51 protein-coding genes, 1 tRNA gene and 1 pseudogene (1 of these 53 running past the window's edge) are annotated in these 56,306 nt (G+C 68.4%); 25 read left to right on the top strand and 28 right to left on the bottom strand.

Annotation, left to right across the window (positions count from 1 at the left end; translation table 11 throughout):
- Positions 1 to 193: 193 nt before the first annotated feature.
- From hflC to rpiA, 4 genes and pseudogenes are all read right to left on the bottom strand, one after another.
- Positions 194 to 1,204 (bottom strand): annotated as a pseudogene (gene hflC / locus ACFFII_RS16500) (protease modulator HflC); the annotation flags it as partial.
- Positions 1,204 to 2,460, bottom strand: a complete 1,257-nt coding sequence (hflK, locus tag ACFFII_RS16495) for an FtsH protease activity modulator HflK (RefSeq protein WP_377699955.1) — start codon at positions 2,458 to 2,460, stop codon at positions 1,204 to 1,206. The pseudogene hflC and the gene hflK, both read right to left, overlap by 1 nt.
- Positions 2,461 to 2,561: 101 nt before the next feature.
- Positions 2,562 to 3,941: a glutathione-disulfide reductase gene (gene gorA, locus ACFFII_RS16490; protein ID WP_377699954.1), complete on the bottom strand. Its 1,380-nt coding sequence runs from the start codon at positions 3,939 to 3,941 to the stop codon at positions 2,562 to 2,564.
- A complete protein-coding gene (gene rpiA / locus ACFFII_RS16485) occupies positions 3,938 to 4,666 on the bottom strand; it encodes a ribose-5-phosphate isomerase RpiA (RefSeq protein WP_377699953.1) in 729 nt (242 codons plus the stop codon). Before rpiA ends, gorA begins: the two co-directional genes overlap by 4 nt.
- Before the next feature lie 239 nt (positions 4,667 to 4,905).
- On the opposite strand from rpiA, the gene ACFFII_RS16480 reads away from it, so the two are divergent.
- Genes ACFFII_RS16480 through ACFFII_RS16470 form a run of 3 tightly spaced genes read left to right on the top strand, consistent with a single transcriptional unit; the run spans position 4,906 to position 7,069 of the window.
- A complete protein-coding gene (locus ACFFII_RS16480; RefSeq protein WP_377699952.1) occupies positions 4,906 to 6,087 on the top strand; it encodes a bifunctional 2-C-methyl-D-erythritol 4-phosphate cytidylyltransferase/2-C-methyl-D-erythritol 2,4-cyclodiphosphate synthase in 1,182 nt (393 codons plus the stop codon).
- On the top strand, positions 6,087 to 6,575 hold the full coding sequence (locus ACFFII_RS16475) for a phosphatidylglycerophosphatase A family protein (protein WP_377699973.1): 489 nt from the start codon (positions 6,087 to 6,089) through the stop codon (positions 6,573 to 6,575). The genes ACFFII_RS16480 and ACFFII_RS16475 overlap by 1 nt, the downstream gene beginning before the upstream one ends.
- A complete protein-coding gene (locus tag ACFFII_RS16470; RefSeq protein WP_377699951.1) occupies positions 6,575 to 7,069 on the top strand; it encodes a CinA family protein in 495 nt (164 codons plus the stop codon). The genes ACFFII_RS16475 and ACFFII_RS16470 overlap by 1 nt, the downstream gene beginning before the upstream one ends.
- Here ACFFII_RS16470 and ACFFII_RS16465 read toward each other — a convergent pair.
- The 9 genes from ACFFII_RS16465 to ACFFII_RS16425 form a co-directional block, all read right to left on the bottom strand.
- Positions 7,066 to 8,097, bottom strand: a complete 1,032-nt coding sequence (locus ACFFII_RS16465) for a threonine aldolase family protein (RefSeq protein ID WP_377699950.1) — start codon at positions 8,095 to 8,097, stop codon at positions 7,066 to 7,068. The two genes, ACFFII_RS16470 and ACFFII_RS16465, sit on opposite strands and share 4 nt — an antisense overlap.
- Positions 8,094 to 8,534 (bottom strand): YcgN family cysteine cluster protein, encoded by a 441-nt coding sequence (locus ACFFII_RS16460; protein WP_377699949.1) that lies wholly within the window; start codon positions 8,532 to 8,534, stop codon positions 8,094 to 8,096. The genes ACFFII_RS16465 and ACFFII_RS16460 overlap by 4 nt, the downstream gene beginning before the upstream one ends.
- Positions 8,534 to 9,478, bottom strand: coding sequence for a bifunctional riboflavin kinase/FAD synthetase (locus tag ACFFII_RS16455; protein WP_377699972.1), 945 nt, complete (start codon positions 9,476 to 9,478; stop codon positions 8,534 to 8,536). Before ACFFII_RS16455 ends, ACFFII_RS16460 begins: the two co-directional genes overlap by 1 nt.
- Positions 9,479 to 9,530: 52 nt before the next feature.
- A complete protein-coding gene (locus ACFFII_RS16450) occupies positions 9,531 to 9,974 on the bottom strand; it encodes a MaoC family dehydratase (RefSeq protein ID WP_377699971.1) in 444 nt (147 codons plus the stop codon).
- Between the two features lie 101 nt (positions 9,975 to 10,075).
- Positions 10,076 to 10,939, bottom strand: coding sequence for a TIGR01459 family HAD-type hydrolase (locus ACFFII_RS16445; RefSeq protein ID WP_377699948.1), 864 nt, complete (start codon positions 10,937 to 10,939; stop codon positions 10,076 to 10,078).
- A gap of 73 nt (positions 10,940 to 11,012) precedes the next feature.
- Positions 11,013 to 11,930, bottom strand: coding sequence for a manganese-dependent inorganic pyrophosphatase (locus ACFFII_RS16440; RefSeq protein WP_377699947.1), 918 nt, complete (start codon positions 11,928 to 11,930; stop codon positions 11,013 to 11,015).
- 79 nt (positions 11,931 to 12,009) lie between these two features.
- Positions 12,010 to 12,135 (bottom strand): hypothetical protein, encoded by a 126-nt coding sequence (locus ACFFII_RS16435; protein WP_377699946.1) that lies wholly within the window; start codon positions 12,133 to 12,135, stop codon positions 12,010 to 12,012.
- Between the two features lie 3 nt (positions 12,136 to 12,138).
- A complete protein-coding gene (locus ACFFII_RS16430; RefSeq protein WP_377699945.1) occupies positions 12,139 to 12,489 on the bottom strand; it encodes a DUF4440 domain-containing protein in 351 nt (116 codons plus the stop codon).
- The gene (locus ACFFII_RS16425; protein WP_377699944.1) at positions 12,489 to 13,526 is read right to left on the bottom strand and encodes a TraB/GumN family protein; all 1,038 of its coding nucleotides are present in this window, start codon (positions 13,524 to 13,526) and stop codon (positions 12,489 to 12,491) included. Before ACFFII_RS16425 ends, ACFFII_RS16430 begins: the two co-directional genes overlap by 1 nt.
- 4 nt (positions 13,527 to 13,530) lie before the next feature.
- Here ACFFII_RS16425 and ACFFII_RS16420 point away from each other — a divergent pair, with 4 nt between their 5' ends.
- From ACFFII_RS16420 to ACFFII_RS16405, 4 genes are all read left to right on the top strand, one after another.
- Positions 13,531 to 13,653 (top strand): hypothetical protein, encoded by a 123-nt coding sequence (locus tag ACFFII_RS16420; RefSeq protein ID WP_377699943.1) that lies wholly within the window; start codon positions 13,531 to 13,533, stop codon positions 13,651 to 13,653.
- Between the two features lie 88 nt (positions 13,654 to 13,741).
- Positions 13,742 to 14,029 (top strand): co-chaperone GroES, encoded by a 288-nt coding sequence (groES, locus tag ACFFII_RS16415; RefSeq protein ID WP_377699941.1) that lies wholly within the window; start codon positions 13,742 to 13,744, stop codon positions 14,027 to 14,029.
- 44 nt (positions 14,030 to 14,073) lie between these two features.
- A complete protein-coding gene (groL, locus tag ACFFII_RS16410) occupies positions 14,074 to 15,720 on the top strand; it encodes a chaperonin GroEL (RefSeq protein ID WP_377699940.1) in 1,647 nt (548 codons plus the stop codon).
- Positions 15,721 to 15,836: 116 nt separating this feature from the next.
- Entirely contained in the window at positions 15,837 to 16,730 is an 894-nt protein-coding gene (locus ACFFII_RS16405) for an HNH endonuclease (RefSeq protein ID WP_377699939.1), read from the top strand.
- Here ACFFII_RS16405 and ACFFII_RS16400 read toward each other — a convergent pair whose 3' ends face one another.
- From ACFFII_RS16400 to ACFFII_RS16385, 4 genes are all read right to left on the bottom strand, one after another.
- On the bottom strand, positions 16,731 to 18,260 hold the full coding sequence (locus tag ACFFII_RS16400; RefSeq protein ID WP_377699938.1) for a Ppx/GppA family phosphatase: 1,530 nt from the start codon (positions 18,258 to 18,260) through the stop codon (positions 16,731 to 16,733).
- Between the two features lie 52 nt (positions 18,261 to 18,312).
- Positions 18,313 to 20,478 (bottom strand): RNA degradosome polyphosphate kinase, encoded by a 2,166-nt coding sequence (locus ACFFII_RS16395; protein WP_377699937.1) that lies wholly within the window; start codon positions 20,476 to 20,478, stop codon positions 18,313 to 18,315.
- Between the two features lie 144 nt (positions 20,479 to 20,622).
- Positions 20,623 to 21,312: a P-loop NTPase family protein gene (locus ACFFII_RS16390; protein ID WP_377699936.1), complete on the bottom strand. Its 690-nt coding sequence runs from the start codon at positions 21,310 to 21,312 to the stop codon at positions 20,623 to 20,625.
- Between the two features lie 5 nt (positions 21,313 to 21,317).
- Complete coding sequence (locus tag ACFFII_RS16385) at positions 21,318 to 22,733, bottom strand: AI-2E family transporter (protein ID WP_377699935.1); 1,416 nt, start codon at positions 22,731 to 22,733, stop codon at positions 21,318 to 21,320.
- 171 nt (positions 22,734 to 22,904) lie between these two features.
- Here ACFFII_RS16385 and proS point away from each other — a divergent pair, with 171 nt between their 5' ends.
- Positions 22,905 to 24,263: a proline--tRNA ligase gene (proS, locus tag ACFFII_RS16380; protein WP_377699934.1), complete on the top strand. Its 1,359-nt coding sequence runs from the start codon at positions 22,905 to 22,907 to the stop codon at positions 24,261 to 24,263.
- Positions 24,260 to 24,748 (top strand): DUF2937 family protein, encoded by a 489-nt coding sequence (locus tag ACFFII_RS16375; RefSeq protein WP_377699932.1) that lies wholly within the window; start codon positions 24,260 to 24,262, stop codon positions 24,746 to 24,748. The genes proS and ACFFII_RS16375 overlap by 4 nt, the downstream gene beginning before the upstream one ends.
- Before the next feature lie 34 nt (positions 24,749 to 24,782).
- Here ACFFII_RS16375 and miaB read toward each other — a convergent pair whose 3' ends face one another.
- Together miaB and ACFFII_RS16365 are read right to left on the bottom strand one after the other, a co-directional pair.
- Positions 24,783 to 26,090 carry a tRNA (N6-isopentenyl adenosine(37)-C2)-methylthiotransferase MiaB gene (gene miaB / locus ACFFII_RS16370; protein ID WP_377699931.1) on the bottom strand — a complete coding sequence of 436 codons (1,308 nt, stop codon included), beginning with the start codon at positions 26,088 to 26,090 and terminating at the stop codon, positions 24,783 to 24,785.
- Positions 26,091 to 26,155: 65 nt separating this feature from the next.
- Positions 26,156 to 26,602, bottom strand: coding sequence for a DUF2380 domain-containing protein (locus ACFFII_RS16365; RefSeq protein ID WP_377699930.1), 447 nt, complete (start codon positions 26,600 to 26,602; stop codon positions 26,156 to 26,158).
- A 176-nt stretch (positions 26,603 to 26,778) separates the two neighbouring features.
- Here ACFFII_RS16365 and ACFFII_RS16360 point away from each other — a divergent pair, with 176 nt between their 5' ends.
- From ACFFII_RS16360 to wecB, 4 genes are all read left to right on the top strand, one after another.
- Positions 26,779 to 28,155 carry an aminotransferase gene (locus ACFFII_RS16360; protein WP_377699929.1) on the top strand — a complete coding sequence of 459 codons (1,377 nt, stop codon included), beginning with the start codon at positions 26,779 to 26,781 and terminating at the stop codon, positions 28,153 to 28,155.
- A gap of 140 nt (positions 28,156 to 28,295) precedes the next feature.
- Entirely contained in the window at positions 28,296 to 31,796 is a 3,501-nt protein-coding gene (locus tag ACFFII_RS16355) for a glycosyltransferase (protein ID WP_377699928.1), read from the top strand.
- Positions 31,797 to 31,831: 35 nt separating this feature from the next.
- Complete coding sequence (locus ACFFII_RS16350; RefSeq protein WP_377699927.1) at positions 31,832 to 32,758, top strand: hypothetical protein; 927 nt, start codon at positions 31,832 to 31,834, stop codon at positions 32,756 to 32,758.
- A complete protein-coding gene (gene wecB / locus ACFFII_RS16345) occupies positions 32,755 to 33,855 on the top strand; it encodes a non-hydrolyzing UDP-N-acetylglucosamine 2-epimerase (RefSeq protein ID WP_377699926.1) in 1,101 nt (366 codons plus the stop codon). Before ACFFII_RS16350 ends, wecB begins: the two co-directional genes overlap by 4 nt.
- Positions 33,856 to 34,065: 210 nt before the next feature.
- Here wecB and ACFFII_RS16340 read toward each other — a convergent pair whose 3' ends face one another.
- Positions 34,066 to 36,414, bottom strand: a complete 2,349-nt coding sequence (locus ACFFII_RS16340) for a ComEC/Rec2 family competence protein (RefSeq protein WP_377699925.1) — start codon at positions 36,412 to 36,414, stop codon at positions 34,066 to 34,068.
- 105 nt (positions 36,415 to 36,519) lie between these two features.
- Here ACFFII_RS16340 and gltX point away from each other — a divergent pair, with 105 nt between their 5' ends.
- From gltX to ACFFII_RS16325, 3 genes are all read left to right on the top strand, one after another.
- Positions 36,520 to 37,911 (top strand): glutamate--tRNA ligase, encoded by a 1,392-nt coding sequence (gene gltX / locus ACFFII_RS16335; RefSeq protein WP_377699924.1) that lies wholly within the window; start codon positions 36,520 to 36,522, stop codon positions 37,909 to 37,911.
- A gap of 52 nt (positions 37,912 to 37,963) precedes the next feature.
- Entirely contained in the window at positions 37,964 to 39,256 is a 1,293-nt protein-coding gene (gltA, locus tag ACFFII_RS16330) for a citrate synthase (protein ID WP_377699923.1), read from the top strand.
- 75 nt (positions 39,257 to 39,331) lie between these two features.
- On the top strand, positions 39,332 to 40,642 hold the full coding sequence (locus tag ACFFII_RS16325) for an NAD(P)/FAD-dependent oxidoreductase (protein ID WP_377699922.1): 1,311 nt from the start codon (positions 39,332 to 39,334) through the stop codon (positions 40,640 to 40,642).
- A gap of 2 nt (positions 40,643 to 40,644) precedes the next feature.
- Here the strand turns inward: ACFFII_RS16325 and ACFFII_RS16320 are convergent, their stop codons facing one another.
- The 4 genes from ACFFII_RS16320 to folK all read right to left on the bottom strand — a co-directional run bounded on the left by ACFFII_RS16320 (position 40,645) and on the right by folK (position 44,538).
- On the bottom strand, positions 40,645 to 41,268 hold the full coding sequence (locus tag ACFFII_RS16320) for a DUF2062 domain-containing protein (RefSeq protein ID WP_377699921.1): 624 nt from the start codon (positions 41,266 to 41,268) through the stop codon (positions 40,645 to 40,647).
- A gap of 130 nt (positions 41,269 to 41,398) precedes the next feature.
- Positions 41,399 to 43,519, bottom strand: a complete 2,121-nt coding sequence (locus tag ACFFII_RS16315) for a RelA/SpoT family protein (protein WP_377699920.1) — start codon at positions 43,517 to 43,519, stop codon at positions 41,399 to 41,401.
- A gap of 31 nt (positions 43,520 to 43,550) precedes the next feature.
- A complete protein-coding gene (rpoZ, locus tag ACFFII_RS16310) occupies positions 43,551 to 43,907 on the bottom strand; it encodes a DNA-directed RNA polymerase subunit omega (protein ID WP_090754568.1) in 357 nt (118 codons plus the stop codon).
- Between the two features lie 64 nt (positions 43,908 to 43,971).
- A complete protein-coding gene (gene folK, locus ACFFII_RS16305) occupies positions 43,972 to 44,538 on the bottom strand; it encodes a 2-amino-4-hydroxy-6-hydroxymethyldihydropteridine diphosphokinase (RefSeq protein WP_377699919.1) in 567 nt (188 codons plus the stop codon).
- Positions 44,539 to 44,575: 37 nt separating this feature from the next.
- Here folK and ACFFII_RS16300 point away from each other — a divergent pair, with 37 nt between their 5' ends.
- Together ACFFII_RS16300 and ACFFII_RS16295 are read left to right on the top strand one after the other, a co-directional pair.
- A complete protein-coding gene (locus ACFFII_RS16300; RefSeq protein WP_377699918.1) occupies positions 44,576 to 45,145 on the top strand; it encodes a LabA-like NYN domain-containing protein in 570 nt (189 codons plus the stop codon).
- Between the two features lie 73 nt (positions 45,146 to 45,218).
- The gene (locus tag ACFFII_RS16295) at positions 45,219 to 45,935 is read left to right on the top strand and encodes a PAS domain-containing protein (protein ID WP_377699917.1); all 717 of its coding nucleotides are present in this window, start codon (positions 45,219 to 45,221) and stop codon (positions 45,933 to 45,935) included.
- A 32-nt stretch (positions 45,936 to 45,967) separates the two neighbouring features.
- On the opposite strand, the gene ACFFII_RS16290 is transcribed toward ACFFII_RS16295, so the two are convergent.
- Complete coding sequence (locus tag ACFFII_RS16290; RefSeq protein ID WP_377699916.1) at positions 45,968 to 47,395, bottom strand: class II 3-deoxy-7-phosphoheptulonate synthase; 1,428 nt, start codon at positions 47,393 to 47,395, stop codon at positions 45,968 to 45,970.
- A gap of 199 nt (positions 47,396 to 47,594) precedes the next feature.
- On the opposite strand from ACFFII_RS16290, the gene ACFFII_RS16285 reads away from it, so the two are divergent.
- From ACFFII_RS16285 to ACFFII_RS16260, 6 genes are all read left to right on the top strand, one after another.
- Entirely contained in the window at positions 47,595 to 48,779 is a 1,185-nt protein-coding gene (locus ACFFII_RS16285) for an ABC transporter substrate-binding protein (protein WP_377699915.1), read from the top strand.
- A 120-nt stretch (positions 48,780 to 48,899) separates the two neighbouring features.
- Entirely contained in the window at positions 48,900 to 50,084 is a 1,185-nt protein-coding gene (locus ACFFII_RS16280; protein ID WP_377699914.1) for an ABC transporter substrate-binding protein, read from the top strand.
- 108 nt (positions 50,085 to 50,192) lie between these two features.
- Entirely contained in the window at positions 50,193 to 50,975 is a 783-nt protein-coding gene (locus tag ACFFII_RS16275) for an ABC transporter ATP-binding protein (protein WP_377699913.1), read from the top strand.
- The gene (locus ACFFII_RS16270) at positions 50,972 to 51,793 is read left to right on the top strand and encodes an ABC transporter ATP-binding protein (protein WP_377699912.1); all 822 of its coding nucleotides are present in this window, start codon (positions 50,972 to 50,974) and stop codon (positions 51,791 to 51,793) included. The genes ACFFII_RS16275 and ACFFII_RS16270 overlap by 4 nt, the downstream gene beginning before the upstream one ends.
- Before the next feature lie 49 nt (positions 51,794 to 51,842).
- Positions 51,843 to 52,844 carry a branched-chain amino acid ABC transporter permease gene (locus tag ACFFII_RS16265; protein WP_377699911.1) on the top strand — a complete coding sequence of 334 codons (1,002 nt, stop codon included), beginning with the start codon at positions 51,843 to 51,845 and terminating at the stop codon, positions 52,842 to 52,844.
- A gap of 10 nt (positions 52,845 to 52,854) precedes the next feature.
- A complete protein-coding gene (locus ACFFII_RS16260; protein ID WP_377699910.1) occupies positions 52,855 to 54,198 on the top strand; it encodes a branched-chain amino acid ABC transporter permease in 1,344 nt (447 codons plus the stop codon).
- 131 nt (positions 54,199 to 54,329) lie between these two features.
- Here the strand turns inward: ACFFII_RS16260 and purN are convergent, their stop codons facing one another.
- Positions 54,330 to 54,920, bottom strand: a complete 591-nt coding sequence (gene purN, locus ACFFII_RS16255) for a phosphoribosylglycinamide formyltransferase (RefSeq protein ID WP_377699909.1) — start codon at positions 54,918 to 54,920, stop codon at positions 54,330 to 54,332.
- Complete coding sequence (purM, locus tag ACFFII_RS16250) at positions 54,914 to 55,963, bottom strand: phosphoribosylformylglycinamidine cyclo-ligase (protein WP_377699908.1); 1,050 nt, start codon at positions 55,961 to 55,963, stop codon at positions 54,914 to 54,916. The genes purN and purM overlap by 7 nt, the downstream gene beginning before the upstream one ends.
- Positions 55,964 to 56,090: 127 nt before the next feature.
- Here purM and ACFFII_RS16245 point away from each other — a divergent pair.
- Positions 56,091 to 56,166: transfer RNA gene (locus tag ACFFII_RS16245), tRNA-Ile, on the top strand.
- Between the two features lie 6 nt (positions 56,167 to 56,172).
- Here ACFFII_RS16245 and ACFFII_RS16240 read toward each other — a convergent pair.
- Positions 56,173 to 56,306, bottom strand: partial view of a YigZ family protein gene (locus ACFFII_RS16240; RefSeq protein ID WP_377699907.1) — the final stretch only. The gene runs 235 nt beyond the window's last position; the window shows 134 of its 369 coding nt (coding positions 236-369); its start codon lies off the right edge, out of view; it ends in the stop codon at positions 56,173 to 56,175.

Raw genomic sequence — 56,306 nt, 5'->3', positions numbered from 1 at the left:
CCGGCGGCTCGGCCAGAACCGCCGCGCCCGTCACCGGATCACCGGCCGAAGGCGCCTGCGGAACGCCGGCTGCCGGGGCGACCGCGCCGCCCGACGCGCCCTGACCGCCGGCGGCGGGCGCAGCAGTCGCGGCCGCGCCGCTTTCGCCATCGACCGCCTCGTCCACGCCGATGATCTCGCTCAGACCCTCGGCGGCGGCGGCGGTCGCCTCGGCCTGGGCTGCGGCGGCGGCGGCCTGCGCCGCGGCCTCCTCGGCCACCTCGCTGATCGAGGGCGCCTCGGGCGGCACGGCGGCGGCAACCTCGGGCGGCACGGCGGTCGGGTTCACCCCCGTGTCCGAGCCGGTGCCCAGATAGGCGAAGAACTCGCCCGTCGGGTTGATCACGATCGAGCTGTTGCCCTGCTGCAGCGCCCGCTCATAGGCGGTCATCGAGCGGGTAAAGGCGAAGAACTCGGGGTCACGGCCGAAGGCCTCGGCATAGATGGCGTTGCGCTGCGCGTCAGCCTCGCCTCGCACGATCTCGGCCTTGCGGCGGGCATCCGAGGTCAGCTCGACCACGGTCCGGTCGGCGGTCGCGCGGACGCGCTGCGCGGCCTCGCCGCCGCGGGCGATCTCGTCGGCGGCCTCGCGTTCCCGTTCCGCCCGCATCCGGGCATAGGTCGCGGCGAGGTTCTGTTCCGGCAGATCGGTGCGGGTCAGGCGCACGTCGATGATCTGGATGCCCAGCGCATCCGCCTCGTTCCGAGCAGCATCGCGGATCTGCGCCATCAGCGCGGTCCGGTCGTTCGACAGCACCGTGGTCGAGGGGACCGCGCCCAGCACGCCGCGAATGGCGTTGGTCATGATCCCGCCCAGGCGCTGCTGGGCGAAGTCGATCCCGCCCTCGCCCACGGCGCGGCGGAAGGTGACGGCATCGGCGATCTGCCAGCGTGCGAAGGCGTCCACCACGAGGCGGCGGTCGTCCAGCGGGGTGACCTCCATCGGCTCGGTCTGCAGGCCGAGGATGCGCGCGTCATAGCGCACCACGCGATCGATGATCGGCAGCTTGAGGCCGAGGCCCGGTTCCTCGCGCACGGTGACGACCTCGCCGAAGCGCAGCACCAGCGCCTTTTCGCGCACGTCCACGATATAGACCGAGGCCATGATCGCCACCGCGAGGATGACGACCAGCGGCAGGGCCAGGATTGAAAGGGTGCGGCGCATCAGTTGGTCCCCGTCTGCGGAGTCGTCGTGGTCGGCGTGGCGGTTCCGGCGCTGCCGGCCCCTGCGTTCGCGCCGGTGCGCGGCGCGGGGGTGCTGTTCAACTGGTTCAGCGGCAGATAGGGCACCACGCCCTGCCCGGCCTCGCCGTCGATCAGCACCTTGTCCACGTTGCCCAGCACCCGCTCCATCGTTTCCAGATACATCCGGCGGCGGGTCACGTCGGGCGCCTTGACATATTCGTCATAGACCGAGTTGAAGCGCGCGGCCTCACCCTGGGCGCTGTTGACGGCCTGGGCGCGATAGGCCTCGGCCTGCTCGACCAGGGCCGCGGCCTCGCCTCGGGCGGCGGCCAGGACGCGGTTCGCATAAGCGTCGGCCTCTTTTTCAAGCCGGTCGCGTTCCTGCTGGGCGGCCTGCACCTCGCGGAAGCTGTCGATCACCTCGGCAGGCGGGTCGGCCCGGCCAAGGTTCACCCGCAGCACGTTGATGCCGGCCTGGTAGCTGTCCAGCGTCGCCTGGATCGCCTGCTCCAGGTCGGTCTGGATCACGCCACGGTCACGGTTCAGGATCGGCGCCAGCTCGCTGCGCGCCACGATGTCGCGCATGGCGCTTTCGGCCACGGCGCGGATCGTCCCCTCGGGATCGGCGAGGTTGAACAGGAACTGCTCGGGGTTCGAGATGTTCCAGACGACTTGGTAGGTCAGGTCCACGATGTTCTGGTCACGGGTCAGCATCAGCCCGCTGTCCATCGGATCGCGGCCGGTGCCGAGGTCGATGGTCCGTTCGCGGGTCACGCCCACGATCTGGTAGGTGACGAAGGGCCAGGGCGCGAAGTTCAGACCGTCGTCGCGCACGGCATAGGGCTGGCCGAACAGCAGCTCGACCGATTTTTCCGAAGTGTCCACCTGGTAGATGCTGGCGAATGCCCAGAGCGCCACCGCGCCCAGCGCGAAGATGCCCCACTTGCCGCGGTCCATCCGGGGAAGCTCGCGGCGCGGACCCCTTGGCCCGCCGGTGCGGCGGGCGCCGTCGTCGCGCCCGCCCATCAGGACGCGCAACCGGTCCTGACCCTTGCGCATCAGCTCCTCGATCTCGGGGATCTGATCGGGCCGTTTGCCGCCAGGCGGTGGCTGCCCGGGTCCCTGCTGCCCCCAGGGACGTGGGGGTTCACCCCGTTCGGGTCTCGGCGCTTGCGGGCGTGGTGGCCGTTCGTCGTCCCCGCCGTTGCCGCCGCCCCAGGGTCCCTGTTGTGCCATTCGTAAGCCTTTCGTCCAATTCAAAGCCTTAACTAAGGACCATGCCGGTCACGACAAGGCCTCGCGACGCGCACCTTCGCGTATGTGACCGCCAAAGGCGGTCACGCCGTCGCACCTCCTGCCCGCCGCACCGGCATCCGCATCGTCACAAGCTCTTCGGCAAGGGTCGGATGGACGGCGATGGCCGCGTCGAACTGTTCCTTGGTCGCGCCCATGCCGATGGCCACGGCGGCCAGCTGGATCATCTCTCCCGCCTCGGGCGCGAAGATGTGGCAACCCAGCACGCGCCGCGTCACGTCGTCCACGACCAGCTTCATCATCGCCCGCAGGTCCGAGCCCGCGAAAAGCGAGCGCATGGGACGGAACAGCGCCTCGTAGACCTCGATCGGCCCCTGCTCGGCCGCCGCTTCCTCGGTCAGTCCGATCGAGGCCAGTTCGTGCGGCCGGACATAGACGGCGGCGCCGACAAGATCGTGGGAGACCTTGCGGGGCTGCGCGCCGAAGACGGTATCGGCGAAGGAATGGCCTTCGCGGATCGCGACGGGGGTCAGGTTGATCCGGTCGGTGACGTCACCCACGGCGAAGATCGAGGGCACGGCCGTCTGCGACCATTCGTCCACGACGATCTCGCCGCGCCGGCCCAGCCTGACGCCGGTGTTTTCCAGCCCCAGCCCCTTGGTAAAAGGTGAGCGGCCGGTGGCGAAGAGAACGGCGTCGTGATGCTCGACCGCGCCATCCTCGTAGGTGACGCGGATGCCTTGGGCGTCGCGGTCCAGCCGCGCCGGGTTGGCGTTCAGCCGCAGGGTGACGCCGATATGTTCCAGCTGGTGGGTGACAAGCGTGCGACCGCCTTCGTCGAAGCCGCGCAGCAGCTTGCCGCCGCGATAGACGAGCGTCGTGTCCGCGCCGAGGCCCTTGAGGATCGTTGCGAACTCGCAGGCGATGAAGCCGCCGCCGACCAGAAGGATGCGGCGCGGCATCTCCTCCATGGTGAACAGGTCGTCCGACACCATGCCCAGTTCCTCGCCCGGGATGCCCGGCAGGGTGGGACGGCCGCCGACCGCGATCAGGATGTGCTTCGCGGTGACCTGCCGCCCGTCGGCCAGCGCGACCGTGTGGTGATCGACCAGCGTAGCGCGGCAGTCGTGGACCTCGACCCCGGCCGCCAGCAGACCGCTGCGGTAGGCGCCTTCGAGGCGAGACAGCTCGGCGTGCAACTTTTCGCGGAAGGTGAGCCAGTCGAAGCGGCCCGCCTCGGCACCCAGCCAGCCGTAGCCACGGGATTCCTCGGCGGCGGCAGGGGCCTGCGAGGCGAAGACCATCAGCTTCTTGGGCACGCAGCCCCGGATGACGCAGGTGCCCCCCATGCGGCTTTCCTCGGCCAGCGCCACCTTCGCGCCATGCTGGCCCGCCGCGATGCGCGCCGCGCGCACCCCGCCCGAGCCGCCGCCGATGACGAAGAGGTCGTAGTCGAAGCTCACGCCGTCACCTCGGGCTTGGTCATCTCGATCACCGAGCCGTCCGGCGCCCCCACCAGCGCCAGGTCGCACATGCCAAGGAACAACCCGTGTTCCACGACGCCCGGAATCGCGTGCAGGCCCGAGGAGATCGCGCTGCAATCCGTGATCACGTCCAGCGACAGGTCGAGGATCAGGTTGTCCTCGTCCGTGTGGAAGATGCGCCCGTCGCGCTGGCGCGGCAGGATCGGGCGATGCGTCAGGTCAAGCGAGTCGAGCAGGCGGCGGATGTGGACGATCGTGGTTTCCACGCCGAAGGGGATCACCTCGACCGGCAGGTGAAAGGCGCCCAGCGTTTCGACCACCTTGGTGGGGTCCGCGATCACCACCATGCGGTCGGACGCGGCGGCCACGATCTTTTCGCGCAGATGCGCGCCGCCGCCGCCCTTGATGAGGTTCAGGTCGGGATCGATCTCGTCCGCGCCGTCCAGCGTCAGGTCCAGCCAGCCGATCTCGTCCAGCTCCTCGATGTGGATGCCAAGCTGGCCCGCCAGGTCGCAGGTCGCGCGGCTGGTCGCGGCGCAGCGCAGGCGCAGACCCTCGGCCCTGATCCGCTCGGCCAGACGGTGGACCATGAAGACGGCGGTCGAGCCGGTGCCGAGGCCAAGCCGCATCCCGTCCTGCACCAGCGCGACCCCGGCACGCGCGGCGGCATCCTTGGCAAGGTCGCTGGGGGAAAGATCGGTCATCGGCGGCTCCTGTCGCTTGGCGCGGTGTTGCCACGGGATATAGCCGCGATGGACCCCGGGCGCGAGGGGGCGGAGGGTTCGAGGGGTGGCGCCGCCGGACCGGGGGTTTCACACCCCCATTGTCGTATACGACAATCCCCCGTGGGATATTTGGGCAAAGAAGAAAGACCGAGGTTTCGAAAGCGAGCCGCCACGTCTCACGCTGGCCTAAGCCCATCAGCCGCGCTAATCGGCAGGGCATGACTTCCGACAGCGCCCCCCGCCCCGCCCTGCCCCGCGACCGCATCGCCGTGCTGATCACCGCCGCAGGGCGTGGCACGCGGATGGGCGGCGAGATGCCCAAGCAGTGGCTTCCCCTGTCCGGCCGGAGCGTGCTGGCGCGCAGCATCGACGCCTTCGCAGGCTTCGACCGGATCGTCGTCACCGTCCACCCCGACGACATGGACCATGCCCTCGGGGAACTCGGCGGGCGCGTCACGCTGGTGGCAGGCGGCGCCACGCGGTCGGACAGCGTACGCGCGGGGCTCGAGGTGCTGGAGGGTTCAGGCATCACCCATGTGCTGATCCACGACGGAGCGCGCCCGCTGGTCTCGGCCGCCATCATCGGCGCGGTGGTGGAGGCGCTTGCCCAAGGCGCCCAGGCGGCCGCGCCGGGGCTTTCCGTCACGGACGCGCTTTGGCGCGGGACCGAGGATGTCGTCACCGGCTTTGCCGAGCGTGCGGGGCTTTACCGGGCACAGACGCCGCAGGGGTTTGCGCTGCCCGTGATCCTCGCCGCGCACCGGGCCGCTGCCGAAGCCGCGCCGGATGACGTCGAGCTGGTGCAGCGGCAGGGGCTTGCCGTCCGCATCGTTCCGGGGGACGAAGACAACCTCAAGATCACATGGCCGGGCGACCTGGAGCGGGCCGGGCGGATATTGCGGATGCGGGGGACAGACATGGATGTGCGGCTTGGCAACGGCTATGACGTCCACGCCTTCGGGCCGGGCGACCATGTCTGGCTGTGCGGCGTGCAGGTGGCGCATGACAAGGGCCTTGTCGGTCATTCGGACGCCGACGTGGGGATGCACGCGCTGACGGACGCCATCTATGGCGCGCTGGCGCAGGGCGACATCGGGCGGCACTTCCCGCCCTCGGACCCGCAGTGGAAGGGCGCCGCGAGCGAGATCTTCCTGCGCCACGCCGCCGAGCTTGCGCGGTCCATGGGCTATCGCCTCGGCAACGCCGACGTGACGCTGGTCTGCGAGCGGCCCAAGATCGGCCCCCATGCCGGCGCCATGCAGGCGCGGCTGGCCGAAATCATGGGCGTCGAGCCCGAGCGCGTCAGCGTCAAGGCCACCACCTCGGAACGCTTGGGCTTCACCGGACGCGAGGAAGGCATCGCCTCGATCGCCACCGCCACCCTGATCCGCGAGGCATGATGGAGCGGCTGATCGCAACCGGCTTCGGTCTCGGGCACCTGCGGCCCGCTCCGGGCACCTGGGCCTCGGCGGCGACAATCGCGCTGGGCTATGTCCTGCACCGGCTGGGGCATTTTCCGCTGGTCGCAATGGTCACGCTGCTGGTCATCGCGCTGGGCTTCTGGGCCGTCGGCAAGGCAACCCAAGGGCGGACCGAAAAGGACGAAAGCGTCATCGTCATCGACGAGGTCGCGGGGCAGATGATTGCGCTGTGCGCCACCTCGGGCGGGTTCTGGTTCGCGGGAATGCCGGCCAGCCTCTTCCCCTGGCCAGCCTGGGTCGTGCCCTTCCTGCTGTTCCGCCTGTTCGACATCTGGAAGCCCTGGATCATCGGCCGCGCCGACCGCCGCACCGACGCGGCGGGCGTGATGCTGGACGACATCTGGGCCGGGATCTTCGCGGCCGTGGCCTCGATCCTGGCCGCCGGACTTTCGCACGGAGTGATGTGATGGACGACAAACCCGCAGAGGACCTGAAGGCCCTGGCCGAGCGCGCCCTGAAGGCGGCGACCGACAAGGGTGTTATGCTGGCGACCGCCGAAAGCTGCACGGGCGGCATGATCTCAGCCGCGCTGAGCGACATTCCCGGCTGCTCGGGCGCGCTGGACCGGGGCTTCATCACCTATTCCAACGGGGCCAAGACCGAGATGCTGGGCGTGAAGCCCGAAACCATCGAGGCGCACGGCGCCGTCAGCCCCGAGGTCGCGGCCGAGATGGCGGCGGGCGCGCGCGACCGCGCCAAGGCGGGATTGGCGGTCGCGGTCACGGGCGTCGCGGGGCCGGGCGGGACCGAGAACAAGCCCGAGGGCCGCGTCTGCTTCGGCATCGCGGACGAACGCGGCACCTGGACGGAAACGGTGGACTTCGGCCCGCTGGGCCGCGACGGCGTACGCCGGGCCACGACGGCCCATGCGCTGAGGATGATGATCGAGGCGCTGGGTTAAAGCGCGCGCAGAAGGGTCGCGACCTCGCCTTCGGTCGTGGCCCAGCTTGTCACCAGCCGGATCGTCCCCTGCGTCTCGTCGTCGCCAACGGTCGGCCAGTCGGCGGCGCGCAGGCCTGCCGTTCGCAGCCGGGCGATCAGGTCGCGCGGCAGGCGGATGAAGATCTCGTTCGCCTCGACGGCGACCATCGGCTGGAAGCCCGCGCTCCGCAGGCCCGTCGCCAATTCAACCGCCGCCGCGTTGGCGTGGCGGGCGAGGGTCAGCCACAGGTCGCCTTCCAGCCAGGCCAGCATCTGCGCGGCGAGGAAACGGTGCTTGGACCACAGGTGCCCCGCCCGCATCCGGCGGAAGGAAAAGTCGCGGGCGCGGTCGGGGTCGAAGAAGACCACCGCCTCCAGCGCGAGGCAGCCGTTCTTGGTCCCCCCGAGCGAGAGCGCATCAACCCCCGCGCGCCAGGTCAGGTCGGCAGCCGAGGCCCCCGTCGCAGCCACCGCGTTGGAAAAGCGCGCCCCGTCCATGTGGACCGTCATCCCCGCGTCCCGCGCGACCGCCGTCAGCGCGGCGACACCCGCCGTGTCGTGGACGGTGCCCCACTCGGTCGCGTTGGTGATCGACAGGACGGCGTTCTTGCCGTCGTGCTCGTCCTCCTGCGGGTAATCCGCGATGCGGGCCGCCAGCGTGTCGGGCGTCATCCGGCCCGCCTCGCCCTCGACCAGCGCAAGCTGCGCGCCACCGGCCATCCAGGCGGGAGCGCCGGATTCGGAGGTCTCGATATGTGCCGTCTTGTGGCAGAAGATCCGGCCCCAGGGCGGGCAAAGCTGCGCCAGCGCAAGCGCGTTCGCGCCCGTGCCGGTGCCCAGCAGGAAGACGGCGGCCCGGGGGGCGCCCAGCATCTCGCGCACGGCCTCGCAGGCGCGGCGGGTCAGGTCGTCGCGGCCGTAAGATCCCGCCACGCCCTCGTTCGCATCCGCCAGTGCCTGCATGATGCGCGGGTGGACGCCCGATGAATTGTCCGAGCCGAAATTCATGAAAGATCCTCGATGACGTAGCGGTCCCAATCTTCCTCGGGCACGTCCGCCTCGCTGACGGTGCGGCCGCGCACGGAAACGCCCGCGCGATGGACCGCCTCGGGGTCGCCCGAGATCAGGTGGTGCCAAGGGTAAAGCGGCTTGCCCTCAGCCCGCAGGCGATAGGCGCAGGTGGCCGGCAGCCACCAGGAAATCTCGGCCAGCTTGTCTGGCGTCAGCACCACGCAGTCCGGAACATAGTCGTGGCGGTTCGGATAGGACGAGCAGCGGCAGCTGTCGCCATCCAGCAGCTTGCAGGCGACGCAGGTGAAATCCAGACTGCCGTCGTCCTCATATTCGATCTTGTTGAGGCAGCACTTGCCGCAGCCGTCGCAGAGCGCTTCCCACTCGGCGGGCTCGAGCTCATCCAGCGGCAATTCCCAGAAACGCTCGCGCATCAGGCAGCCGCGAGGATGCGGCGCGCCTGATCCTCGTCCCTGCGCATCTGGGCGATCAGTGCCTCGAGCCCCTCGAACTTCGCCTCGGGGCGCAGGTAGTCGACCAGCGCGACCGAGATGTGGCGGCCGTAAAGATCGCCGTCGAAGTCGAAGATGAAGGTCTCCAGGTTGGGCGCGTTCTCGCCGAACATCGGACGCACCCCCAGCGAGGCGACGCCCGCGTAGTTGCCCTTGTCCGGCCCCTCCAGCACGTCCACCAAAACCGCATAGACACCCAGCTTGGGCAGGTGCAGCCCTTCCAGCGCCAGGTTCGCGGTCGGATAGCCCAGCTCGCGGCCGCGCTTTTCGCCGTGGATCACCTCGCCCTCGATGCGGTGCCAGTGGCCCAGCATCCGTTCGGCGTCGCGGGGGCGGCCCCCGGCCAGCGCCTCGCGGATCGCGGTCGAACTGGTGGCCGCGTCATCCGTTTCCAGCAGCGGCACGGCCGTCACGCCAAAGCCGAGGCGCTGGCCTGCCTCGACCAGCGTATGGATGTCGCCCGCGCGGCCCCGACCATAGCGGAAATCCTCGCCCACGGTGACATGGGCGACGCCCAGCCCCTCGGCCAGCACCTCGCGGGCGAAGTCCTCGGGCGTGAGCCCGGCCAGCGTGGGGCCGAAGGGCAGTTCGTAAAGCTGGCTGACGCCGTGCCGGGCCAAGCGGTTCGCCCGCGCCTCGGCGTTCATCAGGCGGAAGGGCGGCTCCTCGCGCCCGGCGAGGCGCGCGAAATACTCGCGCGGGTGGGGTTCGAAGGTGACGATGCCCAGGGGCGCGTCAGGGCGCGCGGCGCGGGCCGCGTCGATCACGGCGCGATGACCCCGGTGGACGCCGTCGAAATTGCCCATGGCCACGGTCGCGCCGCGGGCGGATGCCGGAAGACCGCGCCAGTCGCGGTGGATGTGCATCGGCGGATTCTGCATGGGCCCCCACGTCCGGGCCATGCCCCGGTCGGATCGGTCAGTCGAACTTGCGCGACGGCGCCAGAACTACCGCCTCGCCTTTCAGCACGACCGTATCGCCCACGAGGCAGCGCGTGGCAAGGGTGACGCGGCGCTTCGCGTGGTCGATCGATTCCACCTGCACCTCGGCCCGCACCGTGTCGCCGGGGCGGACGGGCGCCATGAACTTCAGCGTCTGGCCAAGGTAGACAGTGCCGTGACCGGGCAACTGCTCTCCGATCACGGCGGAAATCAGCCCCGCAGTCAGCATCCCGTGGGCGATCCGGCCCTCGAAGATCGTGTCGCGGGCATAGGCATCGTCCAGATGCACCGGGTTCCGGTCCGTCGAGACCTGCGCGAACATTTCGATGTCATCGTCCGTCACCTGCTTGAGCAGGTGCCGCACCATTCCGATCTCGAGATCCTCGATGACGATCGTGCCGCGCGGATGATTGTCGAGCATCATGGCCCCCTCTGCTGCATCGCAGCGTAGCAGAGGGAGAGAGGACGAGCAATAATTCTAAAGGATAGGTCTTCGGTCCGAACGATTGTTGCGACGCGGCGTCAGCGCAGCCGTCCGATGGCGTAGGTGGCCGAGATGCGCTGATCCGAAAGCCACGCTTCCAGCCGGTGCGCCTCGGGACTTTCCACGTCATCGCCCATGTGCTCGGCGGCAAGGCCTCCGGTGACGAACAGCGAATCGATCCCCTGGTTGACCGCGCCAAGGATGTCGGTGCCGATGCCGTCCCCGATGGCCAGCGCGGGCACATCAAGGCTGACGCCCAGGCGGCGACGGGCAAGGTCATAGATCGGCGCATGGGGCTTGCCGAAGTACAGTGCCTCGCCGCCCATCTCCTCGTAAAGCTGGGCAAGGGCGCCCGCGCAGTAAAGCCGCTGCTCGCCGAAATCGACCACGAGGTCGGGATTTACGCAAAGAAGCGGCAGGTTGCGCGCGCGCGCCGCGGCCAGCCGCTCGCGGTAGTCCTCGGGCGTTTCGGTGCGGTCGTCATAGGGGCCGGTGACGACGACGCCCTCGGCCTCCTCCAGCGGGACGCGGGTGATGGCGGACGCGCGCGGGTCCTCGGTTTCCGTGAAGAAGCCTAGGTCGCGGTCGGGGCCCACGTGCCAGACGCGGCTGCCGACCCGGCCCGCGAACATCGCGTCCTGCGCGGCATCGCCCGAAGTGACGATGTCGTCCCAGGCGTCGTCCGGCACCCCCAGCCGCGCGATCTGGTCGGCCACGAGGCCGCGCGGGCGCGGGGCGTTCGTGACCAGCGCCACCTTGCCCCCCGCGGCGCGATAGGCCTGCAGGGCGCTGATGGCAGCCGGATAGGCGATCTTGCCGTTGTGGACGCAGCCCCACAGGTCGCAGAACAGAACGCCATAGTCGCCGCCGATCTCGGCGAGGTTCCGGATGATGCGGGTCATGTTCCTGCCCTTTCGCTGCCTTGAAATGCGAGGGGCCGGGAATGGCCCCGGCCCTGTCGTCACGATGCCCCGCTCAGACCTTGAGCACGGGGATGATCTGTTTCTTGCGGCTGACGACGCCGGGCAGGACCACGCTGTCGCCCTCGACCGGGACGCCGAAGGACGCCTCGGCCACGCGACGGACGAAGTCGTTGGGGACCAGCAGGGTGGACTGCTCGTTCAGGATGTCCACGATGAACAGCATCACCTCGTCGGCGCCGTCCTCGGCCGCGACGCCGGGCATGGCGGCGACCAGGCGGTCCTTGCGGTCAAGCAGCACCTGCGGCGCGGTGGTTTCCAGCACGGAAATCCGCATCTGCTTGCCGCCCAGCGTGTATTCCTTGCTGTCCATCTTCAGCAGGGCCGCGTCCGAGAAGGCCGAAACGTCGGATTTCGCGGTGAACATCTCCATCGCGTAGGTCGGAATGGCGATGTCCAGGTCCTTGGCCAGCTTTTCCGCCACGCGCCGGTCATGCGGCGTCGTGGTGGGCGAGCGGAACTCGAGCGTGTCGGACAGGATGCAGGTCAGCATCAGGCCCTTGACCCAGGCCGGCGCGCGGTCGAGGTCCGCGCCCATCAGGTCGTGCATGATGGTCGCCGTGCAGGCGAGCGGACGGATCGTGATGTTGATCGGCGTGCGGGTGGTGATGCCGCCGGCCAGCAGGTGATGGTCGATGATCTCGATCACCTCGGCCTGGTCCAGCGAGGCGGGCAGCTCGGCCGGGTTGTTGGTGTCCACGATCACGCACTGGTCGCCGGCAGCCACGTCCTCGATGATCTCGGGCATCTGGACGCCCCACTTGCCCAGCATCCAGACGGCCTCGGTGTTGGGCATCCCCTGCAGGACCGCCTTGGCGGGGGTCTTGCGGACGTCGGACAGATACCAGGCCCAGATCAGCGGCGAGCCGGTGGAGTCGGTATCGGGGGCCTTGTGGCCGAAAACCTGGATCATGAAGCGTTCCCTCGTGGCGCGATTGGTCCGGCTTATAGGCGCGGGGCCGTCCCTTGTGAAGGCTGCGGCGCGGGGCCGGTCAGCCGCCGATCAGGATGCAGTCGGTCAGCGGCAGCCGAGAGGCCAGCAGGGTGGCTGCGGCAAGGCCCGCGGTGTAGGCCCCATGAAAGCGGATGTGGTGCGGCAGACCTGCCCTCAGGGACAATCGTCAGGCCTCGGGGGCGGGATGAGCCGTGCGCTGGTGCTGGATCAGCTGCCAGTCGTCCTTCTGCCGGACCCAGGTCGAACTGCACAGCAGTTCGGTCTCGCTTCCCTGCCGGGCCACGGTGGCGCGATAGGCCAGCACCACGCAATCCTCTGTTTCGACCATCAGCCGCTCGGTCAGCCAGACCTTGGTCGCGCGCGGGCCCGCGTTCAGCAGCGCCAGAACCTCGGCCCCCTGGATCGCCCCCTCAGGGCGCACCACGATGCAGGAGGGGTGCATCCGCCGCCAGGCCTCGCCCGCGCCCATGGTCCACAGGGCCTCCTCGTCGGCCCACCGGTTGTCGGTCCTGCTCATCATCCGCCCTCTGTGATCGTCCAGCCCTCGGCCTCCAGCAGGCGCAGCACGCCGGTCTCGCCCGGCAGGTGCAGCGCCCCGAAGGCCGCGACCACGGGCTTGCCCTCGGCCGCGGCCGCCTCGGCCGCCCGGGTCAACGGGCCGATCCATGATCTGTTCCGCCGGGTCATCAGCCGATCCTCGGCAAGCTGCATCTGGCGGTCCACGGCCTCGGACGGCAGGCCCGAGTTCTCACGGGCATCCAGACGGCCGAATTCCCACAATTGCCAGATGTCGCCGCGGAAATACGCCTCGAGCGAGGTGGCCGCATAATCGTCGGCCAGTCTCGCTGCGGGCAGCGCGGCGCGGATCATGTCGTTTTCCTCCTCGGGGGTGAGATCCCGGAAGATGGTGAAAAGCGTGTCCCAGGGTTCCAGCGCCAGCACCGGCACGCCTTCGCCCCGCGCATGATCCACCAGCCGGTGATCGAGGCCCTGCCGGTCGGCAAGATCCTGCGCCTGGCCCAGCATGCAGGGCGACAGGCCCAGCAGCATGGCGACATACCAGGGGCGCATCCGGCTGGCGAGGATGGCAGGCACGCCCCGCTGTTCAACGGCCTGGGCGACGGCCTGCCAGTCCCTGTCCCCCAGGCGCTGCGGCAGCGTGGGCCCGGTGGGATCGACCATCAGGGCGGGATCGCGGCTCAGGTGGTCGGTCAAAGCCTTTTCCTCTTCCGGACCCGCCTCGACCAGAAGGGCGCCGGATTGCGCGATCAGGGGGGCCATGCGCGCGACGGTCGCCTCGTGCCGCGGGTCGGGAAAGTGATAGGTGCCCGCGATCTCGATCCGCGCCTCACCCTTGGTCGCCCGCCAGAAGATGCCCTGCGGATAGGGCGTGCCGGCGACGGCCTCGTCCAACTGCGCCCGTTGCCCGGCCGGCAGTTCGGCGATCAGGTCGCGGCCCGTGCAGTCCGCCGCGCTTGCAGCGGTGGCGAAGACCAGCGCGCAAAGCGTCGCAAGCGTGGCAGCCAGCCCCCTTCTGCCCCTTGTCCCGATCATGCGCATGGCAGCCACCCTTGTCTTTCCCGAAGCCGGGCCGCCGGCGGGCAACCCTTCGATGATCCAAACACTTGCAGCCGGCGCTGTGAACCCGAAGCCGCATCCGAACCTGTTGACAGCCCCGTGAAGCCCGCCTATCTCGGCGCCACTGGCACTCACCTCGGTCGAGTGCCAACAACCGAAACACTGCAACCTGAAAGATCGGAGTGTTCACGATGGGATTCAAACCGCTGCACGACCGCGTCCTGGTCCGCCGCGTCGAGTCGGACGAGAAGACCAAGGGTGGGCTGATCATCCCCGACACCGCCAAGGAAAAGCCCGCTGAGGGCGAAGTCATGGCCGTGGGCGCCGGCGCCCGCAACGAGGACGGCGACCGCATCAAGCTGGACGTGAAGGAAGGCGACCGCATCCTGTTCGGCAAGTGGTCGGGCACCGAAGTCACGGTGGACGGCAAGGAACTGCTCATCATGAAGGAAAGCGACATCCTCGGGATCATCGACTGATCCCTGACGGTCACGCTTTCAACACTCTGACAAGGAAAAGATAAATGGCTGGCAAGGAAGTCAAGTTCAACACCGACGCCCGCGACCGGATGCTGAAGGGCGTCAACATCCTGGCCGATGCGGTCAAGGTGACGCTGGGCCCGAAGGGCCGCAACGTGGTCATCGACAAGTCCTTCGGCGCGCCCCGCATCACCAAGGACGGCGTTACCGTCGCCAAGGAAATCGAACTGACCGACAAGTTCGAGAACATGGGCGCCCAGATGGTCCGCGAAGTCGCCTCGCGCACCAACGACGAGGCCGGTGACGGCACCACCACCGCCACCGTCCTGGCCCAGGCCATCGTCCGCGAGGGCATGAAGGCGGTTGCCGCCGGCATGAACCCGATGGACCTCAAGCGCGGCATCGACATGGCGACCCAGCGCGTCGTTGAATCGATCAAGTCGGCGGCCCGTCCCGTGTCGGACAGCGCCGAAGTCGCGCAGGTCGGCACCATCTCGGCCAACGGCGAGAAGTTCATCGGCGAGCAGATCGCCGAGGCGATGCAGAAGGTCGGCAACGAGGGTGTCATCACCGTCGAAGAGAACAAGGGGATGGAGACCGAGGTCGAAGTCGTCGAAGGGATGCAGTTCGACCGCGGCTACCTGTCGCCTTATTTCGTGACCAACCCCGAGAAGATGGTCGCGGAACTGGAAGACGCGCTGATCCTGCTGCACGAGAAGAAGCTGTCCTCGCTGCAGCCGATGGTGCCGCTGCTGGAAGCCGTGATCCAGTCGGGCAAGCCGCTGCTGATCGTGGCCGAGGACGTGGAAGGCGAGGCCCTGGCCACGCTGGTCGTCAACCGCCTGCGCGGCGGCCTGAAGGTGTCGGCCGTGAAGGCTCCGGGCTTCGGCGACCGCCGCAAGGCCATGCTGCAGGACATCGCGATCCTGACCGGCGGCCAGGTGATCTCGGAAGACCTTGGCATGAAGCTGGAGAATGTCGGCATCGACATGCTCGGCCGCGCCAAGAAGGTGTCGATCACCAAGGACAACACCACCATCGTCGACGGCGCCGGTGACAAGTCCGAGATCGAGGCCCGCGTCGGCCAGATCCGTCAGCAGATCGAGGAAACCACCTCGGACTACGACAAGGAAAAGCTGCAGGAGCGTGTCGCGAAGCTGGCCGGCGGCGTCGCCGTCATCCGCGTCGGCGGCATGACCGAGATCGAGGTGAAGGAGCGCAAGGACCGCGTCGATGACGCGCTGAACGCGACCCGCGCCGCGGTGCAGGAAGGCATCGTCGTCGGTGGCGGCGTGGCGCTGGTGCAGGGGGCCAAGGCTCTGGAAGGCCTGGAAGGCCAGAACGCCGACCAGAACGCCGGCATCGCCCTGATCCGCCGCGCGCTGGAAGCCCCGATGCGCCAGATTGCCGAGAACGCCGGCGTCGATGGCGCCGTGGTTGCCGGCAAGGTGCGCGAGTCGAACGACAAGTCCTTCGGCTTCAACGCCCAGACCGAGGAATATGGCGACATGTTCAAGTTCGGCGTGATTGACCCCGCGAAGGTCGTCCGCACCGCGCTGGAAGACGCCGCCTCGGTGGCCGGCCTGCTGATCACGACCGAAGCCATGATCGCCGAGAAGCCCGAGCCCAAGGCTGCCGCCGGCGGCATGGGCGGCGGCATGGGCGGCATGGGCGGCATGGACATGATGTGATCCATCCGCCCGGCCGAACGGTCGAGCGAGAACGAATGGAAAGGCCGCCCATGGGGCGGCCTTTTTCATTATTCCGACACCTGGCTGAGCCAGGATTGCACGTCTATGCTGCAAGCATGGTAAAAGCCGTCTTCATCGAGTCGAGCCATTCGCATTATCGCGACGAGCCGGGACGCGTTTACCACTTTCCCAACAGCTACCTTTCACGTGTCGAGCAGGCGGTCGGCGATTGGGTTATTTTCTACGAAGGACGGCGTGGCGCTGGAAAGGGCTACCACCGCGTGCAGCGGCTGCGAAACGTTGTTCCTGATCCTGCAGACCCTACTCACAGCTATGCGGTCATGGATACCGCCTCAGAACTCGACTTCAAAACGAATCTGGCGCGTGTGCGTCCAGACGGCAGATTGTGGGAAACCGGGCTGGCATGGATGGGTGGAAACAACACCTCTGCCGTACGCCTGATTTCAGATGACGATTTTGCCGCTATCATCAACGCTGGTCTGAGCTTTAATACCGAACCGGATACTCTGCCGCGTGCCCCCTTGCCTGACGACGCCAGTGGCTTTGCAGAAAATCAAACAGCTTGGGTTCCTGCACTGGCCCCCGATCGGACTAGGGTCCTGACGTCTCGCCCTTTGCGGGACGCCGCCTTCTCCAGGAATGTCCGTCGGGCTTATCGCGGCCGTTGTGCCATATCAGGGTTGGAGCTGAGAAATGGCGGGGGTCGGCCTGAGGTCGAAGCAGCCCACATCCGCCCGGTCGAACATGACGGCCCGGATACAGTCCGCAACGGTCTGGCACTGAGTGGGACAGTGCACTGGATGTTTGATCGGGGTTTGCTTTCTATCGATGAGGACCATTCTATATTGATCGCCCGAGACAGCATTGCAGATGAGATTGTGCACCGTCTCATCAACAATACCGGCAAGCTGATCCAGCCCTCGTCTTCAGCCCTCGGACCCCACGGGGTTTATCTGGATTGGCATCGGCGGCATACCTTCAAGGGGTGATCACCCCACCACCGCCCCGACCCCCAGCGCCCCGGCTAGCGCCTTCAGCCGCGACTCGGCGACCTCGCCCATCAGGTCGCGGCCGGCCTTGGTCAGGCTCAGCGTCAGGGTGCCCGCCTCGCGGTCCAGGGTCAGGGTGCCGGCCTCGTTCGGATCACCGATGGCGAACATGGCGCCGAAGCGCATGGCGCGGCCCAGAATCTCGGCGTCGCGGATCTCCTCCTCGGACAACAGCTTCAGCAGCGGCGTGATCAGGGGCGAGGCCGCGCGGCCGTTCTTGTAGCGGTGCAGCAGCGCCAGCCCCAGGAACACCCGTTCGGGATGCGACAGCGCCGCCAGGTTCGAGCGCGTGACATTGTCGAAGCAGGCCTCGGCGCGGTAATCGGGATGGGCGCGCCAGCTGGTGTCATGCAGCAGGCAGGCCGCGCGGATCAGCCGCTCGCGCCTCGGTGAGACGCCCGGGAAAACCGGCGCCAGGAACTGGTGCAGCTTCTTGCCCGTCCCCGGCATCCGCGCCATCTGGCGTTCCATGAAGCGCGCAGCCTCGGTCAGCGGGTCGCGCTTGCGGATGTTGTCGGACATCTGCTCGTACAACAGCCCCTCGCGGATGCCATAGGAACTGACGGCGATTTCCTGCGGCTCGAAGGTCAGCACGAGCTGGCGCAGCACCTGCACGGCCAGCGGTACCAGTTCGAGCCGGCCCGAGGAGATGCCGGTCCGCGCCTTGAGATCCGACAGGTTCTCGTTCCCGATCCACTTGACCGTCGCCAGCACGTCGTCGGGGGTCATGCGGTATTCGTGCAGCACCGTCATCGGATAACCGCGGCGTTCCATGTCCAGTCGGGCGATGGCGCGCCAGGACCCGCCGACCAGGTAGATGCGCTCGTGGTCGCGGCCGACCGCCTCGACCAGCCCATCCATGATCTTCTCGATATGCCGCTTGAGCGCCTTGCCCTCGACCTGCTGCAGCCGGAAGGGCCCCAGCGGAGAGGTCGCGCGCCGCCCGATCTGGCCGCCCGCCACCTCGGCCAGTTCCATCGAGCTTCCGCCGATGTCGCAGACCAGACCCTTGGCGTCCGGCCAGCCCAGCAGCACGCCTTGGGCGGACAGCCGCGCCTCTTCCTCGCCGTCGATCACCATCAGCTTGAGGCCGGTCTGCCGCGCGACCGCGCGCTGGAAGGCCGGGCCGTCCTCGGCCTCGCGCACGGCGGCGGTGGCGACGCAGGTCAGCGCCTCGATTCCCATGCTGCGGGCCAGCGCGGCAAAGCGCTTGAGCGCCGCCATGCCGCGCTGCGCGCCCTCGGGGTTCAGCCGGCCGGTGTTCACCAGCCCCTGCCCCAGACCCGCCATGACCTTCTCGTTGTAGAAATAGGCCGGGCTGCGGGCCGCGCCGTCGAAGACGACAAGCCGGATCGAGTTCGAGCCGACGTCCACCACGCCCACCCTTGCCAGTTCGCGCATGGACCGCACGGGCAGGCCCTGCTTGCCAAAGGGGGAAACTTTCTGGCCGCTGGTCGTGGTCACGTTCATCGCTTGTCTTTCTGGCTGGCGGCGGGCCCGGAGGGCTGCGCCGTGGTCAGGGTCACTCGCTGGCGTGGGTCAGCGCCGGCACGTCGCCCGCCCCCGCGGTCCCCCGCCCGGACAGCGACGGGTTTTCCATGAAGAAGCGGTGGCAGTTGAACAGGTCGTCACGATCTTCGGGAAGATGACGCAGATACCTGCCATCGGGTTGCAGGATCCAGCTCTGCGCCTCGTCGGCCATGTTGGCGGCCATGATCTGGCTGGTGATCTGCGCCTTGACCGTGTCGTTCAGGCATTCGACCAGCGTTTCCACCCGGCGCGACAGGTTGCGGTCCATCCAGTCGGCCGAGCTGATGAAGACCCGCGCCTTGCGCGAAGGGAGCCCGTGGCCATTGCCGAAGCAGACGATGCGGCTGTGTTCCAGGAAGCGCCCGACGATGGATTTCACGCGGATGTTGTCGGACAGCCCTGCGATGCCGGGGCGCAGGCCGCAGATGCCGCGGATGACCAGGTTGATCTTCACGCCTGCCGCAGAGGCCGCATAAAGCGCCTCGGTCACGTCCGTTTCGACCAGGCTGTTCATCTTGGCCCAGATCTCGGCGGGACGGCCGCGGCGGGCGAAATCGGCCTCGCGCGCGATCAGGTCCAGCAGAGTGGATTTCAGGTTGATGGGGCTGATGGCCAGGTTCTCCAGCCCCTCGGGCTGGACGTAGCCGGACAGGTAGTTGAAGACCTTGGCCGCGTCCCGCCCCAGCGCCGCGTCGCAGGTGAACAGCGACAGGTCGGTGTATACGCGCGCGGTGATCGGGTGATAGTTGCCGGTACCGAAATGGGTGTAGGTCACCAGCCGGTCGCCCTCGCGCCGGACCACGGTGCTCATCTTGGCATGGGTCTTCAGCTGCATGAAGCCATAGCTGACATGGGCGCCTGCCCGTTCCAGCCGGCGGCTCTGGCGGATGTTCGCGGCCTCGTCGAAGCGGGCCTTCAGTTCCACCAGCGCCATGACCGACTTGCCGCTTTCGGCGGCCTCGCACAGCGCGTCCACGATCGGGCTGTCGCGGCTGGTGCGATACAGCGTCTGCTTGATCGCCACCACGTCCGGGTCCCGCGCCGCCTGGTTGAGGAAGCGGATGACCATGTCGAAGGTCTCGTAGGGGTGATGCAGCAGCATGTCCTTCTGGCGGATCGCCGCGAACAGGTCGCCGTCGTGGTCCTGCACGCGTTCCGGCACGCGCGGCGTGAAGGAGGGCCATTGCAGGTCGCGGCGGCTGTCCAGCACCAGCTCGCGCACATCGGCCATGCCCAGAAGGCCCTCGACCTCGACGGTGGCGTCGGGGCCGACGCCCAGTTCCTGCATGATCATGCGGCGCAGCCGGTCGGGGGCGCCCGCAGTGATCTTCAATCGAACCACCTCGCCCCGGCGGCGGCGCTTGAGCGCGGTCTCGAACTCGCGCACCAGATCCTCGGCCTCGTCCTCAAGCTCCAGGTCGCTGTCGCGCAGCACGCGGAAGCCGCAATGGCCGATGTCGCGGTATCCGGGGAACAGCGTCGGCAGGTGCATCAACAGCAGGTCTTCCAGCCGCAGGAAGCGCTGCCCGCCCGGCAGGGCGATGAACCGCTTGAGCTGGGTGGGGATCGGCAGCAGCGCCTGCATCTGCCGCCCGTCCGTTTCCCGCGCCAGTTCCAGCGCCAGGCTGAAGCCGGTGTTGGGGATGAAGGGGAACGGGTGCGCGGGATCGATGGCAAGCGGCGTCAGGACCGGGAACACCTGTTCCGCGAAATGCTGGCGCAGGAACGCCGCCTCAGCCCGCGTGATGCGCGGGCGGGACAGGATCACGATCCCTGCCCGCTCCATCTCGCGCCTGAGCTTGTTCCAGACGGTCTGCTGCGCGCCCATCAGGCGGCGGGCGTCGGCGTTGATCAGCGTCAGCTGCTCGGCCGGGGCCAGGCCGTCGTCCGAAGGGGTGGAGTTCCCTTCGCGCACCAGCTCGCGCAGGCCCGCGACGCGAACGGTGTAGAATTCATCGAGGTTGGTGGCCGAGATCGACAGGAAACGCAGCCGTTCCAGCAGCGGGACGCGCGGATTCCGCGCCTCGTCCAGCACCCGCCAGTTGAAGGACAGCCAGCTGAGTTCCCGGTTGAAGAACCGCGCGGGTCCCGTCGGCGCGCCCTCGGGCAGGCTGCGCGCGGGCGGGAAAGGGCACTTCAGGAAATCGGCCTGGGTCATGACAGGGTTGATGCCGCGATTCCCGAGGCCGTGCAACTCGTCCCAAGGGCCACGGTGACAACGACGTTCCGGCCCGAAGCTCCGTCCTGCCTCAAATACCCTCCGGGGGTGCGGGAGTGGACCCCCGCTTGCAGCGGCAACATCCTAAGCCGCGCCCGCCCCAAGCCGGCCCAGCGCCGCCATGGCCAGGGGTCGCGTCACCGCGCGGCCCTCGGACAGCGCGTCCCGGTCGATCTCGGCCACCAGCTTGCGGGCAAGGCCGAGGTCGCGGTCCATGTGGCGCACCAGCGCCTCGATCACGCCCGGCCCCGGCGACAGCTGGCGGTCGGCGAACAGCTTGACGAGCACCGCCGTCAGCAGGTGCTCGTCGGGCGGTTCCAGCCGGACCAGCGCGGTCGAGGCCATGCGCGAGGCGAGATCCGGCAGCGCCAGCCCCCAGTCGCGCGGCGGCGTGCGCGCGGTGATCAGCAGCAGCGCACCGCGCTCGGCGGAAAGGTTCCACAGGTGGAACAGTGCCAGTTCCGCCCCCGCCGCGCCGCCCGCGCGATGGGCATCCTCGATCACCAGGGCGCCGTCCGGCTGGACCAGCGTGTCGGCGATCTCGGGCCGCAGGGCCGAGGCGCGCATCCGCTGCGCGCCGTTCTCGGCCGCCCAGAAGGCGGCGAGATGCGACTTGCCCGAAGCCTCGGGGCCCACCAGCAGCAGCCGGCCCTGCGGCCAGTCGCGGGGGCGGTCCAGCAGGGCCAGCGCCTCGGCATTGGCCGGTGCTGGCAGGAAGTCGGCGCGTGACAGCGCGGGCGGGGTGCGAAGGTCCAGCGTCAGTTGGCGCGCCACGGGTGTCAGCCCCTCCGGCCGTCTTCGATGATCTCGGCGGCGGTGCGGGGGGCGTTCCGCTCCACGGGGTCCTGCGGATCGGGGCCGTCGGGGGTGCGCCCGCCCCAGGTCCGCACCTTGGGATGGGGGTGCCCGGTTCCCAGGGCAGCCGGGGCATCAGGCCATTTCACCTCGACCTCGGCCATGGCGATCTGAGCGCCGTCCTCGGCGGCCGCCTCGACGGCGGCGATATGCGCCTCGTCGCGGGCCGATTCGATGCGCGCCTCGCGCATGGCCTCGTCATGGGTGCGTTGCGCGCTGGCGACCCGGCGGGCGACGGTGCCGCGCGGGGCAAGCTCGACCAGCGTGGGGGTGGGCACGGGGGCGGGCGCCTCGGCCCCCGTGTAAAGGGGGCTGACCTTGTAGCGATCGACCGAGTAGCGCACGATCACCCCCACCGCCGCGCCCAGCGGCACCGCGACCAGCAGCCCGACAAAGCCGAACAGCGTGCCGAAGACGCTGAGCGCCAGCATCAGCCAGACCGGGTGCAGCCCCACCTGTCCGCCCACGATCTTGGGTTGAAGATAGTTCCCTTCGAGCATCTGCCCCGCGACGAAGATCCCGGCGACGGCGATGATCTGCGCAGGCTCCCCCCAGAAGGAGAACAGCGCGACCCCGATCGAGATCACGCCGCCCACCAGCGTGCCGACATAGGGGATGAAGGACAGCGAGGCCGCCGACACGCCGATGACGATGCCGAAGGGCAGGCCGACCAGCGCCAGGCCGACCGAATAGAAGGCGGCAAGGATCAGGATCACCACCGCCTGTCCCCGCACGAAGCCCGAGACGCTGTCGTCGATCTGGCGGGCCAGTCCCCGCAGCGTATCAAGGTGCGGACGCGGCAGCAGAGCGTCGATGCGGCGCACCATCCGGTCCCAGTCGAGCAGCATGTAGAAGGCCACGACCGGCGCGATGACCAGCACCATGACGAAGCCGATCACGCCGTTGATCGACCCCATGACGGTGCCGACGATGGTGCCCATGCTGGCCGCGACCGTTGTGCGCGCCTGCTGCAGGGCGTTGTCCACGAAGCCCCCGTCGGGGAACAGCTGCGGATAGCGGCTTTGCACCACGGCCTGCAGGCGGTCGATCATGGCGGGGGTGGTTTCGACCAGTTGCGTGCCCTGACGGATCAGCAGCGGCACCAGCCAGACCAGCGCGGTCGCCAGCGCCAGGACGGCAAGCCCGGTGATCAGCACGACGGCCAGCACGCGGGACACGCCCGCGCGTTCCAGCCTGTCTACCACGGGATCAAGAAGATAGGCGATCGACATGCCCAGCAGGAAGGGCATGATCGCGCCGCCCAGCAGCCACAGGACCAGCACCAGGACCAGCGCCACCGCGCCCCACCAGATGGCCTGCTTGCTGCCGGCAAACCGCATTGCGCATGCTCCGTTCAGGGTGTCGGGCACTGATTGTCCCGGCCGGTTCTGCCGGTCCGCCTTCTGTTTGTCCCGCCCTGCCGCGCGGCGCAAGCGCCTCGGCGCGCGGGCGTTGCCCCTCGGGCGGCGATCCGGTAACCGGGCCGGGCAACTCGCCAAAGGTCACGCCCCATGCGTCTGTCGCGCTATTTCCTGCCCGTCCTCAAAGAAAACCCCTCCGAAGCGCAGATCGTCAGCCACCGGCTGATGCTGCGCGCGGGCATGATCAAGCAGCAGTCGGCGGGCATCTATTCCTGGCTGCCGCTGGGGCTGAAGGTCCTGCGCCGGGTCGAGCAGATCGTGCACGAGGAACAGCAGCGCGCTGGCCATATCCCGGTCCTGATGCCGACGCTGCAATCGGCCGACCTGTGGCGCGAATCCGGCCGTTATGACGATTACGGCGAGGAGATGCTGCGCATCACCGACCGCCACAAGCGCGAGATGCTGTACGGCCCCACCAACGAGGAGATGATCACCGACATCTTCCGGGCGCATGTGAACAGCTACAAGGACCTGCCGCTGACGCTGTACCAGATCCAGTGGAAGTTCCGCGACGAGATCCGCCCCCGCTTCGGCGTCATGCGCGGCCGCGAGTTCCTGATGAAGGACGGCTACAACTTCGACCTGACCAAGGAAGACGCGCTGCACGCCTACAACCGGCACCTCGTCAGCTACCTGCGGACCTATGAACGCATGGGCCTGCAGGCGATCCCGATGCGCGCCGACAGCGGACCCATCGGCGGCGAGAACACGCACGAGTTCCTGGTGCTGGCCGAGACCGGCGAGTCCGAGGTCTTCTATGACAGCCAGATCACCGACCTGACCTTTGGCGACCGGCAGATCGACTATGACGATCACGCCGCCTGCGCCGCCGTGCTGGAGGAGTTCACCAGCCGCTACGCCCGCACCGACGAGACCCATGACGAGGCCGTCTTCGCCCAGGTCCCCGAAGAGCGCCGCAAGTCCGCGCGCGGGATCGAGGTCGGCCAGATCTTCTATTTCGGCACCAAGTATTCCGAACCGATGGGCGCCACCGTCGTCGGCCCCGACGGAAGCCGCACGCCCGTCCACATGGGCAGCCACGGCATCGGCGTTTCCCGCCTGCTCGGCGCCATCATCGAGGCGAGCCACGACGACAAGGGCATCATCTGGCCCGAGGGCGTGACGCCCTTCCATGTCGGGCTGGTCAACCTCAAGCAGGGCGATGCTTCGACCGACAGCGCCTGCGAGGCGCTGGAGCGCGAACTCTCCGCGCGCGGTCTCGAAGTCCTGTATGACGACCGCGACGAGCGGGCCGGCGCCAAGTTCGCCACGATGGACCTGATCGGCCTGCCCTGGCGGATCACGGTCGGCCCGCGCGGACTGGCGAACAACGTGGTCGAACTGACCAACCGCCGCACGGGCCAGTCGGTCGAGCTTTCCGCCTCCGAGGCCGTTTCCCGCCTGGCCGACGTCTATGCCCCGGTCTTCGCGGCGGCCTACAAGCCGTGACCGGCCTGCTCCGCCTGATCCTGGCGCTGGGCTGCGCGGTTGCGCTGTCCCAGTTCCCGGCCTTCTCGGACCAGTATGTCCAGAGGCTGGGCGGTCAGGCGGACGCCCTGCAGAAGGTGGCGGCCGAGTTCGACGCCAGCGCCGAGCGCGCCGGGCTGACCCGGCAGGCGGCGCTGGATCAGCTGGCCGGAACGCGGTTCCTGGATTCCCACGGGCAGGACATGGGGCGCGTCTTCACCCGTCTTGCGCGGATCGAGACTGACCTCGGCCTGCTTCGCGCGGCCTCGGCGCTGGAACGCATCGCCCTGCCTCACCGGATGCGCGACGCCGAGACGCTGGCCGCGACATGGGGCGACTTCCACCCTGCGGTGCCGCTGACAGCCTCGGGCTTCTGGGCCACGGGCATCGGCTTCCTGATGGGATGGATGATCGGCGGGTTGCTGGGACGATTGTTCCGGCGCGGCGAACAGGACAGCTTGGCCTGACGCCCGCCGCGCGGGCCAGATGACGGCGGCGCTGTCAGGCCAGTTCGCCCTCCAGCGAGTTCGAGGCGCTCGCCCTGATCCTGACCTGCACGAGATCACCCACCTGTGCGTCGGGCGCATGGACGAAGACCGAATGGAGATAGTCCGACTTGCCGACAAGCTGACCCGGCAGACGGCCCGGCTTTTCGAACAGCACGCCCAGCGTCCGGCCCACCATTGAATCCTGCGCGGCCTTCTGCTGGCGGTTCAGCAGCGCCTGCAACTCCTGCAGCCGGGCGTCGGCCACGGCGTCGTCCACCATCGGGCGATCAAAGGCGGGGGTGCCGGGGCGCGGGGAATACTTGAAGCTGAAGGCGGTGCCGAAGCCCACCTGTTCCACGAGCCGCAGGGTGGCGGCGTGGTCCTGATCCGTCTCGCCGGGGAAGCCCACGATGAAATCCGAGGTCAGCATGATGTCGGGTCGCGCCGCGCGGATGCGGTCGATCAGGCGCAGGTACTGGTCCGCCGTGTGCTTGCGGTTCATGGCCTTGAGGATGCGGTCAGACCCCGACTGCACCGGCAGGTGCAGGTAAGGCATCAGCTGCGGCACGTCCCGATGCGCCTCGATCAGGTCGTCACCCATGTCGTTGGGATGGCTGGTCGTGTAGCGGATGCGGTCGAGGCCCTCGATCCCGGCAAGCGCCCGGATCAGCGTGCCGAAGCCCGCCATCCCCTCGCCATGCCAGCCGTTGACGTTCTGGCCCAGCAGCGTGATCTCGCGCACCCCGCGCGCCACGAGGTCGCGGGCTTCTGTCAGGATGCGCTCGGCCGGGCGGCTGACCTCGGCGCCGCGGGTATAGGGGACGACGCAGAAGGCGCAGAACTTGTCGCAGCCCTCCTGCACGGTCAGGAAGGCGGCGGGTGCCCTGCGGGTCGCGGCGCGCTGCGGCAGGTGGTCGAACTTGTCCTCGGGCGGGAAGTCGGTGTCCACGGCGGGCGCCTCGCCCCGCGCCATCGCGGGAAGGCGATGGTAGGCCTGCGGGCCGACGACCAGATCAACCAAGGGCATCCGCCGGATGATCTCGTCCCCTTCGGCCTGCGCCACGCAGCCCGCGACGCCGATCTTGAGATCGGGGCGCTCGGCCTTCAAGGGCTTCAGCCGCCCGAGATCGGAATACAGCTTCTCGGCCGCCTTTTCGCGGATGTGGCAGGTGTTCAGCAGCACCATGTCCGCATCCTCGGCCCGGTCCGTCTGGACATAGCCCTCCGCGCCCATGGCCTCGGCCATGCGCTGGCTGTCATAGACGTTCATCTGGCAGCCGTAGGTCTTGATGAACAGCCGCTTGGGGGTCTGGTCGGTCATGGCGCGCGCTTTCCGTGGAATCCGGCCCCTATAGCGCCACGGCGGCATCAAGGAAAGCGCGGGCGTCAGCCCTTGCCCTGAAGCTTGCCCGCCAGAAAATGCGCGGCCTTCTGCCATGCCTCGTCGTTGTCGCCCCGGAAGCTCAACTCCGTGTGCGTGACCAGTCTTTCGCCCTCGAGGTCCACGAGGCTGGCGAAGGCCTGAAGGATCAGGGTGCTGGTCTTCTGCACGACGATGAACAGGCCACGTTCCGCCCCCCGCTCGCGCAGCGCAGCGACCAGGCATTCGGCCGTCTCGCGCGGGCAGGCGGCGGCGATCTCCTCGCGGCTGACCAGCGTGGCCGAAAGCTCGTCGGCAAGAATGGTCTCCATCAGGGCCATACGGCGATCGTGGTCGGACCGCTGGTCGCGGGCCTCGCGCGAGGTGTCCAGCATCTTGACCGGCGCGATCGCCAGGTCCTGCGCCACAAGCGGCATCGGCAGCAGGGCCAGCGCCAAGACGAGTTTCCGCACGGCATCCTCCCCGGGACATGCCCGTGCAGGATGAGCCCCAGCACCCGCCTCGACAATCCGACCAATGTCCGAGGCTTGGCAGCCTGCCCGCGCCATCCTCCACATCGCCGCCGGGCGATTTGTTGAACCCGGCGGCGGCCCCGGATAGCCTTGCGCCAACCGCATTGGAGGCGATCATGGACGACAAGAGCTGGGCCGCGCGGGCCGAAACTGTTTCGATGTATGGCTTTACCGACATGCCCAGCGTCGGAAGCCGCGGCACGATCGTCCTGACGCATGGCCAAGGGCCCTATGTCTTCGACACCCAAGGGCGCAAGTGGCTCGATTCGAACTCCGGCCTCTGGAACATGGTCGCGGGCTTCGACCATCCGGGGCTGATCGAGGCTGCCAAGGCGCAATACGACCGCTTCCCCGGATACCACGCATTCTTCGGGCGGATGTCGGACCAGACCGTGATGCTGTCGGAAAAGCTGGTCGAGGTCTCGCCGTTCAGCCGCGGCAAGGTGTTCTATACCAACTCGGGGTCCGAGGCGAACGACACCATGGTCAAGATGCTGTGGTTCCTGCACCGGGCCGAGGGCAAGCCGCAGCGGCGCAAGATCCTGACCCGCTGGAATGCCTATCACGGCGTCACCGCCGTGTCCGCCAGCATGACGGGCAAGCCCTATAACGAGGTCTTCGGCCTGCCGCTTGACGGCTTCATCCACCTGACCTGCCCGCATTTCTGGCGCTACGGGAACCCCGGCGAATCCGAGGCCGAGTTCGTGAGCCGCCTCGCCCGCGAGCTTGAGGACACCATCCAGCGCGAGGGCGCCGACACCATCGCGGGCTTCTTCGCGGAACCCGTACAGGGCGCGGGCGGGGTGATCCCGCCGGCGAAAGGCTATTTCCAGGCGATCCAGCCCATCCTGAAAAAGCACGGCATTCCGCTGATCGCCGACGAGGTCATCACCGGCTTCGGCCGCACCGGCAACACCTGGGGCTGCCAGACCTACGACTTCATGCCCGACGCGATCATCTCGTCGAAGAACCTCACCGCCGGTTTCTTCCCGATGGGCGCGGTGATCCTGGGGCCGGAACTCAGCGACCGTCTGGACGCGGCCATCACGCCCATCGAGGAATTTCCGCACGGCTTCACCGCCTCCGGGCACCCGGTCGGCTGCGCCATCGCGCTGAAGGCGATTGACGTGGTGATGAACGAAGGGCTGGCGCAGAACGTCATCGACAAGGCCCCCCGGATGGAGGCCGGCCTGCGCGCCATCATGCAGCGCCACCAGAACATCGGAGAGCTGCGCGGCGTGGGCTACATGTGGGCGCTGGAGGCGGTCAAGGACGCCGACACCAAGGAGCCCTTCCCCGGCCACCTTTCGGTCAGCGAGCGCATCGCCAACACCTGCACCGACCTCGGCCTGATCTGCCGCCCGCTGGGACAGTCCATCGTGCTCTGCCCGCCCTTCATCCTGACGGACGCGCAGATGGACGAGATGTTCGACAAGCTCGACGCCGCCCTGGCGCGTGTCTTTGACGGGCTGCGCGCCGAGGGCGAGGCCTGAGCAACACGTCCCGCAGGCAGAGGCAGAAAATTTTAGATGCGTTGACCGTAGGTTGTATGACAGTTAGGTCAAATGGCGTCTGACGCCATCGGGATCGTACAGCCTTGCCCCAGCCATCGACCGCCCTGCTGATCGCGGGCATGCACCGCAGCGGCACCTCGTTCCTTGGCGAAAGCTGCGGTGCACTCGGGTTCACCCTTCCGCGCGACGCGGGCGGCCCTGCCAGTGACAACCCGCGCGGCCATTTCGAGCCGCGCGCCGTGGTCGCGCTGAACGATGCGATCCTGTCCGAGCGAGGCGCCTTCTGGCTGCGGATCGGCCCATTGGACCTGTCCGCGCCCGACGCGGCGCTGCTGGCGCGCATGGACGCGGCAGTGGCCGATAGCTTCGGCGACGCGTCGCGCATCATGGTCAAGGACCCCCGGCTGTCGCTGACGCTGCCCCTGTGGCGCGTCTGGCTGGAAGCGCGCGGCATCGAAGCGGCCGTATTGATCGCGCTCCGCGACCCGCGCGAGGTTGCCCAGTCGCTGGCCCGCCGCAACGCCTTCGGCGCGGATGCGGCGATGCTGTCCTGGATCAACCACACGCTCGGCGCCATCGAGGGATCCGAAGGGCTGCCGCGCCAGCTGGTCCTTTTTCCCGACTGGACCCGTGACCCTGCCCCTACGCTGTCGCGGATCGCGGGCCTGTTCCGGGACGTCCCGGCCGACGAGGCCGCGTCTTTGGTCGCGCAGGCCTTCCTGCCCGAAGCCGTGCATGGCCGGGGCGAGGCAGCAGCGTCCGAGCGGCCGGTCGAGCAACTGGCGATGGACCTTTTTGCGTTTCTGGCCAGGGCCGCCGGGCGCGGCGAGGTCCCCGGCACGGCCGAGCTTGCGACTTATCGCGACCGCCTTGCCGCGCTGTCCGGCGCCGCCCGCGCAGTCGAAGACGCCCATGCCGGGCAGATCCTATCCGCCCAGGCCGCGAACGCCGCGCTGGATCGGCGGCGAGCCCAACTGGAACGCGATGTCGCGGACCGGCTGGCCGATGCCGAGGCCATGGCCGAACGCGTCCGCGCGACTGAAGCCCAGCGGGACAGAAACCTCGCGGAGTTGACCGAGCAACTGCGCGCCACCGAGGCCCAGCGGGATGACATCCGGGCGCGGTTGACCGGGCAGTTGCGCGCGACCGAAGCCCAGCGGGACCAGTTCGTGGCCGAACTGACCGAGCAGCTGCGCGCCACCGAGGTGCAGCGCGACGAAGGCATCGGCCTGCTGAGCGAACAACTGCAAGCCACCGAAGCCCAGCGCGACGAGGCCGTGGCCCGCCTGCGCAGCGTCGAGGCCCAGCAGAACGAGGCACGCAATCGCGCCCTGACGCTGCAGGCCCAGCTGGCCGCCACCGAGGCGCAGCGTGACGAGATGACCGACCTCGCCGAAACGCGCTGGGCCACGATCGAGGAACTGCAGGACCACGCGGGGCAGCTGCAGGCGCATCTGCAGGCAACCGAGCAGACGCTGGCAGAAACCTCGGCCTGGCTGGAAAGGGAACGGAACACCGTCCTGAAGCCCATCTATCGCCGCCTTTATCGCCTCGGCGGTCGGTCCATGCGCCGCGTGCTGCCGGGGGCGGCCGTCGAACGCCTCAAGCGCCGCCTGCCGGTGCCGGGGGGCATCCCGCGGGCGCTGGCCTTCTCGCCCGTGCAGGCGCAGCCGGCCGCCACGCGCGGCTATGCCTCGGTTCCGGGGCGTCAGGGCGACAAGCCCGACATCTTCGTGCTGTCGATCATCAACTGGGATTTCCGCATCCAGCGCCCCCAGCACCTCGCCACCCGCATGGCGGCGGAAGGGCACCGCGTCTTCTTCATCGAGATGGAGCAGAACCCGCGCGAGGGCACCGTGCGCGAGGTCGCGCCGGGTGTCCATGTGGTGCGGCTGCCGAACCGGGGGATGCGCGGCCTCCAGTCCTATACCGGCGTGCCCACGCCTGCGCAGACCCGCGCCTGGATCGACCATTTCCATGCGCTGGCGGACGCTGTCGCGGCCTCGCCCGTGGCCCATGTGGTGATCGAGCATCCCTACTGGTGGAACCTGGCCAAGCACCTGTCGCCCGAATACCAGATCACCTTCGACTGCATGGACGACATCGGCGGCTTTTCCAACACCGAGCCGCATGTGCTGGACGCCGAACTGGACATGATCGCGCGGGCCGACAAGATGGTCGTCAGCTCGCAATATCTTTATGACAAGTTCAGCCCGATGCGCGACGTGGTGATGGTCCGCAACGGCACGGACGTCAGCCACTTCATTGACGACAGCCAGACCCAGGCGCCCGGCTGGCTGGCCGGCAAGCTGAGGCCCGGCGCACTCCGCGTGGGCTATGTCGGCGCCATTGCCGAGTGGTTCCACACCGACCTGCTGGAAGCGGTCGCCCGCGCTAACCCGGACTTCGACATCCACCTGTGCGGGGCGGTCACGGCCGAGCCGCCGCTGCGGCTGGGGAACCTGCCCAACGTCACCCTGCACGGGGAAATCCCCTATGGCGATGTTCCTGCCTTCCACCGGCAGATGGACGTGCTGATCATCCCCTTCCAGTTGCTGCCGATCATCAAGGCCTGCGACCCGGTCAAGTTCTACGAATATTCGGCGGTGATGCGGCCGACGGTCTCGACCTCGCTGCCGGAACTGGACCGCGCGGGCGATCTGGTGTTCCGCGCCGACGACGCGGCTAGCTTCGCCGCCCAGATCCGCCGCGCCGCGCCGCTGGCGCAAGACGCCGGTTTCGGCCAGCGCCTGCGGCAGTATGCGCTGGACAACGCCTGGTCCTTCCGGGCCGCCGACATGCTGGCCGAGATGCGGCGTGAGCCGAAGCTGTCGGTGGTCGTCCTGCATTACGGCACGGATACCGACATGACGCTGGCCACGCTGCACGCCATGCTGGGGCGCGGCGAGGTCTATCCGGACCTCGAGGTCGTGCTGGTGGACAACGGCTCGACGCCCGAGGTTCTGGACATCCTGCGCGACCGCGCGGCCCAGGACGATCGCATCGTGCTGGTCGAGAACGGCGAGAACCTGGGCTTCGCCCGCGGCAACAACCGCGGCATCGAGGCCGCGACCGGCGAGTTCGTCCTGCTTCTGAACAACGACACCTTCCTCGCACCCGGCGCGCTTCTGGCGATGGTCCGCCACCTGCAGCGCCACCCGGAAATCGGCATCATCGGCCCCATGACCAACAACATCGGCAACGAGGCGCGGATCGAGATCGCCTATGCCGACATGGATGACATGGTCCGCGCCGCCCGCGACCTCGCGACCGGCCACCGGGGACAATGGACCCCCATTCCCGTCTGCGCCTATTTCTGCGCCATGTTCCGCCGCGCCGATCTGGACCGGCTCGGGCACCTGCCCGAAATCTACGGCCGCGGCATGTTCGAGGACGACGACCACTGCGCCACCTTCCGCCAGGCGGGGCTGGTGACCGCGCTGGCCGAGGACGCCTTCTGCCACCACCACCTGTCGGCGAGCTTCGACGCCCTTCCCTCGGGCGAAAAGCAGCAGCTGTTCGAAAGGAACCGCGCGCTCTTCGAGGATCGTTGGGGCAAGTGGGTGCCGCACCGTTACCGGGACGTCCGTCCTCCGGCCAGCCTGCCTGGCGCGCGCTGAGCCGACCCTTCCTTCCGACAGCCGAAAGTCCCGCGATGCGCACCGTCATTCTCCACTACCATATCTACAAGAACGCGGGCACGTCCTTCGATCATGTCCTGACGCATAACTTCGGCGGCCGACACGAGCTGTTCGACGGCCCCTTTTCCTTCTTCACCATCGACCAGGACCAACTGGACCGGATCATCATGCGCCGCCCCAATGCGGTCGCCTTCTCGTCCCACCAGATCGTCCTGCCGGCGCCCAGTTCGCTGGACTATCGCGCGCTGGCCGCGATCTTCGTGCGCAACCCTTTCCTGCGCATCGCCTCGATCTACCGCTTCAAGCGCGGGCCCGAGCGCCCGGACGGCACGCCGCTGGGCGCCCTGTCTCCCGAGGACCTGCAGGCGGAACTGGCGCGCCGGGCCCTCGAGGCCCAGCGTGCGGCAAATCCCGAAGCCGGACCGGGCCTGCCGCCCCCCGATCCCCTGCCCGTGCCCGAGTTCGACACCAGTTCGACGGCCCAGGCTGCCCGCAAGCATGACATGGCGGGATGGATCGAGCATTGCCTGAGCTCGCGGTCAGAGGTTGTCCATGTCTCGAACGCGCAGACCCGCTTCTTCGCCTCGCCCTACCGGACGCGCCCGCTCCACAAGCGCAGCGCCGATGGCCTCGTTTATGACATCGCCACGGCGCTCAGGATGCTGACAGGCGTCGAGCTGCTGGGCCGGACCGAGCATTTCGAGGCGGATGTCGCCCGCTTCGGCGACATCCTGGCCCCACACGGCCTGACACTGAACCTGCCCGAGGACACCCGCCACAACGTCACCCATGCGGGGACCGACAGCACGGCCGAACGGGTCGAGGCGATGCTGTCCTCGCTGTCCCCCGACCTGCGCGACCGGCTGATCCGCGCCAACCGGCAGGACAGCGCCCTTTACGACCGTGCCTGCGCGCTGATCGAACGGGACCACCGGATATGAGAAAGAAGGTCCTCTGCACCGTCGGCACCCGGCCCGAGGCGATCAAGATGGCCCCGGTCATCCGGGCGCTGCAGGCCGACCCCGATTTCGACTGCCGGGTGCTGGCCACGGCGCAGCACCGCCAGATGCTGGACCAGGTTCTTCAGGTCTTCGGGATAATGCCCGACATCGACCTCGACATCATGCAGCCGGGCCAGACCCTGACCGGGCTGACGGGCCGCCTGCTGATCCGGCTGGAGGAAGTGCTGGGCGCCGAGAAGCCCGACGCGATCCTGGCGCAGGGCGACACGACGACCGTGCTGGCCACCGCGCTTGCGTCCTTCTACGACCGCATCCCCTTCGGCCATGTCGAAGCGGGCCTGCGCACCGGCGACATCGCCAACCCCTTCCCCGAAGAGATGAACCGAGTCGTCGCCAGCCACCTGACCCACTGGCATTTCGCGCCGACGCGCTTTGCCGCCGACAAGCTGCTGGCCGAGGGCTATCCGGCGGCGAATGTCCATGTGACCGGCAACACGGTGATCGACGCGCTGCATCACGTCGCGGCGACAGACCCCCAGACGGGCCTGGACCTCGACCCATCGAAGCGCCTGATCCTTGTGACGCTGCACCGGCGCGAGAACTTCGGCGAGCCGCTGCTGCGCATCTGCGACGCGCTGGCGCGGCTGGTGGCGGAGAACCCGGACGTGCAGATGGTGCTGCCGGTCCACCACAACCCGAACGTCCGCGGCATCGTGCGCGAGCGTTTCGGCGCCTTGGATCGCGTCATCCTGTGCGAGCCGCTGGACTACACCGCCTTTGTCGCGGCGATGAAGGCCTCGACCCTGATCCTGTCGGATTCGGGCGGCGTGCAGGAGGAAGCCCCTGCCCTCGGCAAGCCCGTGCTGGTGCTGCGCGAAACGACCGAGCGCCCGGAGGCCGTCGAAGCCGGGGTGACGAAGCTTGTCGGCACCCGATCCGAGCCGATCCGAGCCGCCGCGCAGGAACTGCTGGACGACCCCGCCGCTTATGCCGCGATGGCCCGCTGCGAGTCGCCCTATGGCGACGGCAAGGCAAGCGCCCGCATCGTCGAGACCCTGCGCCGCGACCTGCTCTAGGCCTCGACGCTTCGGAGCCGTTCAGGAAGATGATCGCCCGTGCAGGCGGCACTCCGGTCCGGCCTGGTCTTGCCCGAGCCAAGGGAAGTCACGGCCTCGCAGGAACGATGCGGTTCAAGGCTCCCGCACGACGCCGTGCACGTCAGGGTTATCACGGACCTGCGGGGTCATCCGCACTCCGGCTTGTTCGCGGCCCATCGCGCCTCCGGGTCAGGGCTGCTCTCCTTCCGCCTCCTTCTCCTTTGTCTCGGCACCGCCGCCTTTCGGCTCGGCAGGGCCGCCCTTCCCCTTTGCGCCCACCGCGCCGGGCCTCTCCTCCGCCGCGCCCGCTCCCTCGCCAGAAGACCTGCGGGTTCCGTTCAGCCCCCATGCGCGCCGCACAGCGGGGGAGGTCCACAGCCGCGCGCCCGCTGCCGCCTCGTCACTGACCCAGCGCATCTGCCCCTCGCGCAGCCAGCCCGCCATCGCGCCGCTGCGGGCAACACGGGACTGGTCCAGCAGCAGGCAGTCCCTCGCCGCGCCCTCGGGCGCGCGCGCGGCGAGGATGACGATGGCGCCCTTGGTGCAGGCCTGCGCCACCCGATCGGCTGCCCCCTTGCCGGAGAGATGCACGATCCTGAACTCGCCAAGGCTTGCCTGACGGGCGCCCTTCTCGCCCTGCCAGCCGGGACGAGCCGCGGCCTCCTCGGCGGTGGCAAGATCACCATCGGCACGCAGCCAGCTGTCGGCGATGAAGGCCCCGGCGGGTTTCGACAGAACCCGCCCGGCCGGCGTCATCAGCCCCACGGCGGTGCCGTCCCCTGCGATCAGGATGTCGGGCCGCTCGGTCCAAAGCCACAGCAGCGCGCCGCTCAGGACCATCAGCCCGGCCAGCGCGGCGATGACACGCGACAGCCGCCCCCGTGCGCCATGCAGCGCCAGCAGCGCGACCGTCACACCCGTTCCGCCCAGCGGCACCGCCGCCCAGTGGGGCGCCGTCACCATGACGACCGCGCCGCCCCAGCCGGTCACCAGTTCGGCCACATGCAGCATCCAGCGGGTACCGAGGCCCATCAGCCACAGCGCAGGACCGGCCAGCCCCACCGGCGCCAGCAGGGCCGCAAAGACCCCGGCAGGCATCACGACCGCACCCATTACCGGCACGACCAGCAGGTTCGCCACCATCCCGTACTGGGCCGAGCGGTTGAAATAGGCAGCTGCCAGCGGCGAGGTCGCCAGCGCCGCGATCAGGGACGAGATCACCAGCAGTGCCGCCCCCCTCAGCACCCAGGGCAGCATCTGCGCCCGGCGCGACCAGGCGGGGAACAGCAGGATCAGCGCGGCGGTCGCGGCAAAGCTCATCTGGAAGCCGGGCGTCACCAGCGCCTCGGGCGCGACCAGCAGAATCATAAGGGCCGCCAGCGCCACCGTCCGCAGCGAAATCGCGCGTCGGTCGGCCAGCACCGCCGCCAGCATAACAGCGACCATCAGCCAGGCGCGCTCGGTCGGCACGCCACCGCCCGACAGCCACAGGTAGACGGTCGCCACCACCAGGGCGGCCAGCGCCGCGAGCTTGTGGACCGGCCTGCCCACCAGCAGCCCCAAGGCCTGCACGCCCGCCAGCGCCAGCCTGAGGGCGGCATAGACAAAGCCTGCAAGCATGCTCATGTGCAGGCCCGAGATCGAGACGATGTGGTAAAGGTTCGAATCCCGCATCAGCTGGTTCGTGGATTCGGCAATGCCCGAGCGGTCGCCTGTCATCAGGGCCGAGGCGACCGCGCCTTCCTGCCCGCCGATCTCGCGCTGCATGGCGGCCGACAGCGCCAGCCGCACCGCGGTCGCGTCAAGGCGGCGCGGAGGTGCTGGCTCGACGGTCAGGATGGGCGTGCGCGTATAGCCGACCGCGCCCAGCCCCTCGAAGAAGGCCGAGCGGCGGAAGTCGAAGCCGAAGGGCTCGGCCGGGCCGGGCGGCGGGCCGAGATGCCCGGTCAGCATGACCCGGCTGCCCACCTGCGGAAGCGGGATGTCGCCGGTCAGGGACAGCCGCACGCGCCGGGGCGTGCGCGCGGGCGTGGTGTCGCGCAAGGTCACGCGGTCCAGCGTCACCCGCATCCGGTCGCGGGCGGAACGGTCGATTTCCACCACTCGTCCTTCGACTGGCCCATAATAGCGGTAGTCCATCACCGGCGCTGCCACGAGATGCAGCCGCAGACCCGCCGCAAGGAACCCCGCCAGCCCCAGCGCCACGCCAAGACCGCCAAGCCGCAGCAGGTCGGCCCGGTCCCAGTCGAGCCGCCCCGCGATCACCGCGCGCGGCGCGAGCCAAGCCAGTCCCAGCGCCGCCAGCATCCCGGCCAAGGCCAGCCCATAATGCGGCAGCCGTGGCTCGAACCGCAGAAGGAACCATCCGCCAATTCCCAGCGCGACCAGCACCGGCGCCCAGATCAGCAGGCCCGCGCGCGCCACCCGTTCGGCCGTGGGCCGCGTGCGCGAGGTCTCACGCGCCATCAGCGCCGCACCCAGCGCGCGCAGCCCCGCCCGCAGCCGCCCGTCCGAAGGTGCCGCTTCGGTTGCCGTCAACCTTGTCCTTCCCCGCAATCGTCGCGTATCCCTGCCGCGACCCTACCCTCGCGGTCCTTTCCGAAAGGTTAACGACCGCCCGACCGACCGCATCAGGACGCGCCCATGCCTCAATCCCCCGTCGTCACCCGCTTTGCGCCCTCGCCCACGGGCTATCTGCACATCGGGGGTGCGCGCACGGCCCTGTTCAACTGGCTTTACGCGCGCGGCCGCGGCGGCAGGTTCCTGCTGCGGATCGAGGACACGGACCGCGCCCGCTCGACCCCTGAAGCGACGCAGGCGATCCTGGAGGGGCTGACCTGGCTGGGTCTCGATTGGGACGGCGAGCCGGTCAGCCAGTTCGCCCGTGCCGAACGTCATGCCGAGGTGGCGCGCCAGATGATGGCGGCGGGCACCGCCTACCGCTGCTACACCACGCCGGCCGAGATCGAGGCTTGGCGGGCCGAGAACCCGAACCAGCCCTTCGTCAGCCCCTGGCGGGATGCGGAGCCTTCGACCCGGCGCGACGCACCCTTCGCCATCCGCCTGCGCGCGCCGCGCGAAGGCGTCACGGTCATCCATGACGCGGTGCAGGGGGACGTGACCTTCCGCCACGACCAGTTGGACGACATGGTGCTGTTGCGCTCGGACGGGACGCCGACCTATATGCACGCGGTGGTGGTGGACGACCACGACATGGGTGTCACGCATATCATCCGGGGCGACGACCACCTGACGAACGCGGCGCGGCAGGCGCAGGTTTATGCGGCGAACGGCTGGGACCTGCCGGTCTTTGCGCACATCCCGCTGATCCACGGCACCGACGGCAAGAAGCTGTCCAAGCGTCACGGCGCGGTCGGCCTGCATGAATATGCGGCGCTCGGCTATCCGGCGGCGGCCATGCGGAACTATCTCGCCCGGCTGGGGTGGAGCCATGGCGACGACGAGCTGTTCGACGACGCGCAGGCGATGGACTGGTTCGACCTGGACGGCATCGGCAAGGCGCCCGCCCGGCTCGACTTCAAGAAGCTGGAGCACGTCTCGGGCCACCATGTCGCCGCCATGAGTGACGAGGCGCTGCTGAAGGAACTGGCGGGTTTTCTTGAGGCCACGGACCAGCCCGCCCTGACGCCGCTGCAGCTGCAGCGCCTGACGCCAGCGCTTGGGGTGCTGAAGCAGAAGGCCCGCACCCTGCCGCAACTGCTTGAGCAGGCGCGGTTTGCCCTGATCGACCGCCCCGTCCAGGCGGATGACAAGGCGCGCGCGGCGCTTGATCCGGTATCCGTTGGTATACTCAATGATTTGACCGCTGCGCTGCAGAATGCTAACTGGGCGCGAGACGATCTGGAGGCGGCGGCCCAGCGCATTGCCGAGTCGCGCGGCGTCGGACTGGGCAAGATCGCAGCCCCCTTGCGGGCCGCGCTGGCCGGCCGGACCACGACCCCCAGCGTATTCGACATGATGCTGGCCCTGGGCCGCGACGAAACGCTCGCCCGCTTGGCAGACGCCACGGCGTGAGAGACCCCGATCTTATCGGCCCGGTTCGGGCCTCTGGCAGAAGGACTGTGTGATGGCCGAAGCGAAGACTGCCCGGATCATCGTTAACGACAAGGAACTCGACCTGCCGGTCCTCAGCCCGACCGTGGGCCCGGATTGCGTCGATATCCGCAAGCTTTATGGCCAGGCGGATGTGTTCACCTTCGACCCCGGTTTCACCTCGACCGCATCCTGCGCCAGCGCCATCACCTATATCGACGGCGACAAGGGCGAACTGTGGTATCGCGGCTATCCGATCGAGCAGCTGGCCCAGCACGGCCACCACCTCGAAACCGCCTATCTGCTGCTTTACGGCGAACTGCCGAGCCCCAGGCAGATGGAAGACTTCGAGAACCGCGTCACGCGCCACACGATGGTGCATGAGCAGATGCACTATTTCTTCCGGGGCTTCCGCCGCGACAGCCACCCGATGGCGACGATGGTGGGCGTGGTCGGCGCGCTGTCGGCCTTCTACCACGACAGCCTCGACATCAACGATCCCTGGCACCGCGAGGTCGCCTCGATCCGCCTGATCGCCAAGCTGCCGACGATCGCGGCGATGGCCTACAAGTACTCGATCGGCCAGCCCTTCGTGTATCCGCGCAATGAGCTCGATTACGCGTCGAACTTCCTGCACATGTGCTTCTCGGTCCCGGCCGAGGAATACAAGGTCGATCCCGCGCTGGCCCGGGCGATGGACCGCATCATGATGCTGCATGCGGACCACGAGCAGAACGCCTCGACCTCGACCGTCCGGCTTGCGGGCTCCTCGGGCGCGAACCCCTTTGCCTGCATCGCGGCGGGCATCGCCTGCCTGTGGGGCCCCGCGCATGGCGGCGCCAACCAGGCCTGCCTCGAGATGCTGCAGGAAATCGGGTCGGTCGACCGTATCCCGGAATACATCAAGCGCGCCAAGGACAAGGATGACCCCTTCCGCCTGATGGGCTTCGGCCATCGCGTGTACAAGAACTTCGACCCTCGGGCGAAGATCATGAAGGAATCGGCCGACGAGGTTCTGGGCATTCTCGGGATCGAGGACAACCCGACCCTGCAGGTCGCCAAGGAGCTAGAGCGGATCGCGCTGGAGGACGACTATTTCGTCCAGAAGAAGCTTTACCCGAACGTGGATTTCTATTCCGGCATCATCCTGTCGGCGATGGGCTTCCCGACCTCGATGTTCACGCCTATCTTCGCCCTCAGCCGCACCGTGGGCTGGATCAGCCAGTGGACCGAGATGCTGGGCGACTCGGACAGCAAGATCGGCCGTCCGCGCCAGCTGTATGTCGGTCAGGATCGCCGGGACTACGTGCCCGTCGCCAACCGCTGAGGCGGTCTTGCCCGAACGAACGGCAGAAGGGGCCCTTGCGGCTCCTTTTCCATAAGTATCGAAGCCGAGGCCGCGATGAACCTGCTGTTTGCCAATGACCGGCGCGGAGAGTACCCGCCAAGCCTTTACGCCGAGCAGAACCCGGTCCTTGCCCCCTTCCCCCGCCTGCGAGGAGAGGCAAGGGCCGACGTCGTCGTGGTCGGCGGCGGCTATACGGGCCTGTCGGCAGCGCTGACGCTGGCCCGCGCGGGACGGCAGGTCGTCTTGCTGGAAGCGCAGCGGGTGGGCTTCGGCGCCTCAGGCCGGAACGGCGGGCAGCTTGGCTCGGGCCAGCGGCTCGAGGTCGATGACCTGGAACGCATGGCGGGGCGCAAAGCTGCGCGGCGCCTGTGGGACATGGCCGAGGAGGCCAAGGCGCTGGTGCGCGCCTATGCGGCCGAGGCGGGCGTTACGGTCCATGACGGCATCGCCCATGCCGCGCGGACCGCACGCGAGGTCGCCCATGCCCGCGAGAACGCCGAGCGGCTGGCACGCGATTACGACTATCACCTTGTCCAGCCGCTGGATCAGCAGGGCCTGCGCGCGCTGGTCAAGTCGCCCCTTTACGTCGGCGGCGACGTGGACCGGGGGGCCGGGCACCTCGACCCGCTGGCGCTGTCCTTGGGGCTGGCGCGGCTGGCCGTCGCCGCAGGCGTGCGCATCCACGAGAACAGCCATGTCCACGCGATCCGCCATGCCGCGCCGGCAGGCGAAAAGACAATCGTGCAGACCGGCACGGGCCGGGTGCTGTGCGACCACCTCATCCTCGCCGCGAACGGCTACCTTGGCCGTCTTGATGAGCGCGTAGCCGCCCGCGTCATGCCGATCAACAACTTCGTCGTGGCCACCGAGCCGCTGGGCGCGCGCGCCGACGAGATCCTGGGCGAGAACGTGGCGGTCCATGACACACGCTTCGTCGTGAACTACTGGCGGCTCAGCGACGACCGGCGGCTGGTCTTCGGCGGGGGCGAGAACCTGGGCTATCGTTTCCCCAGGGACATCGCGGCCAAGGTCCGCAAGCCCCTGGAACAGGTCTATCCCCAGCTGAAGGGCGTCAGGATCACCCACGCCTGGGGCGGGACGCTGGCCATCACTTTGAACCGGATGCCGCATTTCACCCGTCCTGCGCCGAACTGCCTGTCGGCCAGCGGCTATTCCGGTCACGGCGTCGCGTTGTCGAACCTTGCGGGCAAGCTGATGGCGCAGGCGGTGATGGGCCAGTCCGAAGGATTCGAGGCCATGGCCGCCCTGCCCTCGCGTCCCTTCCCCGGCGGCGCGGGCCTGCGCTGGCCGCTGCTGGTCGCGGGGATGAGCTGGTATTCCCTGCGCGACCGGCTGGGCGTCTGAGCTCAGGCGCCCCTGTCCTTGCGCACCTGGCCCACCGCCCGCCGTGCCAACCGGGCGGCGCGGTGGCGCTGATAGCCCTCGACCACCCGCACGGTCAGGTAATGCGCGATCAGCGCCGAGATCACGCCGGGGATGATGCTGCCGACGAGATAGGGCAGGAAGATGGCGTGAAAGAAGGTCTGCAGCTGGTCCCACTGCGCCACGCGGCCGTCGAAGATCGCCATGAAGTTATGGGTCAACTGCCGCCCGGCCGAGGTGAAGGAGCCTAGGATCGCGGCCGGCGCCATGCTGCCCTCGACCCCCAGCATCCAGCGGCCCAGCGCCATCGAGATCATCGCCATGAAGGGGATCGTCACCGGGTTGCCGATAAAGGTTCCCAGCACCGCCGCCAGCAGGTTGCCCCGCAACACCCAGGCCAGCGACAGAGCCCCAAGCAGGTGAAAGCCGAACAAGGGCGTGAAATTGATGAATGTTCCCGCCGCGAAACCGCGCGCGATCCGGTGCGGCTGGTCGGGCAGGCGGCCCATGCGGTGCGCCGCATATTGCGCCGCCCGGGACCAGCCTCCGCGAGGATAGACGAAATCCCCCAGCATCTGGGAATAGCTGCGTGGCTTGCGCTTGAACACCGGCCCGCCTCCTTCGAACCCGAACCGACCTGACCCCGAGTGAACCAGCCGCAAGGCCGCCGCACAACCCGCCCCGCCCCGGCGCGGCGGTCAAATATGCCAGAAGGCGAGCAGGGTGAGGGGCAGACCGTCAGACCCGCGCGGTCTCGTCCCGGATGCGCGACACCTGCGCCACGTCGCTTTCGGCTTCAAGCGCCGTCAGCAGGGCGTGCAGATGCTCGATGTCGCGCAGATCGACCTCGACCCGCAGCCGATAGAAGTCGGGCTTGCGGTCCACGAACTCCAGGTCCGAGATATTGGCGCCCTGCGTGCCGATCAGCGTGCAGATCCGCCCCAGAACGCCTGCGTCGTGGCGGATCGTCAGGCTCAGCTTGGCGCAATAGACCGGCGGATGCCGTCCCTCGCGCCAGCGCAGGTCCACCCAGCGGGCAGGCTGATCCTCGAAATCGGCCAGCACCGGGCAGTCGATGGCATGGATCACGACGCCCTTGCCGCGATAGGTGATGCCCACGATCCGCTCGCCCGGCAGAGGGTCGCAGCAGGGCGCGCGGGTCAGCTCACGGTCGGCTTCCAGCCCGGCCACGGCGCGAGAGGGATCGACCTCGGCTTCGGCCGGGGCAAGGTCGGGGTAAAGGACGCCCACCACCTGCCGCGCCGACAGTTCGGCCGAGCCGATGCGGGCCAGCATCTCGTCGGCGTCCGGCAGCGCCAGCGCCTTGGCCGCGGCGCGCAGCGCCTTGTCGGTCACCTTGCGGTTCACCGCCTCGAAGGCCACGCGCACCAGCTCGGACCCCAGCCGGATGAAGCGCGAGCGGTCCTCCTCGCGCAAGCTGCGCCGGATCGCGGCCTTGGCGCGGCCGGTCGCCACGATGTCCAGCCACGTCGCCTGCGGCCGCTGGCCCGAGGCCGCGATGATGTCCACGGACTGCCCGTTCTTCAGCCGCGTCCACAGCGGCACCCGGATGCCGTCCACCTTGGCCCCGACGCAGCTGTTGCCCAGCCGCGTGTGGATCGCATAGGCGAAGTCGATCGGCGTCGCCCCCTTGGGCAGCTGGATCACATCGCCCTTGGGCGTGAAGCAGAAGACCTGATCCTGGTACATCTCGAGCTTCACATGCTCGAGAAACTCGTCGTGGTCTTCCTCGCCGAAGCGCTCGGACAGCGAGGCCAGCCATTCGCCCGGATCAACGGCAAAGGGGTTCTTGCTCAGCACGCCATCGCGATAGGCCCAGTGGGCCGCAACGCCGGCCTCGGCCACCTCGTGCATGGCGCGAGTGCGGATCTGCACCTCGACGCGGGTGCCGTCGCGGGCCGAGACGGTGGTGTGGATCGAGCGGTAACCGTTCGACTTGGGCTGGCTGATGTAGTCCTTGAAGCGCCCGGGCACCATCCGCCACTTTCGGTGGATGATCCCCAGCGTGCGGTAGCAGTCGGATTCGCTGCGCGTGATGATGCGGAAGCCGTAGATGTCGGACAGGCGGCTGAAGCTCAGCTGCTTTTCCTGCATCTTGCGCCAGACGCTGTAGGGCTTCTTGGCACGGCCGAAGACGGTGGCCTCGATCCCCTCGGCTTCCAGCAGGGCGCGGATGTCGCCGGTGATCTGCGGGATGACGTCGCCGTTTTCCTTCTGCAGCGTCACGAAGCGGCGGATGATCGAATTGCGCGCCTCGGGGTTCAGGACCTTGAAGGCAAGGTCCTCGAGTTCCTCGCGCATCCACTGCATGCCCATGCGCCCGGCCAGTGGCGCATAGATCTCCATCGTCTCGCGCGCCTTCTGGACCTGCTTTTCGGGGCGCATCGACTTGATCGTGCGCATGTTGTGCAGCCGGTCGGCCAGCTTGACCAGGATCACGCGCAGGTCGCGGGACATGGCCATGAAGAGCTTGCGGAAGTTTTCGGCCTGCTTGGAATGGGCGCCCGACAGCTGCAGGTTGGTCAGCTTGGTGACGCCGTCCACCAGGTCGGCGATCTCGCGCCCGAACAGCTGCGCCACGTCGGACCAGGTCGAGCGCGTGTCCTCGATCGTGTCGTGCAGCAGGGCGGTGACGATGGTGGCATCGTCCAGCCGCATCTCGGTCAGGATGGCGGCGACGGCGACCGGATGGGTGAAATAGGGTTCGCCCGACTGGCGGAACTGCCCCTCGTGCATCCGGCGGCCATAGTCATAGGCCTGCCGGATGAGGTCGGTATTGGTCCGCGGGTTGTAGTTGCGGACAAGCGCGATCAGATCCTCGACGTCGAACTTGTCCAACCGAAGGTTCCGTCCCGCTCAGTCCTGCCGTTCAGTTGCGGCTCTGCGCTTCCAGCATCATGCGCAGCATCCGCTCCTCGGATTCCTCGTCCGCGGGCTTGGGCCGGTCGACTTCGGCACCCAGCAGCAGCGCCATCGCGTCCTCTTCCGGCTCGTCGACCTCGATCTGGGTCTGGGTCTGCTCGATCATCCGCTCGCGCAGTTCATCCACCGGCTGGGTCTCGTCGGCGATCTCGCGCAGGGCGACGACGGGGTTCTTGTCGTTGTCGCGGTCCACGCTCAGCGGCGCGCCGGCCGCAATCTCACGCGCGCGATGGGCGGCAAGCATCACCAGGTCAAAGCGGTTCGGAACCTTGTCGACGCAGTCCTCGACGGTCACGCGTGCCATGCAACACCTCTGCGAATCGGCTGTAAGAGCAAGGTGGCATAAGTGGAAGCCACAGGCATGAAAGTCAACCCAAGGGCGCCAGTCCGTCAAGTGCCGCAGGGTCCAGCGCCGCCAGCATCTGCGAAACCGTCTGCCCCGTGCGCGGGTGGCGCCACAAAGGCGCGACCTCGGCCAGGGGCGCCAGCACGAAGCCCCGATCCTGCATGCGCGGGTGCGGCAGGATCAGGGTACGGGGGGCCGCCTGCACCTGCTGCTCGGGCGGCAAGGCCCGCCACTGGTCCTGCGTGGCGGCGTCCGGCAGGACGAGATCGCCCATCGCCAGAAGATCGAGGTCGATGCCCCGCGCCTGCCAGCGCCCCCCACTCCGGGTCCGGCCCAGCGTCGCCTCGATCCGGTGCAACGCGGCCAGCGTGTCTTCCGGCCCGAGCGCCGTGCGGACCACCGCGGCGGCGTTGACATAGTCCGGCCCGCTGCCTGGCGGATAGGCGGGCGAGCGCCAGAAGCGGCTGACCGCCACGACCTTCATCCCTTCCGCGGGCAATGCGCAAAGAGCCGCGCACAGGGTCCGGGCCGGCGAACCTGTCGAAGAAAACAGGTTCCCGCCCAGCGCGACCAGAGCTAGGTTCTGCAAACCATTACCGATGAATGAAGATTGATGGGGCAAGGCATTGTTCTACAAGGATGACCGACTGGCGCTGTTCATTGACGGCTCGAATCTGCACGCCGCTGCAAAGTCGCTGGGGTTCGACCTGGACTACAAGCTGCTGCGGCAGGAGTTCGAGCGCCGCGGCAAGCTGATCCGTGCCTATTACTATACCGCCCTGCTGGAAAGCGAAGAGTATTCTCCGATCCGCCCCCTGATCGACTGGCTGAACTACAACGGCTACACGATCGTGACCAAGGCGGCGCGGGAATACACCGACTCGATGGGCCGCCGCCGGGTCAAGGGCAACATGGACATCGAGCTGGCCGTGGACGCGATGGAGCTTGCGCCCCGTCTGGACCATGCGGTGCTGTTCTCGGGCGACGGCGACTTCCGTCCGCTGGTCGAGGCGCTGCAGCGGCAGGGCGTGCGGGTGTCGGTGGTGTCCACCATGCGCAGCCAGCCGCCCATGATCGCGGACGAGCTGCGCCGGCAGGCCGACAACTTCATCGAACTGGACGCGCTGCGCGACATCGTGGGCCGGCCGCCGCGCGAGCCGCGCGAACCTGCCCCCGCGCCCACAACCGAGACCTGAACTTAACCTTTCGTCAAACTTGGACGGGACGCTGCGCAGGCTTGTGTGTTATCAGGGACTTGCCGCAAAAGGGATGCCGGGGATGATCGAGGACGAGGGAACGGACAAGGCCGGAACACCCGACCGCGTGCTGCGCCTGTCGGACTTCGGCCAGCCCCAGCCGGGGCGCGTGATCGCCGAAATGCGCGCCTACTGGTCCTCGTTGCGGCAGGGGCGCGCGATCCCCGCGCGGGCAGATGTCACGCCCCTGGGGCTGCGCGCCACGCTGGACTTTGCCTTCATTCTTGAACGGATCGCGCCTGGCGCGGCGCGCTTCAGGCTGGCGGGGAAGCACCTGATCGACCTTCTGGGCATGGAGGCCCGAGGGATGCCGCTCTGTGCGCTGATGAACCCCGGCTACCGCGGGCGGTTGTCGGACGTGCTGGAAACCGTCTTCCAGGGGCCGCAGATCGTCGAGGCGGACCTGCTCTCGCCCGCGAGCTATGGCCGCCCGGAACTGACGGGCAGGCTGCTGCTGCTGCCGCTGCGCTCGGACCTGGGCGACGTCACGCGGGCGCTGGGATGCCTCGTGTCCGTGGGAGAGGCGGGCGCCCCACCGCGCCGCTTCGACCTGGGCGCGGAACGGGCCGACCCGGTGATCGAGGGCGGGCGGGTGCTGACCCCCTCGCCTTCCGCCCTCGGGATGGCCGAGCCGCCCGCGACCTGGCGTCCTGCGCCCCGCCCCCCGATCATCGAGGAGGAAACGCCCGAGGAACGACGCGCGCGCTTCCGGATCATCTCGAACGACTGAAAACGGCGCCCCTTTCCGGGGCGCCTTTCCTTTCAGCTGGGATCGCGCAGTTGGACCGGTGTGCCGGTGCGGCGGGCGCGCAACTCCTCGGCCACCAGGAAGGCCAGTTCCAGCGACTGGCTGGCGTTCAGGCGCGGGTCGCAGGCCGTATGATAGCGGTTCGACAGGTCGTGGTCAGTGATCGCCCGCACGCCGCCTGTGCATTCCGTCACGTCGCGGCCGGTCATCTCGAAATGAACGCCGCCCGGAACGGTGCCCTCGGCCGCATGAACCTGGAAGAACTCGCGCACCTCGCGCAGGACCGAATCGAAGGGCCGCGTCTTGTAGCCTGAAGCCGACTTGATCGTGTTGCCGTGCATGGGGTCGCAGGACCAGACGACGTTGGCGCCTTCCTCCTGCACGGCGCGGATCAGGCGCGGCAGGTGGTCGCCCACGCTGCCCGCGCCGAAGCGGGCGATCAGCGTCAGCCGGCCCGCCTCGTTCTGCGGGTTCAGCTTCGCGATCAGCGCCTTGAGGTCGTCCGTCGAGATCGAGGGGCCGCATTTCAGCCCGATGGGGTTCTGGACGCCCCGACAGAATTCCACATGCGCCCCATCGACCTGCCGCGTGCGGTCCCCGATCCACAGCATGTGGCCCGAACCCGCGACCGGCAGGCCGGTCGTAGAGTCGATCCGGGCCAGCGCTTCCTCGTATTCCAGCAGCAGGGCCTCGTGGCTGGTGTAGAACTCGACCGTGCCCAGTTCATGCGCGGTTTCCGCCGTCACGCCCGCCGCCTGCATGAAGGCCATCGCGTCCGAGATCCGGTCGGCGATGTCGCGGTAGCGCGCGGCCTCGGGGCCGTCGGTGAAATCGGCGATCCAGCTTTGCACCCGGTGGATATCGGCATAGCCGCCCGTCGAGAAGGCCCGCAGCAGGTTCAGCGAGGCCGCCGCCTGCGTATAGGCCTGCAGCATCCGCATTGGATCGGGCACCCGTGCCGCAGCGGTGAAGTCGAAGCCGTTGATGATGTCGCCGCGATAGCTGGGCAGCTCGACGCCCTCCATCGTCTCGGTGGCCGCGCTGCGGGGCTTGGCGAACTGGCCTGCCATGCGGCCGACCTTGACCACGGGAAGCTGCGCCCCCCAGGTCAGCACCACGGCCATCTGCAGCATCACCTTGAAGGTGTCGCGGATGTTGTCGGCCGAGAACTCGGCGAAGCTTTCCGCGCAGTCGCCGCCCTGCAGAAGAAAGCGGCGGCCCTGCGCCACGTCGGCCAGTTGCGCCTTGAGCCGGCGCGCCTCGCCCGCAAAGACCAGCGGCGGGAACTCGGCGAGCTGCGCCTCGACGGCGGCAAGGGCCTGGGCGTCGGGATAATCGGGCATCTGCACGCGCGGGCGGGTCCGCCAGCTGCCGCGCTGCCAGTCGTCGCCGCGCAGGGTGGCGCGGGCGTTGCGGTCGGTGTCGGGCGTCTGCTGCGGCATGGCTCATCTCCTGCGGATTGCAGGGTTATAAAGGCCCGGGCGCAGGGAATAAAGCCTTACTCGCCCCTGCCCCCGGTCGGCCCTCCGGAAGGCCGCGGGGCGCCCTTCAGGCGGCCGCTCACGACACGCTTTTCTTTCAAAAAACACCGCCCTACTGTCCATGTCGTAGGACCAAGGGTCCAGTCAGGGAGAAGACTGCATGAAGAAGCTGTTTCTGGCGACGACCGCCCTTGCGTTCAGTGCGGGGCTGGCAGTGGCCGAGGACGTCAAGATCGGCCTGTCGCTTGGCTTCACCGGCCCGCTTGAATCGATGTCGCCCAACATGGCGAACGGCGCCGAGATGGCCATCAAGGAAGCGAACGACTCGGGCAAGTTCCTGAACGGCTCGACCATCACGCCGGTCCGCGCAGACAACACCTGCGCCGATGCGGCGGCGGCAGTCGCGGCGGTGGAACGGCTGGTCACGGCCGAGAAGGTCAACGGCATCATGGGCGGCATGTGCTCGGGCGAGACGATCGCCAGCCTCGAACGCGTGGGCGTGCCGAACGGCATGGTGATGATCTCGCCTTCGGCCACCTCTCCGGCGCTGACGGACATCGAGGATGGCGGCTTCTTCTTCCGCACCTCGCCGTCGGATGCGCGGCAGGGCGAGGTGATGGCCGACATCGCGCTGGAGCGCGGGGTCAAGTCGGTCGCCATCACCCACACCAACAACGATTATGGCAAGGGCTTGGCGGAATCCTTCAAGGCGGCCTTCGAAGCCAAGGGCGGCACGGTGACGATGCTGCAGGCGCATGACGACGGGAAAGCCGACTATTCGGCCGAGGTCGGCGCGCTTGCCGCGGCCGGGGGCGACGCGCTGGCGGTCGTGGGCTATGTCGATCAGGGGGGCTCGGGGATCATGCGCGGCGCGCTGGACGCGGGCGCCTTCGACACCTTCATCCTGCCCGACGGGATGGTCGCGCAGGGGCTGGTGGACCGCTTCGGGTCCGAGCTGGAAACATCGTTCGGGCAGAACCCCTCCTCCGAGGGCGAGGGCCGGACGAAGTTCAATGAACTGGCCACAGCCGCGGGTTTCGATGGCACCTCGGCCTTCGCGGGTGAATCCTATGATGCCGCCGCTCTGATCCTGCTGGCGATGCAGGCGGCCGGGTCCAGCGATCCCCGCGCCTACAAGGACAAGGTGATGGAGGTCGCGAACGCGCCGGGCGAGAAGATCAGCGCCGGCGAGATCGGCCGTGCGCTGGAACTGATCGCGGCAGGTACCGACATCGACTATGACGGCGCCTCGGCGGTCGAACTGATCGAGCCCGGCGAAAGCGCGGGCACCTACCGCGAGGTCGACTTCAAGGGCGGCCAGATGAACGTCGTCGGAATGCGCTGAACCTTGACCCCGGCCGGGTCGCCTCGGCCGGGGTTTTCCATGCCTGCCGCATCCCGCGGCAGGTCCATGCGCGATCCCGGCGATGAACGATCGGAACGCGCTCTACAGGGAGACGACAAGATGAACCGATTTCTGATCGCGACCGCCGTTGTCGCGCTGACGGCCGGCGGCGCCCTGGCGCAGGACGTGAAGCTGGGCGTGTCGCTTGGCTTCACCGGGCCGCTGGAGTCCATGGCACCCTCGATGCTGAAGGGCGCGGAACTGGCCGCGAAGGAGGCCAGCGATTCGGGCAAGCTGCTGGACGGCGGCACCGTGACGATCGTGCAGGCCGACAACACCTGCGCGGATGCCGCGGCATCGGTCACGGCGGTCGAGCGGCTGGTCACCTCGGAAAAGGTCAACGGCATCGTCGGCGGTATGTGCTCAGGCGAGACGATTGCCAGCCTGGAACGGGTGGCGGTGCCGAACGGCATGGTGATGATCGCGCCCTCGGCGACCTCGCCCGCGCTGTCCACCATCGACGACAAGGGCTTCTTCTTCCGCACTGCACCATCCGACGCGCGGCAGGGCGAGGTAATGGCCGACATCATCACCGAACGCGGCATCAAGAACGTCGCCGTGACCTATACCAACAACGACTATGGCAAGGGGCTGGCGGACAGCTTCGCCGAATCCTTCAAGGCCAAGGGCGGCTCGATCACCATCAGCGCGCCCCATGACGACGGCAAGGCCGACTATTCGGCCGAGGTCGCGGCGCTGGCATCGGCGGGCGGCGAGGCGCTGGTCGTCGCGGGCTATGTCGACCAGGGCGGCTCGGGCATCGTGCGCGGCTCGCTGGATTCCGGCGCCTTCGACACCTTCGTCTTCACCGACGGCATGGTGACGCAGGCGCTGGTGGACAAGTTCGGGACCGAGCTGGAACATTCCTTCGGCCAGAACCCCTCGGCCGAGGGCGAAGGCCGCGACGCCTTCATCGCGCAGGCGAAGGAGGCCGGCTTCGAGGGCTCGGACGCCTTTGCCGCCGAATCCTACGATGCCGCGGCCCTGATCCTGCTGGCCATGCAGGCCGCCAAGTCCACCGACCCGCGCGTCTACAAGGACAAGGTCATGGATGTGGCCAACGCGCCGGGCGAAAAGATCATGCCCGGCCAGCTGGCCCGCGCGCTGGAACTGGTCGCCGCAGGCACCGACATCGACTATGTCGGCGCCTCGGCGGTCGAGCTGGTCGGCCCCGGCGAAAGCGCGGGCTCGTACCGCGAGGTCGAGTTCAAGGGCGGCACGCTGACCGCTGTCCGTACCCGCTGATCCCCTGATACAAGGTTGCGGCGCCTGCCACAGGGCGCCGTGATGCGTTTTTCGTGGCGAAACGCGCGGACCTGCCTTATGGGACAGCTCCGACGAAACGGGGGACACATGATCGAGGTCCACGACCTTCACCGGCATTTCGGCGGCTTCCGCGCCGTGGATGGCGCCAGCCTGCAGATCCGCACCGGGTCCATCACAGGACTGATCGGGCCGAACGGCGCCGGCAAGTCCACGCTGTTCAACGTGATCGCGGGGGTGCTGTCGCCCACCTCGGGCCGCGTCGTCATGGACGGCGAGGACATCACCGGCCTGCCCCCGCACGCGCTGTTCCACAAGGGCCTGCTGCGCACCTTCCAGCTGGCGCACGAGTTCTCGTCCATGTCCGTGCGTGAGAACCTGATGATGGTCCCGCCCGGCCAGTCGGGCGAAAGCCTGTGGAACACCTGGTTCGGCCGCAAGCGCATCGCAGACGAGGAACGCGCATTGCGCGCCCGCGCCGACGAGGTGCTGGACTTCCTGACGATCAGCCACGTGGCCGAGGAAAAGGCCGGGAACCTCTCGGGCGGGCAGAAGAAGCTGCTGGAACTTGGCCGCTGCATGATGGTCGAGGCGAAGATCGTCTTCCTGGACGAGGTCGGCGCAGGCGTGAACCGCACCCTTCTGGGCACCATCGCCGACGCGATCATCCGCCTGAACAAGGAACGCGGCTATACCTTCTGCGTGATCGAGCATGACATGGATTTCATCGGCAAGCTCTGCGATCCCGTGATCGTCATGGCCGAGGGCAAGGTGCTGGCCGAAGGCCCCGCCGCGCACATCATGAAAAACGAGGCGGTGATCGAGGCCTATCTGGGCCGCGGCCTCAAGAACAAGGCGATGGTGGGGGCATGAGCGATCCTTTCGCCAACCGCGGCAACCGCGATGCCTCGGTGGTCAACCCGCGCCCGGCGGGCACGGCCGAGGGCAATCATCACAGCGGCCCGACGCGGCCGGGTCATTCCGGCGATCCGTTTCTCATCGGCGAGAACATGCGCGGCGGCTATGGCAAGGCCGACATCCTGAACGGCTGCACGCTGGCCGTCGAAAAGGGCCAGATCGCCGTGATCGTCGGCCCGAACGGCGCGGGCAAGTCCACCGCCATGAAGGCGATCTTCGGGATGCTGAACCTGCGCGAAGGCAGCGTCCGGCTGGACGGGCAGGACATCTCGGCGCTGAACCCGCAGGACCGCGTCAAGGCTGGCATGGGCTTCGTGCCGCAGGTCGCCAACGTCTTCCCGACCATGACGGTCGAGGAGAACCTGGAAATGGGCGCCTACCTGCGCGGAGACGATTTCCGCCAGACGATGCAGCAGGTCTACGAGCTGTTCCCCGCAGTCGCCGACAAGCGCCGCCAGAACGCAGGCGAACTGTCGGGGGGCCAGCGCCAGCAGGTCGCCGTGGGCCGCGCGCTGATGACCCGGCCCAAGCTTCTGATGCTGGACGAGCCGACCGCGGGGGTCAGCCCCATCGTCATGGACGAGTTGTTCGACCGCATCATCGAGATCGCGCGCACCGGCATTTCCATCCTGATGGTGGAACAGAACGCCAAGCAGGCGCTGGAAATTGCCGACATCGGCTATGTGCTGGTGCAGGGCGCGAACCGCTATACCGGCACAGGGGCCCAGCTGATGGCCGACCCCGAGGTGCGCCGCACCTTCCTGGGGGGCTGACGATGGTGGGACTTAACGCACAGGCCCTGCCTGCGGGGGAAAGCCTCTGATGGACATGCTCAACGCCCTCGTGGCGATCCTGAACTTCGTGGTGATCCCGGCCGCGGCCTATGGCGCGCAGCTGGCGCTGGGTGCGCTGGGGGTCACGCTGATCTACGGCATCCTGCGCTTTTCGAACTTCGCCCACGGCGACACCATGGCCTTCGGAACCGCCCTCGTCATCCTGCTGACTTGGGGCTTGCAGGCACTGGGCATCGGCTTCGGCCCCCTGCCCACGGCCCTGCTGGCGCTGCCGCTTGGCATCGCGCTGACCGCGGCTCTGGCGCTGCTGACCGACCGCTGGGTGTATCGCCACTACCGGCAGGTCCGCGCCGCGCCCATCGTGGTCGTCATGGCCTCGGTCGGCGTCATGTTCGTGATGAACGGGCTGACGCGCCTTGTGATCGGCGTGGACGAGATCCAGTTTGCCGACGGCGCACGCTTCGTCATCTCGGTGCCGCAGTTCAAGGCGATGACCGGGCTGACCGAAGGGCTGGCGCTGCGCACCACCCAGGCGATCACGCTGGTGATCGCGGCGCTGGCAGTCTGGGCGCTGTTCGTCTTCCTGAACCGCACGCGGGCGGGCAAGGCCATGCGGGCCTATGCAGACAACGAGGATCTGGCCCTGCTGTCGGGCATCGACCCCGACCGCGTCGTGCGGCTGACCTGGATCATCGCGACCGGCCTCGCGGTGCTGGCAGGGACGCTCTACGGGTTGGACAAGTCCTTCAAGGCTTTCAACTACTTCCAGATCCTGCTGCCGGTCTTCGCGGCGGCCATCGTGGGCGGCCTCGGCAGCCCGCTGGGTGCCATCGCGGGCGGCTTCCTGATCGCCTTCTCCGAGGTCGCGCTGACCTATCCCTGGAAGAAGATTGCCGAGTATCTGGGCTTCGAGCCTGCGGGCCTGCTGCAGATGCTGGGCACGGAATACAAGCTGGCGATCAGCTTCGTCATCCTGATCGTTGTCCTGCTGGTCCGGCCCACGGGGCTGTTCCGCGGCAAAGCCTATTGAGGAGGCCTGAATGAGCACCAACCGTCAGGCCGAAACCACTGCCAGCCCCTGGCGCGCGCCCCTGCTGTTTGCCGCCGTGATCCTGCTGGTCGTGCTGGAGGGCACGGTCTCGAACGCGATGTTCTCGGGGTCCTGGAACAGCGCGCTGTCGATCCTGAACATGGGCCTGATCTCGGCCGTGACCGCCCTGGGCGTCAACATGATCTGGGGCTACGGCGGGCTGTTCAACGCGGGCGTCGTGGGCTTCGTGGCGCTGGGGGGCCTTGCTCCGGTGCTGGTCTCGACCCCGCCTGTGGCGGGCGCCTGGGCCGCCGGGGGGCCTCAGCTCGTGCTGGCGCTGGCCGCGGGGCTTGCGACGCTGGTCATCGCCGTGACCGCTGCCGCGCGGATGAAGGGGCTGGCCCGCGTGCTGGTCGTCGCGCTGGTCCTGATCGGCGGCTACGTGGCCACGCGGATGCTGTTCGATCCCGCCGTCACGGCCATTGAGGCCAACAACCCCTCGAAGGCGGGCAACATCGGCGGCTTGGGCCTGCCCGTCCTGCTGAGCTGGCCGGTGGGCATGGTCTTCGCTGCCATCGCCGCCTGGGGCATCGGCAAGGTCGCCCTTGGGCTGCGGTCGGACTATCTGGCCATTGCCACGCTGGGGATCGGCGAGATCATCGTGGCGATCCTCAAGAACGAGGGCTGGCTGGCGCGGGGCGTCCTGAACATCACCGGCGTCCCCCGCCCCGTACCCTACGAGCTTGCGCTGCAGTCGAACCCCGCCTTCGTCGAGGCCGCCGCGCGCTGGGCCATGGACCCGGCGACCGCATCGGCGATCTATGTCAAGCTGTGCTACGCTGCGATCTTCGTGGCCGTGGTGCTGATCCTGATCCTGCTGTCGGAACTGGCGCTTTATTCGCCCTGGGGCCGGATGATGCGGGCGATCCGCGACAACGAGACGGCCGCCGAGGCGATGGGCAAGGACGTCACCCGCCGCCACCTGCACCTGTTCATCATCGGCTGCGCCGTGATCGGGCTGTCGGGCGCGATGATGGTGACACTGGACGGGCTGATGGCGCCGGGCGGCTACAACCCGCTGCGCTATACCTTCCTCGTCTGGGTCATGGTGATCGTCGGGGGCTCGGGCAACAACTGGGGCGCCGTGCTGGGCGCGGTCCTGATCTGGTTCCTGTGGATCAAGGCCGAGGTCTGGGGCCCGGCGGGCATGTCGCTGCTGACCTCGCCCCTGTCGGATGGCGCGCTGCGCCAGCACCTGATCGAAAGCGCGCCGCAGATGCGCTATGTCGCCATGGGGCTGGTCTTGCTGCTGGTGCTGCGCTTTGCGCCTCGCGGGCTGCTGCCCGAGCGGTGAAAGCCGGGTGAGAGGCCGGACCGGGGCGCTGCCCCGCTCGGACCTGCCAGCCCCTTCCTCGCTGAAAACAGTCCACAGGACTGTTTTCCGGGCGCTCGGAAGCCCGGGATATTCGGGCAAAGAAGAAAGACCTAGAGGTCGATCCGTTGGGTAATACCCGCTGCAAAGCGGCGCAGCACGGCCGGATAAAGCCGGTGCTCGGCCGTCAGGACGCGGGCGGCCAGCGTTTTGGGCGTGTCCTCCGGCCGGATCGGCACGCGGGCCTGTCCCAGAATTGGGCCATCATCCAGAACCGGCGTTACAAGATGCACCGTGGCCCCCGCCTCGGTGTCCCCTGCTTCCAGCGCGCGAGCATGGGTGTGCAGGCCAGGATATTTCGGCAGCAATGAGGGGTGGATGTTCAGCATCCGGCCCTCGAAGCACTGAACGAAGCCGGGCGTCAGGATGCGCATGAAGCCGGCAAGGCAGAGGATGTCCGGCTGCGCGGCAAGCAGGGGTTCCAGCAGCGCGGCCTCGAAGGCGGCGCGGTCGCCCTTGAAGGCGCGGTGATCCACCGCCGCCGTCGGGACGCCCATCGCGGCGGCGCGGGCAAGGCCCGTCGCCTGCGGATCGTTCGAGGCGACCAGCACCGGACGCGCCGGGTGGTCGCCCGTCATCGACCGTACCAGCTCGACCATGTTCGAGCCGCCGCCGGAAATCAGGATGGCGACGCGTCTTACCACAGCGTGCCGGTGTAGCCGACGCCCTGGCCGCCGCCGACCTCGCCGAGCATCACGACGCGCTCGCCCGCCTCGCGCAGCATCTCGGTCAGCGCACGGGCGCGGTCGGGCGCCACGACCAGGATCATGCCGATGCCGCAGTTGAAGGTCTTGAGCATCTCGCGCTCGGGGATCCCGGCCGCCTCGGCCAGCCACTGGAACACCGCCGGGGGTTGCCAGCTGTCCAGGTTGACCTCGACGCCCATGCCCTCGGGCAGGACGCGGGGCAGGTTCTCGGTGATGCCGCCGCCGGTGATATGGGCGGCCGCATGGACGCCGCCGGCGCGGATCGCTTGCAGCACCGGGCGGACGTAAAGCCGGGTCGGCGTCAGCAGCGCGCGCCCCAGCGAGCCCTTGGCGAAGGGGGCCGGGTCGGTCCAGCCGAGGCCGCTTTGTTCCACCACCTTGCGGACCAGCGAAAAGCCGTTGGAATGGATGCCGTCCGAGCAGAGGCCCAGCAGCAGGTCGCCTTCGGCCACGTCACGGGGCAGATGCGCGCCACGCTCCATCGCGCCTACGGCGAAACCGGCCAGGTCGAAGTCGCCGCCGTGATACATGCCCGGCATCTCGGCCGTCTCGCCGCCGATCAGGGCGCAGCCCGAGTTGCGGCAGCCCTCGGCGATGCCCGCGATGACGCGCGCGGCCTCTTCGACCTGCAGCTTGCCGGTGGCGAAGTAGTCGAGGAAGAACAAGGGCTCGGCGCCTTGGCAGACAAGGTCGTTCACGCACATCGCGACAAGGTCGATGCCGACGCCGTCCAGTTCGTTCGTCTCGATGGCGATGCGCAGCTTGGTGCCGACACCGTCGGTCGCGGCCACCAGAACCGGGTCGCTGTAGCCTGCCGCGCGAGGATCGAACAGCGCGCCAAAGCCGCCGAGGCCCGACATCACGCCCGGCCGCGCCGTGGCAGCCGCCGCGGGCTTGATCCGTTCGACCAGCGCATTGCCCGCGTCGATGTCCACCCCCGCCTGCGCGTAGGTCAGCCCCTTGCCATCCGCCTTGCTCATGTCGTTCCAACCCCGATGCTTGCGCGGGCTGGATAGCCCAGTGACCCCGCGCAGACAATCGAGCCCGGGCGCAATCGGGGGTTTTCCTTGACCCGCGCGCTTGCATTTGCGACAGCCCTTCGGGCGCGGGCCTGTAGCTCAATGGTCAGAGCAGGGCGCTCATAACGCCTTGGTTGGGGGTTCGAGTCCCTCCGGGCCTACCACCCGCCTCAGGTCGGCCGATGCGCGAGATAATGGCGCACCGCGCCGATCACGTGGCGGAAGCGGTCGCCGCCCAGGTGCTTGCCGCCGTACCAACGGGTGACGACGACCAGGTGATCGTCCAGTCCTTCGCTTTCCAGCA

Source organism: Paracoccus niistensis (assembly GCF_042432925.1).
Taxonomy (GTDB): domain Bacteria; phylum Pseudomonadota; class Alphaproteobacteria; order Rhodobacterales; family Rhodobacteraceae; genus Paracoccus; species Paracoccus niistensis.
Note: the sequence above shows the minus strand (reverse complement) of the source record. Positions and strands in the feature narration are given on the sequence as shown.

Excerpts from the sequence above, each read along its gene's own strand:
- gltX (WP_377699924.1), top strand. The coding sequence starts at position 36,520 with ATGCCTCAATCCCCCGTCGTCACCCGCTTTGCGCCCTCGCCCACGGGC.
- ACFFII_RS16290 (WP_377699916.1), bottom strand. The coding sequence starts at position 47,395 with ATGCCGCAGCAGACGCCCGACACCGACCGCAACGCCCGCGCCACCCTG.
- hflK (WP_377699955.1), bottom strand. The coding sequence starts at position 2,460 with ATGGCACAACAGGGACCCTGGGGCGGCGGCAACGGCGGGGACGACGAA.
- ACFFII_RS16460 (WP_377699949.1), bottom strand. The coding sequence starts at position 8,534 with ATGCGCGAGCGTTTCTGGGAATTGCCGCTGGATGAGCTCGAGCCCGCC.
- ACFFII_RS16385 (WP_377699935.1), bottom strand. The coding sequence starts at position 22,733 with ATGCGGTTTGCCGGCAGCAAGCAGGCCATCTGGTGGGGCGCGGTGGCG.
- ACFFII_RS16275 (WP_377699913.1), top strand. The coding sequence starts at position 50,193 with ATGATCGAGGTCCACGACCTTCACCGGCATTTCGGCGGCTTCCGCGCC.
- wecB (WP_377699926.1), top strand. The coding sequence starts at position 32,755 with ATGAGAAAGAAGGTCCTCTGCACCGTCGGCACCCGGCCCGAGGCGATC.
- miaB (WP_377699931.1), bottom strand. The coding sequence starts at position 26,090 with ATGACCGACCAGACCCCCAAGCGGCTGTTCATCAAGACCTACGGCTGC.
- ACFFII_RS16265 (WP_377699911.1), top strand. The coding sequence starts at position 51,843 with ATGGACATGCTCAACGCCCTCGTGGCGATCCTGAACTTCGTGGTGATC.
- ACFFII_RS16455 (WP_377699972.1), bottom strand. The coding sequence starts at position 9,478 with ATGCACATCCACCGCGACTGGCGCGGTCTTCCGGCATCCGCCCGCGGC.
- proS (WP_377699934.1), top strand. The coding sequence starts at position 22,905 with ATGCGTCTGTCGCGCTATTTCCTGCCCGTCCTCAAAGAAAACCCCTCC.
- ACFFII_RS16360 (WP_377699929.1), top strand. The coding sequence starts at position 26,779 with ATGGACGACAAGAGCTGGGCCGCGCGGGCCGAAACTGTTTCGATGTAT.
- ACFFII_RS16405 (WP_377699939.1), top strand. The coding sequence starts at position 15,837 with ATGGTAAAAGCCGTCTTCATCGAGTCGAGCCATTCGCATTATCGCGAC.
- ACFFII_RS16270 (WP_377699912.1), top strand. The coding sequence starts at position 50,972 with ATGAGCGATCCTTTCGCCAACCGCGGCAACCGCGATGCCTCGGTGGTC.
- ACFFII_RS16285 (WP_377699915.1), top strand. The coding sequence starts at position 47,595 with ATGAAGAAGCTGTTTCTGGCGACGACCGCCCTTGCGTTCAGTGCGGGG.
- ACFFII_RS16260 (WP_377699910.1), top strand. The coding sequence starts at position 52,855 with ATGAGCACCAACCGTCAGGCCGAAACCACTGCCAGCCCCTGGCGCGCG.
- ACFFII_RS16445 (WP_377699948.1), bottom strand. The coding sequence starts at position 10,939 with ATGACCCGCATCATCCGGAACCTCGCCGAGATCGGCGGCGACTATGGC.
- groL (WP_377699940.1), top strand. The coding sequence starts at position 14,074 with ATGGCTGGCAAGGAAGTCAAGTTCAACACCGACGCCCGCGACCGGATG.
- rpiA (WP_377699953.1), bottom strand. The coding sequence starts at position 4,666 with ATGACCGATCTTTCCCCCAGCGACCTTGCCAAGGATGCCGCCGCGCGT.
- ACFFII_RS16280 (WP_377699914.1), top strand. The coding sequence starts at position 48,900 with ATGAACCGATTTCTGATCGCGACCGCCGTTGTCGCGCTGACGGCCGGC.
- ACFFII_RS16470 (WP_377699951.1), top strand. The coding sequence starts at position 6,575 with ATGGACGACAAACCCGCAGAGGACCTGAAGGCCCTGGCCGAGCGCGCC.
- ACFFII_RS16420 (WP_377699943.1), top strand. The coding sequence starts at position 13,531 with ATGGCAGCCACCCTTGTCTTTCCCGAAGCCGGGCCGCCGGCGGGCAAC.
- ACFFII_RS16395 (WP_377699937.1), bottom strand. The coding sequence starts at position 20,478 with ATGACCCAGGCCGATTTCCTGAAGTGCCCTTTCCCGCCCGCGCGCAGC.
- ACFFII_RS16465 (WP_377699950.1), bottom strand. The coding sequence starts at position 8,097 with ATGAATTTCGGCTCGGACAATTCATCGGGCGTCCACCCGCGCATCATG.
- ACFFII_RS16355 (WP_377699928.1), top strand. The coding sequence starts at position 28,296 with ATGCACCGCAGCGGCACCTCGTTCCTTGGCGAAAGCTGCGGTGCACTC.
- groES (WP_377699941.1), top strand. The coding sequence starts at position 13,742 with ATGGGATTCAAACCGCTGCACGACCGCGTCCTGGTCCGCCGCGTCGAG.
- ACFFII_RS16295 (WP_377699917.1), top strand. The coding sequence starts at position 45,219 with ATGCCGGGGATGATCGAGGACGAGGGAACGGACAAGGCCGGAACACCC.
- ACFFII_RS16440 (WP_377699947.1), bottom strand. The coding sequence starts at position 11,930 with ATGATCCAGGTTTTCGGCCACAAGGCCCCCGATACCGACTCCACCGGC.
- ACFFII_RS16425 (WP_377699944.1), bottom strand. The coding sequence starts at position 13,526 with ATGATCGGGACAAGGGGCAGAAGGGGGCTGGCTGCCACGCTTGCGACG.
- ACFFII_RS16450 (WP_377699971.1), bottom strand. The coding sequence starts at position 9,974 with ATGCTCGACAATCATCCGCGCGGCACGATCGTCATCGAGGATCTCGAG.
- rpoZ (WP_090754568.1), bottom strand. The coding sequence starts at position 43,907 with ATGGCACGCGTGACCGTCGAGGACTGCGTCGACAAGGTTCCGAACCGC.
- ACFFII_RS16400 (WP_377699938.1), bottom strand. The coding sequence starts at position 18,260 with ATGAACGTGACCACGACCAGCGGCCAGAAAGTTTCCCCCTTTGGCAAG.
- ACFFII_RS16480 (WP_377699952.1), top strand. The coding sequence starts at position 4,906 with ATGACTTCCGACAGCGCCCCCCGCCCCGCCCTGCCCCGCGACCGCATC.
- ACFFII_RS16350 (WP_377699927.1), top strand. The coding sequence starts at position 31,832 with ATGCGCACCGTCATTCTCCACTACCATATCTACAAGAACGCGGGCACG.
- ACFFII_RS16325 (WP_377699922.1), top strand. The coding sequence starts at position 39,332 with ATGAACCTGCTGTTTGCCAATGACCGGCGCGGAGAGTACCCGCCAAGC.
- ACFFII_RS16475 (WP_377699973.1), top strand. The coding sequence starts at position 6,087 with ATGGAGCGGCTGATCGCAACCGGCTTCGGTCTCGGGCACCTGCGGCCC.
- ACFFII_RS16430 (WP_377699945.1), bottom strand. The coding sequence starts at position 12,489 with ATGAGCAGGACCGACAACCGGTGGGCCGACGAGGAGGCCCTGTGGACC.
- gltA (WP_377699923.1), top strand. The coding sequence starts at position 37,964 with ATGGCCGAAGCGAAGACTGCCCGGATCATCGTTAACGACAAGGAACTC.
- purM (WP_377699908.1), bottom strand. The coding sequence starts at position 55,963 with ATGAGCAAGGCGGATGGCAAGGGGCTGACCTACGCGCAGGCGGGGGTG.